This window comes from Candidatus Eisenbacteria bacterium (assembly GCA_005893305.1).
Taxonomy (GTDB): Bacteria; Eisenbacteria; RBG-16-71-46; order SZUA-252; family SZUA-252; genus WS-9.
The window spans coordinates 1-52,127 of record VBOZ01000029.1 but is presented as its reverse complement, the minus strand read 5'-3'; the positions used below and the strand labels follow the sequence as shown (position 1 = coordinate 52,127).

Here is a 52,127-nt window from a genome sequence, read left to right as displayed (position 1 = left end):
TTACCTTGGCAAGTACGGCTCGAAGCGCGTCAGCCAGGCGGTCTTTATCTCGTCCATCCCGCCCTTTCTGCTGAAGACGGCCGATAACCCGGGCGGAGTGGATGGCGGCATCTTCGAAGGGATCAAGAAGGGCCTCGTCGCGGACCGTCCCGCATTCCTCGCGGGATTCCTGTCGAATTTTTACAACGTGGACGTGCTGGGCGGCAAGCTGGTCAGCGATCAGCTCGTTCAGCTCAGCTGGAGCATCGCGGTCTCTGCCTCGCCGAAGGGCACGCTGGATTGCGTCTCGGCATGGTTGACCGACTTCCGAAAGGATCTCGAACGCATCGACGTTCCCACCTTGGTCATTCATGGCGACTCCGATCGGATCGTCCCCCTCGCGGCCAGCGGAAAGCGCACGGCCGAGACCGTGAAGGGCGGCCGGCTGTCGGTAATCGAGGGCGGGCCGCACGGCCTGACCTGGACGCACGCTGACGAGGTGAACCGCGAGCTGCTTGCCTTCATCGGCACGGAGAAGCTTGCAGGAGCCGCCAGATAGTAGAGCGGCACCCAAACCGAGGCAGGCGCCCCGCGGAGGTACATCTCCTTGGGGCGCTTCGCTTTAATCGGACGCCTGCGTGCCCACGCCGCGGGACTCTAGGATTGCCGAGTCCCCGCCGATAACTACTAGGCATCCGCGCGATTCGGGCATTCCCCGGAGGCCGCGACGCTCTCGTCCCCCATAACGGGCCATATGGAGCGAACTACGTGAAAAAGAACCGCCTGCTCCCCAGCCGACTCGGTTCGTTTGTATCGAGGATCGCGAGATTCGTACTCAAGAGCCAGCTCTTGACCCTCTGGCTCGTGCTCTGCGCTCTCGGCGCCCTGGTAGGTTCCCAAGCACGCCCCGCGCCCAGCACACTGCCTTTCGAGGAGATGTTTGAGAACATGAGCGTCCTCTCCTACCGAGAGGCGCCTACCGACTCGATCGCCCGCTTTGTCGTCGAGCTCGCGGCCCGCGGCCGGGTGTTCCGGCAGTACGACATCGATGAGCGGCGTTTCGCAGCGCCCATTCTCGGTCACGACTACCGGCGCTCGATCAGCGGCACGCGTTATCCTCCGCTCAAAGTGCGCGGCCACGTCGATCGCGGGTTCTGGCTCGAGCTCCACAGCTCCTCCGCTCGCTCTTTCGCCGCCGACCAATTCGACGAGCTCTACCGGGCGAGCCTCGACTATGTGAAGCCGGCGGGTGCCGTGGCGCTCGTGGTCGGGATGGTCTCGGGGTACTCGATCGGATACCGCATGGCCACCTGGAGCAGCTCACTCAGCAATCCGGCCGTTCAGGAGCGTGTGCTGAACACTCCCGCCATCGGGCGCGTCATCGCGCGGGAGGCCTGGCGGCGGGTTCTGCTCGAGCCGGTCGTGATGGGCTACGAGAGCGACGCCGTTCGATTCGCCTCGGTACGCGGAACGCAGCGGATCTACACGAACTTCTTCCGCATGGCCCTCGACGACAGCAATGCGTTCATCCCTCACGAGGTCGCGCGTCTGGATTCGGCCGGCTCCGTCCGCGAGTCGCGCGCGATGTCGGCGTTCGCTCAGGCTGTGAGTCGGGCGGCCCAGGACAGCTGCGATCTCTCGAGCGCGGACTTCACCGCGATCGAGGATTGGGCGAGCATCCTCGACCGGTACGGGCACTGGGCCCACGCGGCGACGCCGAAGCATGGCGATGAGCGGAGGCAATATTTCGGAACGCTCGCCTGGTACGGTCTCGCCCCCGCGACGGCCGAAGAGGACCGCATTTGGATCGGGCCGCGCCTCCTCGTGCGGGTGGGGGAAAACGAAGGTTTCGTGGCCGACGAGATCCCATCAAACCGGCTGGGATGCCCCATCGCATGGCGCGAGTGGCTGCAGGACGACAACATGCACCTGAGCGCCAACACCTGGACCGCGCAATGGATGGGAGAGTTGCGGCAGTTCAAGCCGATCGTGAAGTTGGGTCGTCGGATCGTGCGGTTCTGGTCGGGGACGAGCTGAGAGCGGGATCGAGCTAAAGCGGATTAGTTGATCTCGGGCGAGTCGTCGATCGGTTTCGTCGCTTCGGAGTCGGCTCCCTGCGCGGAATCCACCGGCTCCGCGGGAGCCACCTGATCCGTGGGTTCGGGTTGCTCCGCCTGCGCGCGTTTCCGCGCGAGACGCGTCTCCCGCTTCTCGGTGGCCCGGGCGAGGCGCTTCTGCTCCTTCTGTCGTTTCAGGAACGAAGGTCTTCTGCTTCCCGCCACGCCGTATTCCTTTCGCATGCGGTTGCCCGCCAGGGACAACCGCTCACCCGAAGTCTAACCCGCGAGATCGCTGTCCGACGTCTTCCGACCGAACCGGCTGTGCTTGCGCGCCACTCGACGTGCACCCGTGGAGGTCGGTGCGTGGGGCGGCATCTTGGTCACGAACGTACCGAGGACCAGATCCGCGAGCGGCAGCAGCACGTTGAGATTGCGATTCATCCGCACGTGGTGAATGCGGTGATGCTGCTTGATGAATTGAAACAGGCGCGAGCGCTCGATCCAAGCGATCGTCGGCTTGTGCATGAAATAGTGGAGGCTTTCGTAGCCCACGTAGTATACCGACACGCCCGCGATGATGGCGATCACAAACGCGACGTACGGGAGCGAAACTCCCGAGGCGTAGAGCGCCCACGATGCCAACGCCCACGGTGTCGCGCTGATCGCGATGAGGATCGGGCCGCCCCACCATGCGAACGTGAGCGCCTCATGCTGCTCCTCATCCGTGACGTGGAACGTGTCGTCGAATTTACAAAGCTGGTGATGGATCAGCGTGTGTTGGGTGAAGCAGTTCTCGGGGAGCCAAGGACGGTGCAGCCAGAAGCGGTGGAACGCCCACTCGACGAAGCTGGACTGGACCACGGCGACCGAGAAGCCAACCAGGACCGCGACTAGTATCAAATTGATTTTCCATGGGCGAGAAGGCGGGGTGGGGATCGCCAGCAGAGAACGCTGGAGCGAGTCCGTGGACAACCCGGGACTTAACTAGACTTAACTAGTATCGGCGGAGCGGCGTCGAATGCCTAGCGAAATCTCGGGGCGGGGTATCCCTGCCCCGGCAGGGGACTTGGAAATTAGGCCTTTACAAACCGGACCTCTTGGCCGATTCTTTCATCTAACAACATAGGAAGTAGGTACCTGACGGTCGTACGCAGCACCAATGCATGGAACGACACCGCAGGAGATGCTACCTGCGGGTTTTTTGTATCCGGACAGATCGTCCGGAGGCCCCGCCAAAGTGGCTGGGTCAGCCGTCCGGAAAGGGCGGCAAGTTGGGGCTGATTGCCCCGTACGTAAGGAGAGTCATAGTGGCTGTCGGAAACGTGAAGTGGTTTAACGAGTCGAAGGGTTTCGGATTCATCCAGCAAGAGGGTGGCGAAGACGTGTTCGTTCATTACTCGGCAATCTCCGGCGAGGGCTTCAAGACGCTGGCGGAGGGCGAGCGTCTGGAGTTCGACATCGTTAAGGGACCGAAGGGACTGCAGGCCGCAAACGTCCGCAAGGCGTAAGTTCTAGCAGGCCGCAAGTCTCTAACGCATCGGGGCGGTACCTCACGGTACCGCCCCTTTCGCGTTTTTCGGGTCAGAGCCTCACTGTGAATCCGGCTCCGCGGCAGTCCCTGCGGCCTCCCCCACAGCCGCTTCCCGCACCTGCAGGAACACCCACACTCGCTGCTGAAGCTTCTGCGCGTTCTTCGCCGTCACCGAGAGCCCAAAGCGCTCCGTCGCCGGGTGAAGCGGCACGCGGTAGCGTGCCCGCCAGGCAGCTGCCGCCTGGTCATAATGGAGAGGCTGCGTCTTCCCTCCGCCGTCCTTGAGGATCACCTCGACCACATCCGGGGTGCCCTGTGCGGTGATCTCGACGATCTCGCCGGGAGTGACGTAGTCCGCCGACGCCTTCGCAAGAACATCGGGCGGCATTGAATCGCCCGCAGCATCCGCCGCTCGGCCAGCCTGCGGCGTGGCCTCCTTCATTCCAGTCGCCGACGCGGCTGTGTTCGCCGCGACCGGAGCCTTCCCGGCGTCGGCGGACTGGATGGTGCCTGTCTCGGTCGTGGCCGTTTCACTCTGTTGCTGGCCGCATCCGATCGCGAGGAAGCCGACGGCGAGCGATGCGACGATCACCGTGACGCCCAGCGCAGCCAACTGATCCCTCCCCACTCGTTCGTTCTTCATTGCCCTTCTCCCGGCCGGCTCGAGGATGCTTACAGCGGTCAGGTGGCCGGCTCCTGATTCCCAGCTGCCTGGTTTGTGGCGTATGCCCCGAGTACCAGGATCGGGTCGGCGTGGTCTGTGCAGCGCCGCTCTGTGGGAGGCTCTAATACAAGCGGCGTGCCTGTTGGTTAAATTGTTGTGACGCAGTCTTTTACAGAATCGATGCTCCGGCCCCTGCGTGTAAGATGTGTCACCCTTGACACAGAGCTACATTGGGCGGACGCTAGCAGCAGAGGGCCAAGCGACTTGTTCCTATGGGGTAAGACGAACGTGGCATTCCTGACACGGAGCGTTGCTGTCTGGTTCGCGTTGGCCTGCGCTCTCGGTCTCCCCGAGATCGCCCGCGCCGATTCCTCGCTGCGCGGAGCGCGTGTCGTCTGGGTGCGGGGCGATCGGGTCTATGTTGTCTCGCCTGATTCCGTCTCGCTAGAGCCAGGAACAATCCTCGCGTTCAAGAATCGCGGGAAGCAGGTGGCCACGGGCGAGGTCACGGCCGTTCACGACGGTGAGCTGATCGTTGCGAAGCTCACGTCAGGTTCGCTCGCGAAGGTGAAGCATCTGGAGAAGCTCGAAGTCACGGCTGATCGTCCTGCCATCCGACCGATGCCTCTGTTGCGCGTCGGGTATCCGTCCCCAAGCCGGAACAGCCTCCTCTTCGATTGCTCCAATCAATCACTCGACTCTTCGCTTCAGGTGGGAGGCATCGGGGCATCGCCGGTCCAGCGCGTCTACAAGTCGGAGGCGTCTGGCACCCGAGCCTATCGTTTGGTGCGAGATCCCACTATCTCCGCTGCCGCTCCTTGGCCCGACACGCTGCTCGTCCGTCTTTTCGATGAGGTCGCGGACGAGGAGATCGCCCTCGAGCGCGGAGATTTGGACGTTGCGGTGTTCTGGCCGGGGGAAGCCTCCACGCACATTCGGGAAGTGACTGGATGGACACGTTGGGAGAGCGGAATCGGAGCCCGTGGGCAACTCACGGCAGCCGTGCGGCGACCGTATCAGAGCGGCTTCGCGGATCCATTCCACGAAAAGGAGCTGAAAGCACTCGAGCGGCTAAATCACGAACTCTTCCGCGATGATCTGCTGCCATTCCCGCGACTAGGTGGGTCCCCGTCGACCACTCTGGGGCGATTCAAGGTCGATGCTTCTCTCCCGGGGCATGAGACCATGGAGCAATTCTTGAATGGAGCGGTCGGACCCGACTCTCCGATTGATACCGCAAGGGTCGTGCGACTTTCCTACCACGAGATCTGGCCCACCGTGCCCGTCATCGCCGATCTACCTGAGGACTACTGGTTGGTCGTCCGCTGCCCCGTGATCAGCCGCGCCAAGCTGCAGCCCTACCTCCACGCGATCGACACCGAGGCGCTCGCCAATTTGTTCCGGTGCGTCCCGGCCCCCCGAAAGCCATGAAATCCCTCCGGGCGCGCCTCATCGCCGGCTCCGCGTTGGTGGCACTCGTGCCGCTGGCGGTGGCGATGTACCTCCTCTCCCAGCGTGTCGAGTCGATGGTCCGGACGCAGGCGGCGGAACGGCTGAATGCCGCGCTCGGCGGGCTGCAGACCGAGCTGGACTTGGATCGTGCGCGGATCGACGAGCAGCTCCAGATCTTGGCAAAGGATGCCACGCTCAAGCGGCTCTACCTCCTGCAGCCTTCGGGCAGCCGGGATCTCAACGACTACGTCGCCGAGCGGCAATCCCTGCTCGGGCTCGACTTTCTCCGAATATCGAATGAGGCTGGGGCCGTCATCGGCGACGGTTCGGCTTCCCCTTCGGCCTCACCGCCGCTCGCGATGTCGCTGGACGCGCCCATCCGGTATGAAGGCAAAGCGGTCGGCGCCGTGTCCGGAGGACTCTTCCTCGACGCGGCCTTCCTGGCCCGACTCAAGCAGACCGGCGGCATGGAGCTGGCAATCCACGACGGGTCCGGCCGACTTGCGGCGGCGACGATCGACTCCGCGGATGCAGAAACGCTCCCGGCACGAGCAGGCATCGAGCGCGTTCGTTTGGGGGGCCGGGCCTACATGAGCCGGAGCGTCATGTTGAAAATCGGCGGCCCATCGCCCGCGATCGTCACAGGCCTCGTCTCGACCGCCTCGGCCGACCAGACCATCGCAACCCTCCAGTGGACCTCGGCGTCCTTGGGGCTCTTGGGACTCGGGATCGCGATCCTCCTCGGCACGCTTTGGTCGTCCCAGATATCACGGCCGGTGGAGCGTCTCGCGAATTACTCCCACAAGCTCGCGCAGGGCGAATGGGATGAGCCGCTGAAATTCGAGAGCGTGTCCGAGCTGCAAACGCTCGTCCAGGCCCTCGACCGGATGCGCCTGGACCTGACGACCTACCGGGACAAGCTCGTCACGAGCGAGCGCCATGCGGCCTGGAGCCAGATGGCCCGCAAGGTCGCGCATGAGGTCAAGAATCCGCTGACTCCGATCGCGGTCTCCATCGCCGACCTCAAGCGGAGCTACGAAAGCCAGAGGGCCGACTTCCCCGAGATCCTCGACCAGGCGGTCCGAACGATCTCGGATGAGGTGGAGACGCTGAAGCACCTGCTTCAGGAGTTCTCCGACTTCGCCCGGCTTCCCGCCCCGGCGTTCGCGCCGTGCCGGGTCTCGGCGCTCTTGGCGGATCTGGCCGCCCTCTACAATCGCGACGTCACTGACGGCCGTTTGCGATTCTCACCTCCCGCGCGGGAGATCACGATCTCCGCCGACGCGGGACAGATCCGGCAGGCTCTCATCAACCTGATCAAGAACGGACTGGAGGCGGTGGACGGATCGGGCGAGGTCGTGGTCACGGCCGCCGCTCAAGGAGATCGGGCGGAGCTATCCGTTTCCGACACGGGACCCGGCTTGAGCGCGCAGCAGCGGGCGCAGCCCTTCCAGCCAGGGTTCACCACGAAGAGCCATGGGAGCGGCCTGGGCCTCACGATCGTGGAGCGGATCGTGAACGAGCACCGGGGCGCGATCACCGTCGACTCCGGCGCGGGAACGGGCACGACGTTTCGGATGCGACTGCCCCTCGAGCGGAGGGCCTAGCGCGATGCCATCCGTGTTGATCGTGGACGATGAGGCCAACATCCGGAAGAGCCTCGAGGGAGCCCTGGGCCGCGAGGGGTTTCAGGCCGATTCCGCGGCATCGGTGGCCGAAGGGCGAACAAAGCTCCGCGACGCCTACGACTTCGTGCTCCTGGATGTCTGGTTCCCGGAGGAGAGCGGGCTCGATCTCCTCGCCGAGATCACGGCCGGCTCGCCGGAAACCGCGGTCATCATGATGTCGGGTCACTCGACGATCGACGTCGCGGTGAAGGCGACCAAACTCGGCGCGTTCGACTTCCTGGAAAAACCGATCTCGCTGGAGCGCCTTCTCGTCCTGCTCCGCAATGCCTCCACGACGCTCGCGCTCCGGAACGAGAACAGCCGCCTGAGGCAGCCCTGGATGCATCCGATCGTGGGCGCCTCGCCGGCGGTGCAGAAACTTCTGCGCGAGGTTCAGCTCGCCGGACAGAGCGCGGCCCGGGTTCTCATTCAGGGAGAGAACGGCACGGGCAAGGAGCTGGTTGCCCGGGCGCTCCACGCCTCGGGCGCGAGGCGGGAGCGGCCGTTCGTCGCCGTCAACTGCTCCGCAATCCCGGAGGAGCTGATCGAATCGGAGCTGTTCGGTCACGAGAGGGGCGCCTTTACCGGGGCGACGCAGGCGCGCCGGGGCCGGTTCGAGGAGGCGCACGGCGGGACGCTCTTCCTGGACGAGGTCGGCGACCTGAGCCCGCGGGCGCAGACAAAGCTCCTTCGCGTTCTGGAGGAGGCCGAATTCTTCCGGGTCGGAGGAAACAGGACGATCCGCGTCGACGTGCGCGTCATCGCGGCCACGAATCGCGATCTCGCTGAGCGGATCCAATCCAACCAATTTCGTGAAGATCTTTACTTCCGGCTCGCCGTCATTCCGATCACTGTCCCCCCCCTTCGCCAGCGTCCCGAGGATATCCCGCTCTTGCTCGAGCATTTCGCGACTCAGATCGCGAAGGAGACGAACGGGAAGCAGAAGCGGTTTACGCCGAGCGCGCTCGACACCCTTCGCCGATACTCCTTCCCCGGCAACGTCCGCGAGCTGCGAAACCTGGTGGAGCGGCTGATCATCATGACCCCAGGCACTTCGGTCGATCACGAGCAGGTTCATGCCGCGCTCCCCCGCGCGGAAGGCACGGTGGCCGAACGGCCGCGTCTGAGCGAGGCGGTGCGGGAGTTCGAGAAAAAGCAAATCGAGGCAGCTATCCTGGCCGAGGGCACCATGACCAAGGCGGCCAGCCGATTGGGGCTGGAGCGTAGCCACCTCTACAAAAAAATGAAGAGGCTCGGCTGGCGCCCGGAGTCTCTGGAACCGTGATCGAGGGATTTGCATGCGCGAACTTCTGAAAAGCGACCGAGCGCGCCTAGGCACCGGAGCTGAATCGGTGTGGCATTCGGCGGGGCTGAACCTGGTCCTCGCCGCATTCTATTTCGCCGCCGCGAAGCTGGGGCTGAGCCTCGCAATCGTCCACCCCAGCGCGTCAGCGGTGTGGCCGCCGGCCGGAATCGCCCTCGCAGCCTTTCTTCTGTTCGGGAACCGCGTCTGGCCGGGGATCGCGCTCGGGGCCTTCCTGGCGAACGCAACGACGGCGGGCTCGCTCGCCACATCCGCGGGAATCGCCGCCGGGAACACGCTCGAGGGGCTGGTAGGCGCGTGGCTGGCCAATCGCTTCGCGGGCGGGAAGGAGGCGCTCTCGCGCCCGCGGGACATTCTCAAGTTCATCGGGTTGGCGGCGGGCTTGAGCACGATCGTGAGCGCGACCGTGGGGGCCACCACCCTTTCGATCGCCGGCTTCGCACATTGGTCGGATTACGGCGCGATCTGGACGACCTGGGATCGGCGACCTCGTGATCGCCCCGCCCCTCCTGCTCTGGATAGCGGGAGCGCGTCCTCTTCCGCCCCGCCGGCTCGTCGAGGCGACCTGCGTCGGAGTCCTCCTCATCGCGACCGCGGCCGCTTTCTTCGGCGGCATCGGTCAGAAGAACGCGCCGATCGAGTGGTTCTGGATCCCGGTCGTGGTCTGGGTGGCGTACCGCTTTGGCCAGCGTGCCGCCGCCACGGCGGTGGTCGGGCTCTCGGCGGTCACCGTGTGGGGCACCGAGCTTGGCCTGGGGCCTTTCGTCCTGGCGTCGGCCAATGCCTCCCTTCTCCTTCTCCAATCGTTCCTGGGCGTCGTCGCGGTCTTGTCGCTCACGCTGTCCGCGGTCGTCGCCGCCCGCGAGCGCACCACGGAGGACCTCCGGCGAGCGCGCGACGAGCTGGAGGAGCGGGTCCGCGATCGGACGGTGGACCTGTCCCGGGCCAATCAGTCGCTGCGGGGAGAGATGGGGGAACGCTCGCGGCTTGAGAAGGAACTCATCGACGCGGGCGAGCGAGAGCGCCTGCGTCTGGGACGGGATTTGCATGATGACCTGGGGCAGCTTCTCGCCGGCATCCTCTTTCTATCCAGCGCGGTCGAGAAGAAACTCTCCACCCAATCGCTGCCGGAGATGACGGCGGCGAAGGAAATCCGCTCCCTTGTGCAGGAGGCGATCGCGAAGACGCACCGCCTGGCCCTCGGGCTCACGCCCGTAACGCTGGGCGAGGGAGGATTCCTCGCGTCGATCCAGGAGCTCGCGGCGATGACCGAGCGGGTCTTCGATGTGGCGTGTACGCTCGACTATGAGAAGCCCTTTGTGGTCGACCGTCCCGTCGCGGCGACGAACCTCTACCGGATCATTCAGGAGTCCATCAGCAACGCCGTCCGGCACGGCAAGGCGCGCGCCATCGAGATCTATCTGGTGCTGCAAGGCCAGCAGCTGACGCTCACGGTTCGCGACGACGGGGTCGGGCTGGGCTCGACGGCCGCAAACAGGGAGGGGCTCGGCGTGAGCATCATGAAGCATCGGGCCGAGCAGCTCGGCGGCACGCTCGAGGTCCAACCCGACCGCGGCGGCACCATCGTCACCTGCAGGGTACCTGGCATCGCCCGCCCCCTCGCCGGGCTGGACCTCGCCGATCTGTGACCCGGAATCCGTCGAAGCCACGGCGCGGGCGGCGGGTGCCGAATCGTGCTTCCGAATCGGCGCGGACGGCCGCGACATCGCAGCCGCCCCGCCGCATCGGTGCGACCTTGCTCTCCGTGGCGGCAATCGCCGCGGTCACGTTCGCGGCGTACACGGGCGCGTTCGATCACGCCTTCGTGAGCTGGGACGACCCCGACTACGTGGAGGAGAACACCCTCGTTCAAAGCCACGATACCCACGGCCTTCTCACGGCCGTGATTTCCAACAACTATCACCCGCTCACCATGATCTCGCTCGCCACGAACGCATCCCAACCGCTCTCGCCCAAGCCGTTCATCGTCACCAACGTGATCCTTCACACGCTGAACACCATGCTCGTCTTCTGGCTCGCGCTCCTGCTCTCGGGACGGCGGATCCTCGTTGCCTCGGTCGTCGCGCTCCTCTTCGGAATCCACCCCATGCACGTGGAATCGGTCGCGTGGATTTCGGAGCGGAAGGACGTGCTGTATTGCCTCTTCTTCCTCTCGGCGTGCATCACGTACTGGCGGTATCTCGAACGGCAAGCGTGGCCATGGCTCCTCGCCACCTTCGCCCTGTTCGTTCTTTCTTGCCTCTCGAAGGGGATGGCCGTCGTGTTCCCGGTCGTGATGGCGCTGCTCGATTTCTGGAAGCGCCGGCCCGCCCTCGAACCGAAGAGCCTCCTCGAGAAGGCCCCGTTCTTCGCCGTCGCGCTCCTCTTCGGCCTGATCGCGATGAACGTTCAAGCCGGAGGGGATTTCCACGGCGCCTTCACCCGCGTCGACAAGGGGCTCAAGGGCCTCGCCGACACCCTGCCCGTTTCGCCGCTCCAGCGCCTCACGCTCCCCAGCTATGGCTATCTCATGTACGTGTGGAAGCTCTTCGTGCCTCTCAACCTGTCCGGCTTCTATCCGTATCCGTCGTCCTCCGAGGCGAACGGCGTCCTGTACCTCCTCTCGCCGCTCTTTCTCCTCGGCACCGTCGCGCTCGCGATTTGGGACCTCCGGCGGACCCGAATATTGACCTTTGGCATCGGGTGGTACCTCGTCACCATCGCGCCCGTTCTCCAATGGGTTCCCGTGGGCGAGGCGATCATGGCGGACCGCTATTCCTATCTCTCGTACTTCGGGCTTCTCTTCGCGCTCGCCGATGGAATGGCCCTTGTTCTCCGGAAATCGCCGGCGCTCCGTCCCGCCGCGTGGGCGGCGTGCGGCCTCTTCGCGGCGTTCCTGCTGGTCCAGACCACGCGGCAAATCGAGTCCTGGCGGGATAGCGAGACCTTCTGGAGCACCGTGATCCATCGTTACCCGCGCAGCGACCTGGCGTACATCTCCCGCGGCAACTTCAGGGGCAAGTCGGGCCGGGTCTCGGAAGCGATGGCGGATCTGCAAACCGCGTTGAGGCTGGGCTCGCGCAGAGGAATCCTGTTCGACGGGCTCGGAAACGCCTATGGAAGCCTGGGGCAGGTGGACTCGGCCCTGATCATGTTCGACCGCGGGTTGAGCCTGGAGCCGAACATGGGCCGCACGTATTACAACCGCGCGATCGCGTACCTACGCCTGGCTCGTCCCAACGAGGCGCTCACGGACCTGGAGCGTGCGAGAGTCCTGATGCCCCTCCAGGCAACGACCCTCCACTTCCCTCGCGGGAACGCCTATCTGCAGCTGGCTCGATACAGAGATGCGATCGCCGAGTTTGATCGGGCGATCGAGTCGGGCGTGCGGGATCCGTACGCCTACTACAATCGAGGGGTCTGCAAGTCGCGGATCGGCGATTCCGATGGCGCGGCGGCGGATTTTCGCGAGGCGCACCGTCTCAACCCAGCGCTAGGGTCGGCCGCGACGCCCGGGTGACCTCAGGCGGCGATGACCCTTGTCATGGCGGCCCGGAGCGCGGCGAGCGTGATGGGCTTGCTCACGATCAGATCCACGCCCTCAGGCCGCTCGTCGTGATCGCTCATCAATTCACCGAACCCGGTGAGGAGGACGATCGGCGTCTCGGGCCGCAGCCGCTTCGCGGCGACCGCCAGCTGGTCCCCGGTCATCTTGGGCATGGTGCGATCGGTGACGATCAAGTCGAACTTGCCGGTCCGGAGCTTGTCGAGCCCATCCCGACCATCGGTCGCGGTCTCCACGCTGTGATGATCGGCAACGAGGTAATCCTGGACCAAGCTCAGAACCCTCGGCTCGTCGTCGACGACAAGCACGCGTAAGGACCGGAGCTCCGGAGCGGGTGGCGGGGCCTCGGCGCCCTTCTCTCGCGCCGGAATGGCTTTGGCCGGGAGCTTGATCTGGAACGTCGCCCCCTTCCCGGGGGCGCTGTCGATCGTGATCGTTCCGCCGTGACGGCAAACGATCCCATAGACCATCGGGAGACCTAACCCCGTCCCTTCGGCGCCTTTCGTCGTGAAGAACGGCTCGAGACAGCGCTGGCGCACTTCGTCGGTCATTCCGGTGCCGGTGTCCGAGACCTCGAGAACGACGAACGTTCCCTCGACGCGCGTGCGCAGCGTGATCGACCCGCCTTCCGGCATCGCGTCCACGGCGTTGAAAATCAGGTTCGTGAGCATCTCGCGAAGGTCCGCTTCGTTCCCGGAGAGGAGCGGCGTGATGGCCAGCTCGGACTTCACCTCGATCGTGACGCCCTCGACGAGCGCCTGATCCTTCCACTTGGGCTGGGTCATGGCGATCGACTGCCGCACGATCGCATCCAGCGCGACCACCGGAAATACCTCCTTCTCATCGTGCGGGCGGTAGAACTCCCGAAGGCGCTTCACGACATTGGCCGCGTCCTTGGCGGCCATATTGATGTTCTTGAGGTACTCCAGGGTCTTCTCGCGGTCGTCGAGAATCTGGGTGCGCACGAGGAGGAAATCGGTGTAGCCCACGATGGGGGTGAGCGCGTTGTTGAAGTCGTGGGTCACGCCGCTGGCCATCTGGCCCAAAGCGCGCAGCCGCTCCTGCTGCACGAGGGTCTCTTGGGCGCGGTGAAGCTCTGAAAGAGCCAGCTCGAGCTTCCGGTTGCTCTCCGCGAGAGCCTCCTTGGCGCGGGTGCGCTCGTCCACGAGCGCGCGCAGCTTCTCCGCCTTCTGGGTGAGCCGGCGGACGCGCGACCGATGCCACCACACACCGGACATCGCGATGGCGGCGACGCACAGCCCGAGAAATCCGTACGTTTGATAGAAGTGCGGGGCGAGCTCCAGCGCGGCCGAGGCGCCGTCCGCGCTCCAGACGCCGTCGTTGTTGCAGGCCAGGACCCGGAACGTATAGCGGCCCGGCGGGATGTTGGTGTAGTAGGCCACCCTCCTCGTGCCGGCCTCGACCCAGTCCCGATCGAACCCCTCCAGGCGATAACGGAAGCGCACGCGTTCCGGCGCCAGGTAGCTCAGGGCGGCGTACTGGAACTCCAGCGCGCCCTTCCCCGGCGGGACGTGCATCGTTCCTTTCGACTTAAGCGGCTTGCCGTCGGCGATCACACGCTCGACAAGGACCGGCGGCGGGCGACGATTGAACGGGATGTGATTCGGATCGATGACGGCCGCGCCACCCAGCGTGGAGAACCAGAGTCTGCCGTCGTTCGCTCTCAACGCGCCGGGCGAGTTGCCGTTGCACTCGCGGCTCCGCATTCCGTCGGCTTCGCCGAAGGAGAGGGCCGTGACCTTCGGGATCTTGCCGTCCGCGAAGTCGTCGAGCTGCGCGAGGCTCACGCGTGAGACACCGACGTTGCAGCTCATCCAGAAGTTGCCCTCTGTGTCCTCCAGGATCGAATAGACCGTGTCATCGAAGAGCCCGTCGCGCGTGGTGATCTGCCGGAATTTCCCATCCCGGAATCGAACCAGGCCGCCTCCCAGCGTGCCGAACCACATCGTCCCCTGCGAGTCCTGCGTGATGCAACCGATGACGTCGTACGGGAAGCCGTTCGACGTGGAGTAGCTCGTGAAACGGCCGCCTTCCAGCCTGCTGATCCCGCCGCCGACGGTTCCGATCCAGAGGGCCCCATCGCGATCCTCGAACAAGTCCCGCACCATGTTGTGCGCGAGCCCGTCCGCGGTCGTGTAGGACGTGAACTTGCCGTCCTTGTACCGATCCAGCCCGCCGCCGTTGTAGCCGATCCAGAGATTGCCCTGACGGTCCTCGTGCATCGTTGTCACGACGTTCCGCCCGGGCCCGCTCGGCGTCAGCGTCGTGAACGTTCCGTCCTTGAAGCGGGAAAGCCCACCCCCGAACGTCCCGATCCAGATCGCACCGGTGTGGTCCTCGCAGAGCGACTCGACGAGATCGCTGGCCAGGCCGTTCTTGGTGGTGTAGGAGACGAACGCGCCGTCCTTGTAGCGGCTCAAGCCGCCGCCCCGGGTCCCGAGCCAGATCCCCCCGGTCCGGTCCTGGATCACCGGGCCGACCCCGTCGTGCACGAGCCCCTCGCGGGTCGTGTAATTCAGGAACTTGCCGTCCTGCAGCCTCGTGAGACCGCCGCCGAACGTCCCCACCCAAAGGCTCCCCTCCCGGTCCTCGCGGATGCTTCGGATCCGGTCACCGGAGAGCCCCTCCTTCGCCGTCAGCGACGAGAACACTCCCCGCGAGTAGCGGCAGAGCCCTCCCTCGGTTCCGATCCAGAGGGTTCCCGCGCGGTCCTCGCACAGGGCGTAGACGCCGTCGTCGGGTAGTCCGTCGGCCCGACGGTAGTTCGTGAAGTGGCCGTCCGCGTATCGGGAGAGGCCGCCGAGGGTGCCGACCCAGAGGACGCCTCCTCGGTCGCGATAGAGGGACATGACGGTGTTGTCCGGGAGGCCGTCCCGCGTCGTATAGGCGACGCCCTTCCCGTCTCGGAACCGGCAGAGGCCTTCAGCGGTGCCGAGCCAGAGGCTCCCATCCTCGTCCTTGACGATGCCGCGGACGATGTCGCTCGGAATACCGTCGCGCTGCGTGTAGGCCGTCGCGCGTCCCTGCCGGAGCAGCACCAGGCCGCCGCCGACGGTTCCGACCCAGAGGCCGCCGCGCCCGTCCTCGAACGCGGGCCGAACCGCGTTGTTCTCGAGGCCCAGCTCGTGCCCTCTCTGCGTGAAGGTGCCGTCTTTGTAGTGCGCGAGGCCGCCGTTCAACGACCCGATCCAGAAGCCCCCATCGAGGGCCGGCGTCACCTGATTGAACGTCGTGAAATGCGCGCCGTCGAAGCGGGTGAGCCCCTCCTCGGTGCCGAACCACATGTAGCCGTCCGGATCCTCGTAGATGGCGTGCACCGAGTTCTGAGGGAGCCCGTCCTTCGCGAACCAAGTCTGGACGGAGTACTGCGTGATCGCGCGCGCGGGATCGAGAGCGAAGCCGGCGCGCGGGAGGAGCAGCAGGAAGAGGGCAAAGCCCCATGCTCGAATCGTCCGCATCGCCCTTGTTATCGGCCGATTCGGGCGCCATCAAGAGAGCGCTCGTGCAGTTGTGTAAAGATATGATATACTATAACTTACGGGATATAGTTTGAAGCTCGGAGAGGCGCACTCGTTACAACTTCTGCTACAAGGGGTCTATGAGCGAGCCGAGTGGGACCGGCAAGGGGAAACACGAGAAGCGGATCGTGTACGTCGTGCTTCCGGTCTACAACGAGGAAGCCCGAATCGAGAGGCTGCTCGACCATGTCGACGAGGCGCTCGAGGATGCCGCGATGCCGTACAAGGTCATCCTGGTCGACGACGGCAGCCGGGATTCCACCCGCGACACCGTGCGCGCGTGCGCGGCCCGAATGCCGATCCGGCTGATGGAGCACGACGTCAATCTCGGCCTGGGCGCCACCATCCGGGATGGCCTCGTCGCGGCGGCGGAGTCGGCGGGCGGGCGGGACATCATCGTGACGATGGACGCTGACGATACGCACGCGCCGGGATTGATCCTCCGCATGGTCCGCATGATCTCCGAGGGGCACGACGTGGTCATCGCGTCTCGATACCGCGCCGGATCCCGATGCGTGGGCGTTCCCCTGTTCCGCCAGGCGTTGAGCTACGGCGCGTCCTGGATCTTCCGCCTCGTGTTCCCCACCCGGGGCGTGAGGGACTTCACCTGCGGGTATCGGGCCTATCGCGCGCGTGTCGTCCGGGACGCGCTCGCCCGCTACGGCGAGAGCTTCCTCGACCAGGACGGCTTTCAATGCATGGTGGACATCCTTCTCAAGCTCCGGCGGATGAACCTGATTTTCGGAGAGGTCCCATTCATCCTGCGCTACGACTACAAGGAAGGCGGGAGCAAGATGAACGTGTCGCGGACCGTGACGGCCACGCTGGGCCTCTTGTGGAAGAGGCGGTTCGGCGATTGAGGACGCCCCGGGGATCACGTTTCGAGCGGGAATACTACGAAGCCAACTACCGCGACTACGCCCGGCAAAATCCGCCGCGGAAGCTTCGGTTCTACCGCCGCCTCGCGGAGCGCGCCGCCGCGGGAAAGCCCTCACCGCGAATTCTCGATTTCGGCTGCGCCTTCGGGACGTTTCTATCGGCGCTCGATCCGGGATGGCAGCGATTCGGCGCCGACGTGAGTCGATTCGCGACGGAGCAAGCGGCCCAGGCCGTCCCGGGCGCGACGTTCGCCCAGGCCGACATCGACACGATCCCCTTCTTGGGATTGTTCGATGTCATCACGGCCTTCGACGTCATCGAGCACGTGCCGTCGCTGGATCTGGTCGCGTCGACCGTCCGTTCCAAGCTTACCCCGGACGGCCACTTCATCTTCGTCGTGCCCGTCTACGACGGACCGACCGGGCCGATCGTGCGCCTTCTGGACAAGGATGAGACCCACGTTCACAAGGTCTCGCGCGGCTCCTGGCTCGGGTGGGCAGGGGAGAATTTCGCGCTCGTCGAGTGGTGGGGGATCTACCGGTACCTCGTGCCGGGTCTGGGCTACCTGCACCTGCCCACCCGAATCTGGCGCCGATGGACGCCCGCGATCGCCGTCGTGGCGAGGAAGAGCACAGGATGAGCAAGAAGCGCCGGAAGGAGATCCAATCCGAGGGGAACGCCCCGGGAGAGGGCCTTCGGCGCGCCGAATGGGGCATCGCGATCGCTGTCTGCCTCCTCGCCGTGCTCTTCCATATCGGCTTCCTGACGCAGGCGGGGGCGCTCTGGCGCGACGAGGTCAACACAGCCGAATTCGCGCGAATGGCCTCGGTCCACGAGATCTACTCGTTTCTAAAGTACGACGGGTTTCCGCCGCTGGTGGCGCTGCTCGTGCGCGGTTGGGCCACTGCGGGAGGGAGCAGCGACGACTTGGGCCTCCGAGTGTTCGGCTTCGCCGTCGGTCTCGCCTTCCTCGGCGCGCTCTGGCTGGCGTGTCGATCGCTCCGCAGCCCTACCCCGCTCTTCTCCCTGGCGCTGATCGGCCTCAATCCCGTCGCCGTTCGCGCCGTCGACTCGATCCGGCCCTACGGGCTCGGGATGGTCCTGATCGTGGCGACGATGGCGCTCGTATGGAGGGCCATCGAGTCGCCCTCCGCGAAGGGGTTCGTGGGCGCGGGAATCCTCGCGGTCCTCAGCGTCCAATGCATGTACCAGAATGCCTTTCTGCTCGTCGGCATCTGCGCGGCCGGAGCCGTCGTATCGCTAAGGCGCGCCGACCTGAAAACGGCCGGCGCGGTCGTGCTTGTCGGCGCCGTCGCGGCGCTCTCACTACTACCCTATCGAGCGACCATTGCCGCGGCGCAGAGCTGGAACGTCGTGATCCAGAGCCCGACGAGCGCGATGCAGCTGCTCTCGATCCTCATCCAGGCGGTGAGCCCGGGAGGACCCGCGACGGCCGTCCCCTGGCTCGTGCTTGCCATCGTCTGCGGCCGGGCCGTGGCCCGCTCCCTTCGCCCTCGATCGAGCCCCGGACAGAACGCCGCGAGCCAGGGCGTGGCGCTGTTCAGCGGGGCGGTCGTGGTCGCGTCAACGGCAGCGTTCCTGGCCGCGCTGGCGTCGACCAAGCTGCAGACGCAGCCGTGGTACTACGTCCCGCTCCTGGCGATCCTCGCTCCGGCCCTGGACGCGGGCGCATGGGCCGCTGCGACGACCCATGCGTGGAAAATCGCCAGGCTTGTTCTCGCCGCTGCGATCGCCGCTGCGATGGCGGTGCCCGGATGGGCCCACGTGACGGAGCGGCGGACGAACGCCGACATCGTGGCATCCCTGGTCGGAACGGAAGCCTCGGCCCAGGATCTGATCGTCGTGAATCCCTGGTATTACGGGGTCAGCTTCCGTCGCTACTACAAGGGGACCGCCGATTGGACGACGCTCCCGCCGCTCGAAGATCTCCGGATCCACCGGTACGATCTGCTCAAGGCTGCGATGGCGCGATCGAATCCGATCGACCCGGTCCTCGAGAAGGTCACCGCGACGTTGAAGTCGGGACATCGCCTCTGGCTGATCGGAGTGTTTCCGGATCCAAGGGACGTGGAGGAGCCGGCCGTGTTGCCGCCGGCGCCCCATGCGTCGTCGGGTTGGTATTGCGCCCCCTATATCATCACGTGGGGCCGGCAAATCTCCTATTTGCTCAAGTCCCACGTCCTCCGGGCGGAGGTCCTCCCGACGGGAGCGGGGCGTCCCGTGAATCCCTACGAAAACTTGGCAGTGGTCGTCGTTTCGGGATGGCGGTGACCTGGGCCGGGGGGCCCGGTCCTTTTCGCTACTGCGGCAAAATCCCTTCGTAGACCTTGTAGCGCTCCGCGGGAACCTTCCCCACCGTAAACGGAAGAAGGCCGAACGCGTCGGAGTAGAGGCCTGCTCCGAGTCTCATCGTCGAGATCCACCGGCCTCCGGGAATCTCGATCGTTTCCACGAGCCGCGTGCGGTCTTCGGGCGCGGGCGACACGTTGGTGTTGTTCTCCGGGATGACGATGATGTCTCCCGGGTAGAGCTGCGTCGTGCGCGAATCGATCGCCTTCCCACCCAGAGCGTCCATGTAGTACTGGAATCCCCAGTGGCCTTCGAACCAGATTCCGCGGGGGTTGCTTCGGTACTTCGCGTGAATCACGTTCGCTGCCTGCCGCGAGCTGTTGGCGTACACGAAATCGGCCCAACCCACTCCCATGGCCACGGCCGCGGCCAGCGCGATGCCGGCGACAATCGGTCCCACCCCCAGCCGCGCGTTTCGCCGATGCTCGAGCTCGCGCATCATCATGATGGCCACGGCCGGAATCATCGGCAGGATCGATCGGGCATTCGTGGACCAGTTCACCATCGCGGCAAATGCGAATGTGCCGAGGATCCAGAGGGCGAGCAGCATCTCATCGGGATCGGTCCGCTTCAGCAGAGGGAGGATCGCCGGCGCCAGGATGCTGAGCCCTCCCGCCACGAAGAGGCCCAGGAGCCCCGCCGTCGCCCACAGATTTTGGTCCCCCTCTCCCAATTCGTGGCTTCCGATCATCCTCGCGCTCGCGACGGCGACCGTCACCGCGATCGCGGTCGCCCCGACCGCCAAGAGCGCCGTGGGACGCCGCGATCGGAGCGCGAACAGCCATGTCGCGCCGAGACAACCGCCGGTGAATCCCAATCCGATCAACAATTTCTCGAACGAATACTTACTCCAGCTGGTCCGGGCCCCCGTGGCGTACGAGGCCGCGTCCAGCAGGAGGCCGCGCCCATAGAGCGCGTTCGTCGCCCACTGGTAGGCGCCAAGGAGAACCACCGGCACGAGGAGATACGCGGCGGCCCACGAGACGCGCCGCTCGCGGAACACCGAGTAGAGGAACAACAGCGGGATCAGCGACATCCCGAAATATTTCGCCAACGAGCAGAGGGCGATCGCAATGCCGGAAAGCGTCAGCAGGATCCAGGATCGGCTTTGCAGGCCAGTCACCCAGAGATAGACCGCGACAACCCAGAGGGCGAGCATCAAGGTATCCGACATGACGTTGCTGCTCGATACGATGAATGCGGGCGTGAAGAGCGTGCAAAGGGCCGCGAGGAGCGGCCGGCGGCACATCCGCTCGGCGAGGAGATACGTTCCGAGGATCGCCACGATGGCCGGCAGAAGAAACGCGAGATGGAGAGCCCGCTCGCTCCATCCCGCTACGGCCGCGACGGCCGCGATGTAGTAGGAGGTCAACGGCGGGTTCTTGGTGACCTCCGACATGGGCATCGCGACTCCGTACCAATTGACGGAAAACCCGTACGGGTTTCCGGGATTCGCCTGGATCTGCTTCGCGGCCCAAACAAATAGCGGATCGTCGATGTGAAATGCCTTTCCGATGAACGGGGCGAGGCAGAGGGCCGTGAGACCGGCCAGGAGGAGGAGGCGCGCGCCGGGGCGACCGCTGAGGATCGGCTCCACGGTCGTCTTGCCCGATGTCACGGAGGACTCCGGTGGCGACGGCTGCGCCCCACCGCTCCCCTGGGTCATCGCCGCGCGCCGACGCTTGTTCTTCGCCATGGTCCCTCGTCCCTGAATTACGGATTCGCCGCGGCAGGAGCGCGGAGGGTCTTGATCTGAGCCAGGATGGCGCCGCGCTTCGGGTGACCCGGAGAGCGCCGGAGAACCTCCTCGAAGTAGCCGATCGCCTCCTGGCGATGGCCGATCCGCTGCGCGGCCACGGCCATCTGAAGATAGACGTCGAGAACTGTGAACTGGGCGTCCGGCAGAATAACCAGTTCTCCGGCGGTGATTCGCTTGTAGAGCTCCATCGCCTTGGGAACGTCGCCGCTTTCCTCGAGGGCCCTCCCCAGGTGGAATGCCGCCTTCGCCTCCTTCGGAGATTCCTGGAGCGCGAGCCCGTACCACTCCGCCGCCTGGCGGTAATCGCCGCGGCGGAACGCCGCCGTGCCGACATGGATCAGGCCGTCGGTCGCGGGCTGGCCGGACTTGTGATAGCGCTCGATTCCCTCGCGGATCGACTGACGAGAGGCCTCTTCGTTTCCCATGGTCTTCTGTACCGCGCCGATCCAGATCGTCGCCAGGGGCGCGACCCACGTCTTGCCTTGAGAGATCGGCGTGAGCCGCCGGAGCGCGTCCCCGGGCTTCCCCGCGTCGAGATCGCGCTGCGCCAGCGCCAGCTCGCTGTCGTCCGCGCCGGCCCCGGCCGTACCGCCCACCAGGGCGGCGACCTTGCCCGCCTCCTCATTGTTGCCCATCCACAGATAGGCGTGGACCAAGCCCATCAGGGGCCCGTTCGCGACCAATCCGATCTTGGACGATCCGCTCAGATCCTGCGCGGTCACAGGCCCCGATCCCGGGAGGTCGAGATCTTTTCGAAGAACGTCGCTCCACAGGCTCACGCTGCTGGTCCAGACGCCGATCCGCGCGAAGGTCAGGATGGAGTAGAGCCCGATCAGGGAGATCGCCGCTCCGGCAAGCCACGCGCGGGCGGGACCATGACGGGCCGGAGCCCGATCGGCGCCCCGAGGTCGGAAGAGCGGCGTCGCCAGCGCCACGAGCGCGAGCGACGACCCGATCGTCGGGAAGAGCAGATATCGATCGGTCATCCAGATCCGCAGCGTGAAGAAGAAGTTCATGACGGTCGCGAGCGGGAGCAGAAAGAGGGCGATTCCGAACGCGGCCGCAGGATTCTTTCGGCGCAGGGAAGAGAATCCGGCGACGAGCGCAAGCCCGAGGAGGGCGCCGATGAAGACGATCGAAGGCTCGGGGGGCTCACCGCCGACCGCGTAAAACGCCGAGAGCCGGACGGGCAGAAGCGCGTGTCCGACGTAGAGCGCGAAGATCTTGGCCAGGAGCGCCACGCGCGCCACCAATGGAAGTCCGGGCTGGATCAGCGCGCTGTCCCGATCCTGAGCGTTGGTGGTGAGGAGGATCGTAACGGCCGCGATGGTGAGGAACGGCAGCTTGTCGACAATTTGTCTCCGCGTGATCCGCCCCGAGAAGCAGAGATCGTAGGCGAAGAACACGGCCGGGAGGACCACCGCGTAGCCTTTCGAGAGCATCGCGGCGGCGGACAGAACGAAGGTGAGAGCGTACGTCCCCCAGCGAATGGAAGTGGAGCCCGCGTACCGCACATAGGTGTTGAGCGCGAGCGCGTAAAAGAACAGGCAGACGACGTCCTTCCTCGACGCCAGCCAGGCCACCGACTCCACATGGATCGTGTGTGTCGCGAAGATCGCCGCCGCCACGAACGCGCCGGGACGCCAGCCGAGCAGACGGGCGAAGAGGAAGTAGAGGCCGACGACGCCTCCGATATAGAAGGCCAGCTGGGTGAGATGAAATCCGGGCACCCAGGTTCCCCAGACGGCGCGGTCGAACGCATAGGTGAGCGTCGTGATGGGGTGAAAGTTGGCGAAAAAGGGCTGCGTCAAGATGCGGAGGAGATTCGCGCCCGACAGGTGCTCGAGCCGCGAGTCGCGGAAGATGTAAACGTAGTCGTCCCAGTCGTGGACCGGCACGAGCATCGAGCGCGCGTACACAAGCGCGGTGAGGAGAACGAGCGCGGCCGGCGCGATCCAAGGGCGGCGGAGGACGTTGTCGCGCGGCGGGTTCTGTCTGCCTTTGGGTTTCGATTTGGACAAGGGAGGTCCCGGCTCTACAGGGTCGCGACCGCTTGCTTTCGCCGGAGCTGCAGGATTCGCGCGTCGGGATCCACCACGACGCGCTCGGGCACGAATCCGCAGCGGATCGTGAGCGTCCTCGATTCTCCGGCGCCGAGCGTCACGCTCCCGCGCGCTTCGCGGTAGGACGGATTCTGCTCCCAGCGTGCTTCGGGTGCCTTCGCGTTCGGCTCGGACCAGCGCTCTCCGGCCGCGGCGGCAATTTCCACCGGCATCCTCCCCGTCCCGGTGTTCCGCACCGTCACGGTGACGTCATAGTCGTAACCGCTCTTGGCCTTCTTCGCGGAGACGACCCGGTACTCCGGCACGACCCGATCCTCCAACCACTCCTTCACGAACGCGTCGTACGCCGCGGCGTCGGCCGCGTACGGGCGCATGGAGGCGACGAAATCCTGAAGCGCGGGATGATCCCGGCCCACACTCCACGTCCGGATGAAGTGTTGATAGCCCGCCAGCGCGCGGTCGTGCCCCATGAAATCGTAGAGCATCCAGAAAACCCAGCCCCCGCGGTCGTAGATGACCGTCTCGTCCGCTTCCCTCTTCCCATCCACGTCGTACATGGCGCGCTCGTCGTCCACGCGCCGGCGATCATTGTAACGGGCTTCGAGGGACTTCGCGAATTCCATTCGCCCCCGGGGGCCCTTCATCTTGTCGAACAGCAACAGGGTGGAGAAATGGGCCATGCCCTCGCTGAGGAAATCGCCGTTCGGCCCGTTGGCCGGGGTCAAGATGTTCCCCCACCATTGGTGCGCCGCCTCGTGGGCGGTGACGAGAAATGTCGCGTCGGTCTTGGCGTCGTTCTTGGTCAGGAACCCGATGTTCTCGCTGAACGTGATATTCGTTCCGAAGCCTTGGGCGTAGCCGGCGAGGGCGGGAAATTCCGAGAGCTTGAGCTCCCGCCAGGGATACGGGAGGAACCACTCGGAGTACCAGCGGCGGGCGGCGTCCAGGGTGGAGGACATTTCATCGATGTTGTACGGGTGGGCGGAGCTGTAGAAAATGGTCGTGCCCTTCCCCTGTTTCACCTTCCACTTGCCGCATACCACGTTGAGGATCTTCACGGGGTGATCCGTCGCCCATACTTGCGTGCGCCACCCGTCCTTCACCGAGTCGCTCACGCAGACCCCGATCGAGTTGAGCGTGTACTCCGCGGGAGCCGTGACGCTTACGCGTGCGGGAAACCACGCGGTGGCTCCGTAGCTCGCGCGCGTGACCCCTTTCCAGTAATCGCGCGGATAGCGGCGCGGCTCCGTCTTGTTCTCCTTGGTCTCCCCCTGATCTTCCATGAATCCCACGACCGGCACGAAGCTCGGTGTGAACCCGGTCAGGACGACCCCCGACGGCAGGACAAACTCCATCGTGTTGCCGCCGTTCTTCGTGACGCCCTTGGGGAAACGCCCATCCCACTTCCAACCGATCACGACGCTGTCGCCCTTGGCGAGCGGCACGGGGGGAGTAAAAATGTAGAGGTGCCGGCTGTCCTCCGGCGTGGCCGCGCGCCCGTTCATGGTCCAGGTCAGATGCTCCCAGTCCCACCCCCCCGTCAGCGGAATCTGAGCGAGCGGCGCGTCCAGGCCGTTCACGAGCGTGAACGTCCCATCACTCGCCAACCAGTGCCGGGCCGGATCCAGCTTCAGCCTCACGTCGGCGCGCGCGATGTCCGGCAGCGGGGCATCGAGCCACGTCTTGAGGTTCTTCGCCCAGTAATCCTTCTTCGCCTTCTTGGCCGCGGCGCCCTCGCTCCCCTCGCTCACCTGGAATATGAGGGCCGCCCAGGCGATGAGAGGGACCATGGCGTAGGGCGCGAGCCTGAGCGCCGAAGACGCCAGCCGGCTCGGGGCGAGACGGTGCATGGTGCGCACGGCATCGGCGCCGCGGCGCCCGAAGAGGCGCATCGCGAGCACGATGAAGAGCACCGCGAGACCCAAGACCATCACGCGGTTTAAGATCAACGCGACGCGGTCGGTCTCGAAGAAGCCGAGGTCGCTCCACCGGAGAGCGCGCCACAACGCCCAGTTCCCGGCCCAGCTCAGCTGACCGGTCAAGACACGAAAGCCGGTATAGGCGAACGCCGCCAAGGCGACGGCGTAGGCGGCGTAGCGGTTCCCCACCGCCGCGTAGACCGCGGTCACGAAGGCCGTCCACGCCAGGAAGGTCGGAATCAGGAGGAGGCCCCACACGAGCAGGTACGGGCCGAAGGAGAACGGGACCGTATGCTGCACCAGCAGGGCGATCGCGCTCGCGGCAAGCGACGCGAGCAGCACTATGGTCGCGACCGCGCTGTTCGCGAGGGCCTTGCCGGACAGGAGCGCCGCGGTGCGGAGCGGGGTCGCGTAGAGAATCTGCGAGAAGCCGGTGGTGCGTTCCCGCTCCAGGGATTCGACGGTATAGAACATGAGCATGAGACAGACGAGCGCGGAAATCTGGGTCGAGATCGCGACCGCCGTCATGCCGGGCGTCAAGAGGATCGGCGTATCGAACATGCCCACGGCCAACAGAGCGTTGGCGAGCCCCTGGGCCAGGATGACCGGGATGAAGATGTAGAGGCCCGGTTGGCGGAGCAATTCATGGAGCTCCACCCTCGCGACCGAGATCGCGCCTCCGAGGAACGACGGCGCTCCGCTCTTCATCCCGAGAGCGCTCACGGGGCCGGCCGCCGGCGCCTCGTCCCCCATGCCCGCTACGGCCGGCCGCGTTCCCATCCTCGCGTGGGCCTTGGAGGCGACCTCGCCGCGCAGCGACTGGGCAACGGACCGCTGGGCGAGGAGCACGGCGCCCAGGCCGGCCACGATCATCCACGCCCGGTTCAGCCAGAACAGCAAGTCGTAGGGGACCGGCTGCGTGTTGTAGAACTGGACGCCGCGGTCCACCTTCAAGTGCGTTTCATTGAGCCACCGATAGCCGGCGGGGTCGATCAGCTGGAAGAGCTTGTTCACTCTCAGGTCGAGCCACGAAGGCGCCCAGGTCCAGAGAAAGAATCCGAAAATGAGAAGCGTCGCCACCGGAAGCAGGAAGACCAGGACCGGACTTCGGGTCTTCTCTCCGAGAAACATCGACAGGCCGGCAAAGAAGATGAGAAACGGAAGACCGATGGTTAGCACCGGGGTGAGATAGTTCATCATCCGGAACGGGCCGCGGATCTCCAGGGCCGACGCGTTCGGAACCACGTGGTTGAACAGCGCGGTGACGGCCATCTGCCAGACCATCAGGACGATGAAGCCGCACGTGATCGCGAGGAAGCGTCCCCATACATACTCGCCCGCCGTGAGCGGCGTGGAGTGGAGCAGCGTGTCGACTTTGGTCTCGCGATCGCGGAGCAGCGTCATGCCCGCCCCGATCGCGATGAAGAACGCGTAATAGAGCAGGACGATGAACGTCATCATCTGCGTCTGCGCGAACTCCGACGTGATCCAGGCCTTCGTTCCGCCGACCGAGCTGTCCCCGGAGGAGATCGACATCTTCCCGGAGGAGAGCCCGAACGCGCTCAAGAGCAGCATGAAGGCGAGCACGATGAAGAGCGGCCGACGCAAGGTGTGCCAGTACTCCACGCTGAAGGTCGCCCGAAGCCGCCTAAAACTCATCCCGCGACCTCGGCCGGCGCGGAGCCCGGCGACAGCGCGTCGTCGCGTTGCGCGGCTCGGCCGGCGCGCGGCTCGTCGGTGGGAAACGCGCCGAGGCGCATGAGCACGAGGTAGGCATCCTCCAGCGTCACCGGAACGGAGGCGAACCCGTCGGGCGGAGATCCCGCGGGCTCGTAGATCCGCGCCCGGTTGCGCCCCTCCACCAGGAGCGCCTGCGTGACCGTGCGCTCGGCGCGCAAGCGCGGCAGATCGTCCACGCTCACCATGCCCTCGAAGATGTGCCCGCGTATTGCCGCGCGGGCCTCGCTCGGCGACGTCACCGTCAAGAGCCGGCCCGCGCGGATGACGGCGAAGCGCGGACAGAGCACCGCGACGTCCTCCACGATGTGGGTTGAGAGAAGGACGATGCGATTCGCCGCGAGCTCGGACAGCAGATGGTAGAACCGCAGGCGCTCCTCCGGATCCAATCCCGCCGTCGGCTCGTCCACGATGATGAGACGCGGATCGCCCGCGAGAGCCTGCGCGATCCCAAGACGCTGCCGCATGCCGCCGGAATACCCTTTGACCCTGCGCTTGGCCGCGAATGTGAGATTCACGCGTTCCAGGAGAGCCGCCACGAGCTTTTTGCGTCCTTGCGGCGCCGCGACCCCTTTGAGCTCGAGGAGATGCGCGAGCATGGCCTCGCCCGTCAGGTGAGGATAGAAGCCGAATTCCTGCGGCAGATAACCGAGGCGCGGCCAGAGGGTGTCCGGATGCCCGAGAATGTCCGATCCGTCCAGCGTCACGCTGCCCGAGGTAGGCTCGAGCAGCCCGGCGAGGATCTTCATGAAGGTGGACTTCCCCGCGCCGTTCGGTCCGAGGAGCCCGAACATGCCTTGAGGCACGTCCAGGTCGATTCCGTTCAACGCCGTGACCGGACCTGGGTAGATCTTGACCAGGCCCCGAGTGCTAAGCATAGGTCCTCCGGGTAGATGGAGTGCCGGATCCCAGGCGGTGCGCGCAAGGGTGAAGGAGAGAGGCTCCTTCGGGAATCCCGGCGCGGCTGGGCTGAGAATTACATACGCTCCTGTCCCAGGCAAGGTTTCGCCCGGCGCATGGGTGGGCGGCGCCGTATGAAGCAGCGGACTTCATCGCGGACTACCGGCGTCCATTCCGCCCAGGAGACGGCGCGCCAGGCGCTCCGCCTGCACGCGGAGCTCCGGGACCGCCGTGCTCTCCCAGAGCTCTCCCTTTCGAAGCGGACCGAGTGTGAAGAGGCGATCCGAGACGCGCCCCGCCGAGTCCATCAGCGCGCCGTCGGCGTCGCACGCCAAGCCGATGCCCACCTCGTCCGGTGTGCAGGCCCCCGACGTCAAGAGAGTCAGCGTGAGCGGCGACCGGCACATCTCGACGCCGGTGTTGGGTCCGGTGCAGTTGATGACCCGCTGCACGAGGAGCTCCTTCGCCGCGGCGGCGCCCCGTGGGGCGATGCCCACCCGGAGCCCGTCGCTCGCGGCCCCGATCGCGACGATCCGCGCCGCGTGCCGCACCACCCTCCCGGATTGAAGCTCGACCTTCACTTTTTCGTCGATCTCGGGAGCAACGCGGTGTCGATGGACCTCCCAGTAGGCCCGTGGGTGCCTCAGGAAACGCTGCTTCTCCTCGGCGTCGAGCGAGCGCCAGAGCTCCTGCGTCGCGGGCCGGAGGGCGTCGATGCTCGAACGCCACCCTTCCCCGTTCTTCTCGGCGCGCAGCGCCTCCATCCGGAGCCGCTTCATCATCGGGAGGAGACGCCCTCGCGGGAAATCGGCCGGGATTCCGGATCGGGGCGGTTCCGCCCCGCCGTGCGGCAGGGGAAGAAGCCCGCGCCGCGACAGAAGGTGGATCACGCCCCGGAACCCGCGGCGGCGCGACTCCAGAAGCACGTCGACCGCGGTCAGGCCGCTCCCGATCAGGAGAAGGGATGCGTCGCTGGGGAGCCGATCCAGCGCGGCGCTGTCCCAGGGATTCTCTTTGTACCGACCCCCATCGAGGACCGCGCGATCGAGTGGAATTGGCGGCGCGGGAAGCGGGTGCCCGGTGGCGAGGACGACGCGGCTTGCGGACCTCGCCGGCCCCGAGCGGAAGCGCAGCCGGAGTCCCTCGCCCGCCGATTCCACGTCGAGCACTTCGGCCGAACGAATTTCGAGGCGGCCCTTCGATTCCTTGGTCTCGCGATTCAGGATTTCGGCGAGGTACTCACCGTAGTCGTGGCGCGGGAGAAACGCCTCGGGCCGGACCGATCCGTCCCGAGCGCGGGCCCAGTCCAAGAAATGGGTGGGAGCGTCGGGGAACGCGCTCATGCGGCCGGCCGGAACATTCAGGAGATGAATCGGGCTGGTCGTCCCATAGGCGTGTCCCCGGCCGGGAGCACCGCCTTGCTCGTAGAGGGCCACCGAAACGTCCGCCGAGAAGGAGCGAGCCAGTCGAAGGAGGTGAACCGCGACCATGGTGCCGCTGAATCCGGCTCCGACGACCGCTATCTCGGGGCGCATGGGTGAGGCGTGGCTCAGGAGGGGCCGGCGGTCATCGCCGTATTCTAGCTTATCGTGGCGACCAGTGGGGGGCGGCGAGGAAGAGCCCGTCTTTCCAGCCGATTTGATAGACGAGCCAGACGCCAAGGGCAAGGGAGAGGAGGCCCGTCACGAGGCGCGCGCCGTGGCTCACGCGCGGCCAACGCTGTGACGCCGCGGCCAAGGGCGTGGCGAGACCGGTCGTGACGAGGCTCATCCCGGCGAGCGTCCCTAACCCGAACAACAGTAGATACGCGCACGCCCATCGTGGATCGCGCACCGTCGCGAGCACGAGAAGGGCGACGGCCGCGCTCCCGGCGAGCCCGTGGAGCAGCCCCACGAAAAACGCGCGCCAGGCCGGAATCCGCTCCCGCTTCCCTTCTCCTGGGAGCCCGCTCCCGCCGCCTCCCGCGGCTGGCTTCAGATTCAGTAGGCCGACCACCACGAGCGCGAGTCCGACCGCCAGCTCCAGCGTGAGCCCAACCCTCGGCGGCACGACCAGGTTGAAGAGAATGATGGCGGCGCCCACCGTGAACAAGGTCACGGTGTGCCCGAGCCCCCAAACGACCCCCAGCCACATCGCCGGGAGCACGCGCTTCGTCCGGGCGGTGATCGCGGTCACCGCGACGACGTGATCCGGATCGGCGGCGTGGCGGAGCCCGAGCGCGAGCGCGAGGCCAAGAAGCGCGAACGGATTCAAGCGCCTACCTGCCTTGCCCGGGCGCGTTCACGCGGCGGGAACGGGGACGCGCTCGTCCATCTCCGCACGAGGGGCTCGGACCGTCTTGGATCGCGCCCCACGGCTCCCCAGGCGCCGCTGGAACGCGTCGAGGTACGTGTAGATCACCGGCGTCACGTACAGGGTCACGAGCTGGGAGAACGCGAGCCCACCCACGACCGCGATGCCCAACGGCTGGCGCGATTCCGCTCCCGATCCCAGGCCGATGGCGATCGGCAGCGTTCCCATGAACGCGGCCATGGTGGTCATCATGATCGGCCGGAATCGAATGATGCACGCCTCGACGATCGCGTCTCGCGGCGACTTCCCCTGAGTGCGCTCCGCGTCGAGGGCGAAATCGATCATCATGATCGCGTTCTTCTTCACGAGGCCCACCAGCATGACGATGCCGACGAACGCGTAGATGCTGAGCTCCGTGCGGCAGACCATCAGGGCCAGGAGGGCGCCGAATCCCGCGAACGGGAGACCCGACAGGATCGTGAGCGGGTGGATGAAGCTCTCGTAGAGAATGCCGAGCACGAGGTAGATCACGAGGACCGCCAGGAGGAGCAGGAGGAGGAGCCCTTGCTGGCTCGACTGGAACGCCTGCGCCGTTCCCGAGAAGCTGCCCGTGATCGTCGCCGGGAGCGTCTCTCTCGCGGTTCGTTGCACCGTGTCCACCGCCTGCCCCAGCGACGCGCCCGGTCGGAGGTTGAACGAGACGGTCACGGCGGGGATCTGCCCCATGTGGTTGACGCTGAGCGGCCCGACGGCGGGAGTGACCGTCGCGACGGCCCCCAGCGGGACCAATCCGCCGTTCCGCTCAGCAGCGCGAGCGCGTCGGCGTCGCGCTGGTACTGGGGCAACAGCTCCATGATCACCCAGAACTGGTCGTTGGGGGTGAAGATGGTCGAGACCTGGCGCGAGCCGTAGGCGTCGTAGAGCGCCTCCTCGATCTGCTGGACGGTGACACCCAGCGAGGCGGCCCGGTCCCGGTCGATGGTCACGTTCGCCTGTGGGTTCGATATCTGGAGGTCGCTCGTGACGTCCTGAAGCTCGGGGACGTCCCTCAGCCGATTGGTGAGGTCCGTCGCGCCTTGGTAGAGCCCTTGGAGGTCGGACCCCTGGAGCGAGTACTGGTACTGGCTCTTCGAGATCCGGCCGCCCACGTTGATGACCGGCGGGTTCTGGAGGAAGACCCGAATGCCGGGCACCTGGGCAACTTTCGGCTGGAGGTCGCGGATGTCGGCGGAGCGCGGCCGGTCGGAGCGCGGTTTCAGACGGATGATGATCCGGGCGTGGTGCGGGGAGGAGATGCCGCCCCCCGAAGCGACCGACGACATGTACGACTGCGCGTCCGGATTCTTGCCGACGATCGCCGCCACCTGTTTCTGGTGCTCGACCATGGCGTCGAACGACGTGCCCTCCGCGGTCTCCGTCGTCGCCTGGATGCGCCCGGTGTCCTCGCTCGGGATGAAGCCCTTGGGGATCGCGCGAAACAGCAGGACCGTCCCGACCAGAATGCCGAGCGAGAAGAGCATCGTGACAGGCCGGTGCCCCATGACCCAGCCCAAGGTCCGGCGGTAAAGATCCAGGGTCCGCTGGTAGGCGCCTTCGATGGCCTGGTAGGCGCTTCCGTGCGACCGTGCCCGCTCCATCCGGAGAAACCGGCTGCAAAGCATCGGCGTCAGCGTCAGCGAGACGATCCCCGACACGAGGATCGCCGCGCTGATGGTCATCGCGAACTCGTGGAAGAGCCGGCCCAGGAGCCCGCCCATCAGGAGCACGGGGATGAAGACCGCCACCAGGGAGAGCGTCATCGAGATGATCGTGAAGCCGATCTCCCGCGAGCCGTCGAGCGCCGCGCGAAGCGCCGGCTTCCCCTGCTCCATGTGCCGGTGGATGTTCTCGAGCATGACGATCGCGTCGTCCACGACGAAGCCCACCGAGAGCGTGAGCGCCATCAGGGAGAGGTTGTCGAGGCTGTAGCCGAGGAAGTGCATGACCGCGAACGTGCCCACGACCGAGAGCGGAAGCGAGAGGCTGGGGATCACGGTCGCGGCGATGTTGCGCAGGAAGAGGAAGATCACCATCACGACCAGCGCCAAGGTCAGGAGGAGCGTGAACTGGACGTCCTGCACGGAGTGCCGGATGGTGACCGACCGATCGTACAGCGTGTGGATCTCGACCGACGCCGGGAGCTGGGGCCGGACGCGCTCCAGGAGACGATGCACGGCGTCCGCGACCTCGACCGTGTTCGTCCCCGGCTGCCGCTGGATCGCGAGCGTGATGCTTCGCTGATCTCTGTACCAGCTCGCGACACGGTTGTTCTGCACGTCGTCGCGCACCTGGCCCAGATCGCGGAGCCGGACGGGGGCGCCTTCGCGGATGGCGACGACCAGATCCCCGAACTCCTGCGCGTTTCGCAGCTGGCCGCCCGCGACGACCGTGGAGGACCGGTCTTTCCCCCAGAGGATCCCGGTCGGCAGATTTACGTTCGCGGCCTGGATGGCGTCGCTGACCTGCCCGATCGCGATCCCGCGCGAGGAGAGCGCCCTCGGATCGAGCTGGATGCGCACCGCGTATTTCTGCGCCCCGAAGACGGACACCTGCGCCACGCCCTTCACCATGGAGATCCGCTGCGCGAGCGCGTTCTCGGCATAGTCGTCGAGCTGGGAGAGCGAGAGCATCTTCGACGTCAGGACCAGGAAGAGGATCGGCGAATCGGCCGGGTTCACCTTCTGGTAGGAGGGCGGCGTGATCCCGGTCGGAAGCGAGCGGAGGGTCTTCGTGATCGCCGCCTGGACGTCCTGCGCCGCCGCGTCGATGTCGCGGTCGAGCGCGAACTGGAGCGTGATCGAGGTGCTCCCCTGGCTGCTCGAGGAGGTCATCGCGTCGAGCCCGGATATCGTCGAGAACTGCTTCTCGAGCGGCGTCGCCACGGCCGAGGCCATCGTCTCGGGGCTCGCGCCCGGCAGGTTCGCGCTGACGGAGATCACGGGATAGTCCACGTTGGGGAGATCGCTCACCGGGAGGAGCCGGTATCCGACGACGCCGAAGATGAGGACGCCCGCCATCACGAGCGTCGTCATGATCGGCCGGCGGACGAAGATGCCGGAGAGGTTCATTGCCCTTCCTCGACGATCGAGGGCCGGATCGAGACCTTGGAGCCCGGCGCGAGCTTGAGCTGCCCGTCGGTCACGACCGCCTCGCCGGCGGTCAGCCCGCGCGCGATGACCGAGATCTCGTCTCGCGTCCGCTCGACCTCGACGGGACGTGAGGCGACCGTGGAATCGGGCTTCACGACGTAGACGTAACTCCCCTGCTGCCCCACCGAGACCGCCCGGGCCGGGACGACCAGCGATTTCGGCGCGACGTAGAGAATCAGCCGGACGTCCACGAACTGACCGGGCACGAGGCGCCCGTCCGGGTTCGGGACCTCTCCCTTCAGGAGCAGCGTGCCGCTGCCGGGGTCGACCGCGTTGTCGACGAACACGAGCTTCCCCGGAATCACCCGCGACCCGTCCGGGTGGATCTCCACGCGTGGGTTTCCGGTCCGGTAACGCTGCAGGAGCGGAACCTCCCGCTCCGGAATCGCGAACCGGACGCGGATCGGATCCGGCTGGATGATGGTGACGAGCGGGTCGCTCGTGGCGGCCTTCACGTAGTCGCCCGCGTGGACGGCCACGCGGCCGGTGTGCCCCGAGATCGGCGCGCGGATCGCGGCGAACTCGAGATTCAATCTTGCGGTGCTCGCGGCGGCGGAGTCGGCCTGCACGGTGGCGGCGAGCGCCTCGGCGTCGGCGCGCTTCTGATCCCACTCGGACTGGGAAAGCATGTCCTGGGCGAAAAGCTTCTCGGCGCGCTCGGACTCGACCCGGGCCGTGGCAGCCCGTGCCCGATCTCGCGCCAGGGCGGCGAGGGCCTGGTCGAGCGCGGCGCCGAACGGGCGCGGATCCAGCTGGATCAGGAGCTGGCCGGCCCGGACGTAGTCCCCCTCCCGGAACGCGACCCGCTGCACCGTCCCTCCCACCTGGGATCCGATGGCCGCGGTCCGGATCGCCTCGACGGTTCCTGTGGCCGCAATCGCGAACGGCACCGGCCGCTCGACGGCGATCGCGACCGTGATGGGGACGCGCGCGCTTTTGGGCGCGCTCTTGGCGCCGCATCCGAGAGACGCGCAGAGGCCAAGCAGCCCAAGGGCAACGGGGATCAGGCCATGACGCGGTCTGCGGGCAAGCACGTCCCTGGCTGGGTCACGCATGCTGGTGGATACCGTCAGTCGCCGTCGGGGGTCCGTTGGTTGGAGGGATAACGGAGGAACGTCATAGTTTCACACACAATTGCAACAATCATGACGCACCGGTGGCTCCGGTTCAAGCGTCGGGCCGCGGGAGGAGGGAGCGGGGGGTGCTAGAAGTACGCGGCGGTCGTTACCGTGATCCCCGCCTTGGGCGTCTTGTTGTTGAAGCGGTCCCGGGCGATCTCGTAGTACCAGCCGAGCCGGATGACGCCGAGCGGGACTTGACGGAAGTTCAAGCTCGTGGAGAGGCGGCTCCTCGAGTCTCCGGGCAATGAAGGGTCGAGATCGACCGCGTCGAGGCGCAGTCCACCGGAGAGCCTCGAATGGGTCCACCCGCCGAAAATCGGCTCCCGGAGCGTTCGCGTCAGCTCCACGGAGGCGCCGTACTGCTGCTGCGCGTAGAGGGCCTCGAGGCCGGGCGGCACGTCGATCAACGCCACGACCGCCTCGCCGAAGAGATCGAACCCGGCGAACCCGGATGTGGCGTCGGCGACCAGAACGTGGAGGTACCGCGCGCGGTCGACGGTCACGCCGCCCAAGACCGTCTTGTTGTATTGGCCGCTCTGCGCCGCGAGGCCGATTTCCGACGTGCGCGACGGGCGGGCGGCCACGCGGACGGAGAGCGCCGGAATGCCGTTATTGTCCCCGTAATTGTTCCGGCCCTTCGGAACCCGGGTGCCGCCGACGGCGTCCATGATGAGGCCGTCGTCGTACCCGGTCACAACGGCGACTTCGTACGAGAGAGGCCAACCGGAGAACGTTCCGCCAACCGCGCGAAGGCCGATGCCCATCTGTGCGTTGGGCACGCCGACCAGCTGGGTCGCGGGCAGCGAGCGCTCGGCGAACTCATACGCGGGACCGTCGTGCTGGAGGTTGGTGCGCCCCAGGGGGACGAGGAAGACGCCGGCGTGGAGCTGCATCGATCGCTTGAGGCGATACCGAAGCTCGGCCTGCTCGAGAGAGAAATCGTCCGTGCCCTGATCCCAGGCTCCCTCGGCCAGGATCTCGACCCGGGGATGAAGCCGCGCGGTCGCGAAGCCGCCGATCCGACCGACCGAGAACCACTCCGGATCGGTGACGCCGCGAACCCGGTCCTCGGCGAAGCGAAGCTCGCCGTACGCCCCGAAGGCGATCCGATCCAGGCTGCCGTGGTAAGGACCCTCGTGAAGAGGCCAGGGCGAAGGCTCCTCCCGCGGCGGCGCTGCCGTGCGAATCGGTGACGCCATGCGGACGGGCTGCGTCGCGCCGCTCGCGCCCGCCGTCGCGCCGCTCACGTCCGCCGTCGCCCCGCTCGCGCCCGCCGCGAGCAGCGCCAGAAGCGTCGCGGCTCCCGCGGCCGCGATCGACACGCGCGCGCTCATCGGGACTCCACGAAATCGAGAACCGCCGCGCGGTCCGCCGGCGGCATGGCGAGGAACGCGTCGCGCGCCGAGGCGGCTTCCCCGCCATGAAGGCGGATCGCCTCGTCCACGCTGTGGGCGCGCCCGTCGTGGAGGAGGAAGAGCTGGCCGTTCAGGAACTCCCGCGCGATGCGCAGACCCCAGAGGGGGGCCGTCCGCCATTCCTGGCCGTCGGCGTCGCCGTCAGGGCGATTGTCCGCGAGCCCGGGACCCAGGTCGTGGAGCAGTAGGTCGGAGTAGAGCGTGACGTCTCGATTCGAGAGCGCCTCGATCTCGTGCGCTCCGGTCCGCATCGTCGGGATGTGGCAGGCCGAGCACCGCGCCGACGCGAAGAGCGTCTGCCCACGGCGGCGCTGGTCCGTCCACTCGCCGGGGGTCGGGGGCGCGAGCATGCGCATGTACTGCTCGACGTCGTTGACCTGCCCTCCGTTCACTTCGGGATCGGGAGCGCGGTCGGGATCCGGGAGCCCCGCCGGCGCGAGCGGGTTCACGTTCTCGTCGGGCAGAGCCGGAGACGTGACGCCCATGTCCTGGTGGTACGCCGTGACCGTCTGCTGGAAGAGGGACGTGACCGCCGCCTTGCGCCCGAACCGGCCGACCCGGAGGCCCGGTCCGGCGCCCGGCTCGGAGGCCGGGACGTAGGAAGGCGGAGTGACCATGTTGGCGCGACCCGAGATTCCGTCGGCATCCGCGTCGCCGGGGTCGGCGTGCGAGAGGATCACGGAATCGGTCAGCGCCTCGATCAGGCCCACGCCGAACACCGCGGGCGGCATGCGCCGCGATACGTCGACGCCGGCCGGCAGGTGCTCGGCGACCGCGCCAGGAATCGCTTTGTCCTGAATCTGTGGCCCGCCCTCCCCGATCACCAGATCCGTCCCACGGCTGAACCGGACGAGGATGTTCCCGGGGATGCCACGGCCGTCACCGCTGTGGCACGACGCGCAGGAGACGTTGTTGAAGATCGGGCCCAGCCCTTCGGCGATGGTGAACGCGCGCCGGAACTGGACCTGCCCATCCTGGAAATCGCCAAGCTCCCCGTTGTCCAGTCCCTGGATCGGCTGATCGAATCGCTCACCCAGCGCCGGCGGCGACGTCAGCAGCTTGTCGCAGCCCACGCCGACGATCGCGAGAACGCAAATCGCAATGGCGGCGAGGTCGCACCCTCTCTGTCCCCGACCGCCGCCCGAGACGCGCCTCTGGCCCCGCCCTCCCTCTCGGCCGCGGAATGGGGCCGCAATCAATGTGTCGTGAAAGGAATACGACGTCGGCATTACACCCCCCTCGAGCAATGCGGAGAAACCCGAGCGTCAGCGTCGCAAGAGGTGGGCCAATATCGCGGGCCCGGATTTTGCTCCATCCTGCCCGGCGGGGGATGCCGCGCCATTCCCGGCCGCGGCTCGATCCATCCAAACAGACACAACGAGGAAGGAGCGATACCCATGAAAGCGCTGGCGCAGGCTTTGAGGCTCGCGGTGCCGATCGTGATGGCGCTGCTCGCGGTTCCGCTTTCGGCGGCTGGCAGTCCGCCCTCGGCGACGGGCAATCAACTCTCCGAGGGCTCGGTGGAGTTCTCGCCGTCGGTGTCCTTCAGCCATCAGAACTTTAAGCGCGAGGGCTACGGGAACGTCGAGACGTCGACGAGGCTCGACATCGCGCCGACGGTGGGATTCTGCGTCTCGAGGCACTACGAGGTGACGGGAGCCCTCTTGACGCGGCACCAGTCGGTGAATGGAAACAGCGACACGGCGCTCGGCGCCTCGGCCGGGCTCACGTACAACTTCAATTCGGCCGGCAACGTGATCCCGTACGCGAACGTCGGATTCGGCGCGCTCTTCTACGGCGGATTCGCGCTCGACCAAACCGCGGTGCTTGCTCCGATGGTCACGGGCGGCATCCGGGTTCTGGTCGGATCGACCGCCTCGGTGAACATGAGCTTGGGGTACCAGCACGAGAGCAACGCGGACGGGGAATTCAACGCGAGCGCGAACCGGGTGCTGGCGGGCGTGGGCCTCTCGGTTTTCCCCTGGCATACGAAATAGTACAGAGCGAGCGGTTTCGGACGCGCGGGGAGCGGATCGCTCCCCCGCCCGGCCGGGCGTGGGGCGGCTAGCGAGCCTCGACGGCGGCGGCCAGCCGCTCGATGTCCCTCACGTCGTTGTAAACCTGCGCGGACACCCGCACCCAGAGGCGATCGCGCCAGGCGTGTAGCTGGATCTCGATCCGGTCCTCGAAGAGGAGCGCGTCCCTGAGGCGCGCGGCGTCCTCCGGCGTCGAGCCCATGCGATCCGGAAGCTGGACCGTCGCCATGGTGCCGACCATCTGCTCCTCCATCCCCAGCTTCGTTCCCCACCGGCGGCTCAGGTGCCGCGCCGATTCCCACGCCAGGCCGTGGTTGTACGCGCGCACCGCCTCGACGCCCAGGCTCCGGAAGAACGCGATCGCCTCGGGAGCCGCGAGAAACGGCGACGGATCGCGCGTCCCCGTCAGATCGAATTCGGCGCTCAACCCTTGACCCAGTCCCCACGAGATCACGGTCGGATGGAGCCCCTCGCGCCGTTCCGGGGCGACCCACAGAAATCCCGACGCGCGGGGCGTGAAGGCCCACTTGTGGAGGTTGGCCGAGTACCAGTCGACCCCGAGTGAGGAAACGTCGAGCGGCAGAGCGCCGGGCGCGTGCGCGCCGTCCACGAGGACCCGAACTCCCTTCGCGCGGCAGCCCGACGCGATCTCCCGCACCGGGAGCACGAGCGCGCTCTCCGACGTGACGTGCTCGACGATGAGGACCCGCGTCCGTGGACCGATCGCGGCGAGGACGGCCGCAACGACGGCGTCAGGGCCCGGGACCGGGTAGGGCAGCTCGATCGATCGGACCCGCGCGCCACGCGGTCGGGTGACGAACGCGGCGATCTTCGCGACCGCGCCGTAGACGTGGTCGGTGATCAACACCTCGTCGCCTTCACGCAGATCAAGCGAGCGGAGCACCGCGTTGACCCCGGTCGTCGCGTTCTCCACGAACATGAAGTCCTCGCCCTTCGCGCCCACGAAGGGCGCCACCTCGGCCGCGGCCGCCCGGAGCAGAGGCGGCTCGCTCCGGGGCATCCCAACGGGCGCGACGCCCGTCAGCTCCCGAAGGAGAAATTGCGAGGGCCGACGCTCGATCTCGTCGCGGATGGCCTGCTGCTTCGCGAGCACGCGCCTGGGCGTCGCGCCCACCGTGCCGTGATTCAGGTAGATGACGTCGGGATCCAGGAGCCATTGATCGAGCATCGCGCGGCCGAAGGTCATCGGGTCACCAGAGGGAATCCGCGACCACGGGGACCGTCACGCGCTTCGACTCCGCCCCCTGCCGCAGCCAGCGGAGGAGCGCCTCCGCCTCCCAATCCCCCGGCGTCATCGCGAGCAGGCGGTGGGCGAAGCGGATCGTCGCCTCCCGCCGGCCGGTCAACGCGACCTTTCTCATCACGCCGCGCACGGCCGCAGTGTCCGCGGGTGCGAGGCCCAGCGCGGCGAGAACGGGAGCGTCGATGTCCCTCCGCGCCGGGTTCGAAAGGAACATCCCCGCCACGTCGAGGGCATCCTCTCGATCGAGCGGTGGGGTGGCTCGGAGGAGCTTCGCCGCCTCGGCCTCTCTTCCATCCGCGAGGAGAAGGGCCGCGGCGAGCCGGCGGTGAACCGCCGCCACGAGCGGATCGGGAGCGGGCATCCGGAGAAGAATCTCCACGGCGCGGTCGGTGTGCCCCGACGCGGCGAGCCCCTGGGCGTACGCGCGCAGTGTGGCGCCGTACTCGTACGAGCTGGAATCGGCGAGGGCAGGCCGCGTCTCGAGCGTCCTGGGATCGATCTCATGGACGCTCATGTCCGGCGCAACCCAGGCCAGCCGCTCCTCGGGCGGATCCGGACGGCGCCACTCCGGGTGCATCGTGTCGACGGAGTGGTTCCGGTACCAGATCCGGAGCACCTGGAATCGGAACAAGTGCATCGAGACGGCTTTGTCCTCCGGCGCGTAGACGGAGACGTAGACGTGAGCGGGCGAGTCGATCCGCGGGAAGCGCTTTCGGAATTCGGCCTCCGCACGACGGAGCCGCTCCATCGGAGGCCGCACGGTGCGCTCGGTCGGAACCCCCGGCCCGAGATCCATCCCCCGGCACCAGATCCCCAACGCGAGAAATCCCAGGGCGAGCGCGGCCGCCACAAGCGCCGGGAGGCGCGCGAGCCCGATCCCCAAAAGCATCGACGTACCGATCGCGGCCAGGGAGAGGTAGTAGGGCTGCCAGTAGCGCACGAGGAAGCTGACCAGCAGAAGCGGCGGGATCGCGAGGAATAGCGAAAGGGCGACGAGGCGCGGCGCCGGAGCGATCCCACCCTGCGCGGTTCCCCTGTCGAACGATCCGGCGCGAAAGCGCCACGTCGTCCAGAACCCGAACAGGACGACCGCGGCCGCGACGGCGAGCGTTGGGTTCCGCTCGCCGGGCCAGGGCGTGCCCGGCCCGCTGATCGGCAGGTTCCCGAGCGTGGCGAGGCCCTTGACGAGCGAGGCCCAGCGGTCTGCCCCGCTCCACGTCAAGTACGCCGCGCTCGGGCCCCCGCTCTCCATGCCGGTCGACAGGAGGAGCCGGATCCCGGGGTGAGCCGCGCCCCACGCTGCGACCAGCAGGCCGAATCCGATGAGGCTTGTACCGAGCTTGTAGGGCCGCTCGCCCACGACCCAGCGCGCGAGCGCGATCGCGGGAACGAACGCGACCGCGGTCTCCTTGGAGAGGAGCGCGCAGGCCATTCCAATCATCGCCACGACCGGCCGGTTCGAGAGCTGCGCTGCGAGAGCCGCCAGGACGAAGACGATGGCCAGGAGATCCTGGCTGCCGCTCGCCCAGCCGACAAGGATCGGGATGGCGCCCAGGGCGGCGAAGGAGGTCCCCGCGACGTACCCAGCGCGTGGGCCCGCGAGCTTTCTCGTGATGGAGCTCAAGAGGAGGATCGCCGCGACCAGGAGAATCGCGTTCGCCAAGTGGCCCCAGAGGGGCTGGTTCGGGTCGAGCAGGTAGAGGACGCGAAAGTAGATCTCGCGAGAGAGCGGCCGGTAAAAGAGCGTGCCCGGGTCCGGGGTCAGCTGGCTCAGCTGAAAGCTCTGCGCCCTCCCCAAAAAATCATAGTCATCGAAGAGGTACGTGAACGAGAACGTGGGCAGGACGAGGATCAACGCGAGGACCGCTGGCGCGATGAGCGCCCAGGGCGGTGCGGGTGGCCCCGGCGCGGCGCGGCCCGGCGCGGCGCGGCCCGGCGCCGCTGGGCGTCTCGCCAGGCGACGCGGCATCAGCGGTAACGGTCCGGGCGGAGCGCCGAGATGTCGATCGAGGGCGGCTCCCCCGAGAGCAGCTCGGCCATCAGCTTCCCGGTGATGGGGGCCATGCTCAGCCCCATCATGGCGTGCCCGGTCGCGACGGACAGGTTCTCGAACCGCTCGAAGCGCCCGACGTAGGGGAGCCCGTCCGGCGTGCAGGGACGGTGCCCGCACCAAGCGTTCGTGCCGTTGAAATTCTCGGGCTGGAACGCCGGGAGATGCCGCGAGAGTGAGCGCAGAATCCCCCGCACCCGCGGCGGGCTGATCCGGCCGTCGAACGCGCCCAGCTCCAGCGTGCCGCCGACGCGGAGCGCGCGGCCCATGGGCGTGAGAGCGACGCGGCTCTCTTGCAGCAGCACCGCGCGGCGCGGGCGCTCTGGTGGAGAGCTCAACGTCAGGCTGTAACCCTTCCCCGGCTGGAGCGGCGGCTTGAGCCCGAGGGAGCGGACCAGCCGGGACGACCACGACCCGGCAGCGACGAGGAATTCATCGGCCTCGATTTCTCCCCGCGACGTCACCGCGGCGCGCACGACGCGGCCGTGCCGCTTCCAATCGCGGAGCTCGGCGCCCCACTCGAACGTCCCGCCGCGCTCGCGTACAAGGCGCGAGAGCGCGGCGTGGAACCGCTCCGGCGTGACGTGGGAGTCGAGGCGATAGTAGACGCCCCCGATCGCGTTCAGCGTGAGTTCGGGCTCGAGTGCCGCCACGCCGGCCGGATCCATCACCTCGGCCGGCATCCCCAGCCGCCGCGCCCGCTCGGCGTGCCGCGCCTCCTCGCCAAAGGCACGCTCCGTCTGGAAGAGCGTCAGGAGTCCCCCCTGGACAAGCTCGAATTCGTTCTGGGTGCGCCCGGCGAGATCGACAAAGAGCGCCCGGCTCGCGAGGTTCAGATCGCGCAAGAGCGGGCCGGCCCCGTGGGCGCGTTTCGGAGTCGAAGCCCGCCAGAATCGCCAGCCGAAGGAGATCAGCCCGGGATCGAGACGGGGCGGGACGTAGAACGGGCTCTCGGGATTCCCCATCCAGCGGATCGCCTGACCCATGATCCCCGGAGCCGCAAGCGGCAGAAAATGACTGGGCGAGATATATCCCGCGTTGCCCAGGGAGCAGCAGTCATGGCCCTGGGCTCCCCGCTCGATCACGGTGACCCGATGGCCACGCTCGAGGAGGTAGTAGGCGCAGGAGAGCCCGATCACTCCCCCGCCGACGATCGCCACGCGCGTTCCGCTCACTACCCCCGGACCCCGGAATTGGTGCTCACGCCGCGATGATAATCGGGCGGGACGCGCGGGCGAAGCCCTTCTCGCCTCGCCCTAGCGGCCCCGGGGTCAAGGTGCTACGTTCCACGTCCCCACGCACCCAGAGGAGGTTGGAGCATGGACGTGCTGAGCAGAATGGACCGTCGTCGATTCGTTCGGCTACTCGCCGCTGGAGCGGCGGCCGCCGCGGCTGCCCCGCTCGGCGCGGCCCGCGCCGCGAAACCGCGCGCGGCGGTGCATCCCGACACGGGACCGGCGCATCGACCCCTCACCGCCGCCATCCGGAAGGAGCTCGAGGTACAGAAGAAGTCGGTCGCGGACATGGTGAAAGTGGTCCGCGCGTTCAAGCTCCCGGCCGGGAGCCCGCCCGCATCGATCTTCCATGCCGTCCGGGCCGTGAGGAGGGAACGGTGAGCGGGATCGGCGAGGACGTTCTCTATCTCTCGGCCACGGAGCTGGGCGAGCGGGTGCACTCGAGGCGTCTCTCCCCCGTCGAATTGACGGAGGCCTACCTCGACCGGATCCAACGATTCGGTCCCAAGCTCAACGCGTTCGCCACGGTGACGCCGGAGGTAGCCTTGACGCAGGCCCGCGAAGCCGAGCGGGAGATCGGAAGCGGCCGGATCCGCGGACCGCTCCACGGCGTGCCGTACGGCGCGAAGGATCTCCTCGCGACCGCGGGGATCCGGACGACCTGGGGCGCGACGCCGACCCGCGACCAGATGTTCGATCGGGACGCGACGGTGGTCCGGAAGCTCCGGGACGCGGGCGCCATCCTCCTCGGCAAGCTCGCGATGGTGGAGTTCGCGGGCTGCCTCGGATACCGGTACGCGGACGCTTCGCTCCAAGGGCCGGGGCGAAACCCGTGGAACCCCGACCGCTGGACGGGCGGATCCTCGAGCGGCTCCGGAGCCGCCGTATCGGCCGGCCTCACGGGCTTCGCGATCGGGACCGAGACGTGGGGCTCGATCCTCTGCCCCTCCGCGTTCTGTGGCGTCACGGGTCTCCGTCCCACGTACGGACGGGTGAGCCGCGCGGGCGGCATGGTCGGATCGTGGTCGCTCGACAAGATCGGGCCGATCGCGCGCTCGGCGTCCGACTGCCGGACGATTCTCCAGGCCATCGCGGGGGCCGACCCGGACGATCCCAGCGCGTCGACGGAGCCGGTGCGGCTCGGTCGGGAGAGGCCCGATTTCAGCCGCATCCGGGCCGCTCTGATCCCGATCGATTTCGCGAAAACGAAAGGCGCCGAGCCCGAGGTGAAGGATGCCTTCGACGGGGCGGTCCGCGACCTCGAGGCGATGGGCCTCCAAATCGAGGAAGCGGCCCTGCCGGAATTCCCGGCCAGCGAGGTGGCCACCACGATCCTCTACGCGGAAGCGCTCTCGACCTTCGAGAACTTTTTCAGCGACGGCTCGGTCTGGACGCTCCGCGATGCCTATGCCCCCTACCAGAACGACGTCACCCGCTCTCTGACCGGAGCCGACTACGTGAAGGCGTCGCGGATGCGGACGGAGCTCCAGCGACTGATGGCCGAGTTCTACGCAAAGTACGACGTGATCGTGACGCCGAACTTCCTCTCGGTCGCGCCGCGCGTCGACGAGGATCTCACCAAGACGCTTCCCTACGCCGATCCCGTCGGGGCTGTCGGGAACGCCTGCGGCCTTCCGGCGATCGCGCTCCCGTGCGGTTTCGGCAAAGGACACATGCCGGCAGGGTTTCAAATCATGGGGTCGCCGTTCGAGGAAGGACTCTTACTGGACCTCGGCGAGGCCTATCAGACGCGCACGAACCACCACCGCGAGCGACCACCGCTCGCCACGTAAGGAGACGGCACATGGCAAGAGATCACAGACGCTCGTGGCTCCAGAGGCGGCGCAAGCGCGCCAAGACGCTGAAACGGCTCCAGCAACGATACGAGAAGTCGCGCAGGGAGGAGCGGACCCTGCTCGTGGAGAAGCTCCGCCGCGTCGCTCCCTGGCTCACCGAGGAACACCTCCAGGCAAAGGCGCGCGCGAAGTGACGTGAGGCAGCCTCGCGGAATCGTCCTGCTCAGCCTCTTGATCCTCGCGTCGCTCTTCGTGGGGATCTCCTGCTGGGCGGCGATCGTTCCGCGCCTGATCGCCGGCACGGGGCCCAAGACATGGTTCGAGTGGCTCGCGGTCTTGGTTCTGAGCGGCCTTCCGATCAGCATCCCGCCCGCGTTGATCGGACTCTGGCAGCGCGCGGGATGGGCGCCTGGGACCGTCCTCGCGTGGGGGGCGCTGTTGGTCGGCGAGCTGGCGCTGACAATCGCCGCCGCGGGCTCCCTGGCCGGGCTGAGCGGCCCGGAGTGGTTCGTGCCGTGGACGGCGGTGGTGGGTGCCGCGTTTGCCCTGGGCGCTTTGGTTCGCTACGTCAGGAGGGTGTCGCGGTCAGGGAACGCCGGACCCGCCCAAGGACCTCGGTAGCTCTTGGCGGGCCGCCCAAGCCCCTGATTCCGCCCACCCCATGTCAGGGCCCGGATAGCAGGGATTGAACGCCTCTCGGGGCCGCGGCGGCCCACTGCACCCCCTCAGGAAGCGCCGCTCGGGCCAGATAAAGCAACGTCCCGTCGCGCGGAGCGCGGCGGGACGCCTTACGGCCGGACGGAGACGGCGCGTTTACTTCAGGTGCTTCGAGACGTGCTTCGTCATCTCGAACATGCTGACCTGGCGCTTGCCCCCGAATATGACGCGGAGCTTGTCGTCCGCGTTGATCATCGTGCGCTTGACCTTGTCCTGGAGCTTGTTCTTCTTGATGTACGCCCAGAGCTTCTTCGTGACCTCGGTCCGCGGCAGCGCCCTCGCGCCGATCACCTCAGAGAGGGCCTCGGACGGCATGAGCGGCTTCATGAATGCGGCGTTCGGCTTCCGCTTTTTGGAGGCGACTTTCCTCTTCGCGGGTTTGCGTGCGCGCTTCTTAGCTGGCATGCACCTCTCCTTTCGTGAGCGTCGTGCCGATCCCAGTTCGTCGGCACCGGGTTGAATTACTACCACGCGTGCTGGGAAGGAGCAAGAATCTAGAGGAGAAATCTGTGGGTGTCGGGAAAAAAAACTGGAGCGGAAGACGGGATTTGAACCCGCGACAACCACCTTGGCAAGGTGGGGCTCTACCGGGCTGAGCTACTTCCGCTCGCTCCGATGCGACCGCAGCGACGGCCATTCTAGCCCCGCGCCGGAGGGGCCGTCAAGAGAGCGGCGGCAATGCGCCGCGATCCGCTACCCGGGCGGCTCCCAGCCCCGCGACGGTTGTTGAGGGCCCGGGAACTCGCCCCGCTCGACCGTTTCGAGCCACCGATTGAAGCCCGATCCCATCCGCCGCGCGGAATTCGCCTGACGGTAGAGTTGGATGTATTTTCGCGCGGAGCTCGCCCATGAGAAATCGAGCGCCATTCCATTCCGCCTGGCGCGCAGCAGATTCGCCGGCTCGCCATAGAGGCGCACGGCCTCGCGCACCGCGGCGACGAGCGCGTCGCTCAAGTACGGGCCGAAGAGAATCCCCGTTCCCCCCGACCGATCGCCCGGACCGAAGGGCGTGACGGTGTCGGCGAGCCCGCCGGTCTCGCGGACCACGGGGATCGTCCCGTACCGCATGCTCATCATTTGATTGAGGCCGCTTGGCTCGTATCGGGAGGGCATGAGGAAGAAGTCGGCCCCCGCCTCGATCCGGTGCGCCAGCGGATCGTCGTACCCCGACCGATAGGCGAAGCGATCGGGATGCTCCTTCGCCGTCGCCCGAAGAAATCCCTCGTACCGCGCCGCGCCGCTTCCCAGCACGACCCAGCGCGCCGGGAGCGCGAGGAGCTGCCCCACCGCCGCCTCGATGAGATCGAAGCCCTTCTGGTCGACCAGCCGCGAGATCATCCCGACAAGCGGCTGGTCCGGCTTCGAGGGAAGTCCCGTCTCCTCGAGGAGCGCCGCCTTGCACGTGGCCTTCCCCTCGAGGGACTCCGCGTCGAACCGGGCGGCGATCGAGCGGTCGGTCCTCGGATTCCAGACGTTGACGTCGATGCCGTTCAAAATCCCCGTGAGATCCGCGCGCCGTGCGTTCAGGACGCCCTGGAGACCGAAGCCGAACTCCTCCCCCGACTGGATCTCCTCGGCGTAGCGCTCGCTGACCGTCGTCAGCCGGTCCGCGAATTGGATTCCCGCCTTGAGAAAATTCATGTTTCCCCAGAACTCGAAGGGCGAGAGGGGATAGAAGTATCGATCCGGGAAGCCGGCGATCGCCATCGTCTCCGGCGGATAGACGCCCTGGTACCCCAGGTTGTGGATGGAGAGAATGTTCGCGGTCATCTGGAAGAACGCGTCCTCGGCATAGAGGGTTTTCAGATAGGCGGGAACGAGCGCGGTCTGGTGGTCGTTCGCGTGGATCACGTCGGGGACGAAGGCGGTGGCCCGCATCGCCTCGAGGCACGCGCGTGAGAAGAAAACGAACCGCTCGGCGTTGTCGCGGAACGGCTCTCCGGTCGCGGGATCGTTGTAGATCCCCGGCCGGCCGAAATACGTTTCGTTCCCGATAAAGAAGTGATGGTAGTGCGGCGGGTGCGCGGGGTGCCGCAGACGGTAGATCAGGCCGGGCTGGTCGTCCGGGCCGACCCTCACGTCGATCTTCGCCACCAGCTCGAGCTCGCAGTCCGGCGGCAGCTGCATGTCGGCGTAGCGCGGGAGGAACACCGCGACGGAGCAGCCTAAGTCCGCGATGGCGCGGCTCAGAGCGCCGACGACGTCGCCCAGACCGCCAACCTTCGCGAAAGGTACCGACTCCGCGCTCAGGATCGCGGCGCGATAGCGCTGGGCCATCAGGCGGCGGTCAATTCGAAGTGACTTTAAGCAAGTTGCGTAACTTCATTTGGACGATGAAGTAGCAGACTCGGTATTCCACATACGAAATGCCCCTGGAAAGCCCCCACGAACCGCGCGCTCGCGGAGCGACTGCGCCAGCGCCTCGGTCGCGAATGCGCCGAGACGCACCTTGTAGAGCGAGTCCTCGAACTCGATCACGGACGGCTCTCCGAAGCGAAGCGAGGTCTCCTTCGCGATCCGATCCGCCTGCGTGAGGTCGGGCGACGCGAACACCTGCACGCGCCAGACCCCTCGCCGCTCGTCACCGCTTGCGGCGCCTCGTGGGTGCTCGGCGCGCGTGTCCGCGGCGTAGGGCGCCGCCGAACGTGCCTGCGCGATCTCCGAGTCGGCCGCGGCGATCTTCTCGATCGCGGCCGCTTTGTCCGGCGCTCCCCGAGCGGGCGCGGCCTCCCCCACGATCGGATCCGGAATCGAGGCGAGCTCACGGGGGGTGATTGCCTCGGTGGGATCAAGTGCGATGGACGACGGGATAGTGGCGCTCGCGGCGGGAGCGCGGGGGGCCACCCCGCCATACACTCCGGATCCTCTGGAGACCGGCGCGGGGCTCTGCGCGGTCGGCGGGGCGGCCGACGTGCGGGCACATCCCACGACCACGGCGAAGAGGACGGAGAAGAGCCTAGAGGAGCGCGTCGGCATCCTTCTCCTTCTTGATCCGTTCCACGAGTGCGCGCACCTCCTGTGCCCGGTCGCGAGGACAGACAAGCGTCACATCGCCGGTATGGACGATGACCAGATCCTTCACCCCGATGCCCGCGACGAGCCCGCCGTCCGAATACGCGATGACGCCGCTCGAGTCCTCGAGCAGAGCCCGTCCGTGGACGACGTTCCCGCGCGCGTCCTTGGCGCCCTGCGATTCCAGGGCCGCCCAGGAGCCCAGATCATCCCACGCGAAGCCCGCGCGCGCCACGACGGCGCGCCGCGTGCGCTCCATCACGGCGTAGTCGATCGAGATCCAAGGGGCCGCCGCGTAATACCGCTCCAGGGCGGCGTCGGTTCCGCGGCCGGGACGCTCGGGGAGATCCGAAAGCAGCGCCGCGATGTCGGGCGCATGAGTCCGGATCTCCTCGAGCATGACCTCGGGCGCGAACACGAAGATTCCCGCGTTCCAGAGGTGCCGCCCGTCCTCGACGTATCGAACCGCCGTTTCCGCGTCGGGCTTCTCGCGGAAGGCGACCACTCCGCGGAACTCGGACCCCGCCGCGACAGGATCTCCCGCCTCGATGTATCCGTAGCCCGTGTCCGGGCGGGTCGGCGGGATGCCAAGCACCACGATCGCGCGGCGCTCGAGCGCGACCCTCCCCGCCGCGGCCAGGTCCTCGCGAAACCGCGACGCGGGCTCGACCCGATGATCGGACGGCAGAATCACTGCCACAGCATCGGCACCCATGCCGCGGAGCCACCAGGCCGCGAGCGCGACGGCCGGGGCCGTGTTTTTCCCCACCGGCTCCCCGATGACCCGCTCGCGCGGCACCGACGGCACGGCGACGCGGACCGCGGTGCGAAGTTCGCGGGAGGTGATGATCCACGCATCCTTCGGGCTCGCGAGGCCGCGCAGCCGCTCGAGCGTATCGGCGACCATCGGCCGATCCGACAGGAGCGGGAGGAGCTGCTTCGGGCGGGCGCGGCGCGAGAGAGGCCAGAAGCGCTCTCCCCTTCCCCCCGCGAGGATCACTGGGTGGAAGCGCATGGGCTACAACCGGTACCACACGGCGCGCGGGGCGGCAACGGGAACCTCGGCCGCCGCGATCAGTAGGCGCCTCGCGCGGAGAGCACCGCCGGGATCGTCAGGGCGAGAATTCGAAGATCGAGAGCGAGAGAGCACCGATCCACGTACTCGATGTCGAGGCGCATCCACTCCTCGAACGGGAGGTCGCTCCGTCCCTGAATCTGCCAGAGGCAGGTGAGGCCCGGGCGCACCGAGAGGCGCTTCAGCATCCACGGCTCGTACTTCTCCACCTCTTCGGGAAAAGGGGGGCGCGGACCGACAAGGCTCATGTGTCCTTCGAGGACGTGCCAGAGCTGAGGGAGCTCGTCGAGGCTGGTCTTACGGAGAAAGCGGCCGACCCGCGTGACCCGAGGATCGTTGTGCAGCTTGAAGGCAGCTCCCTGCGCCTGGTTCAGATGAAGCAGGAGACCCCGGAGCTCCTCGGCGCCGATCTGCATGGAGCGGAGCTTGAGGAACGTGAATTTTTTCCCGCCACGGCCGACGCGGGTGGCGCGGTGGAATACCGGCCCCTCCGAATCCAATCGAATCGCGGCGGCCGCGAGCGCGATCACGGGGAGGGCGAAGAGGAGCGCGATCGATGCGAGAAGGAGGTCGAGGACTCGCTTGCCGCCGTCCCGATAGAGATCCACCCGCGCAATGTACCACAGCGGATTTGGACCCTCGTCGACGGTGGCCGACTACTTCATCATGATGATTCGCGCGGATCCGCGGCTATGGCTGCCCGCGTTCTCCACGCTGACGAAATAGACTCCGGAGGAGAGATCGCGACCGTCTTCGGTCTTGCCGTTCCAACGAACCCGATAGACGCCCGCCGACATGCTGCTGTTCGCGAGCGTCGCCAAGGCCTTCCCTTGTAGGTCGAAGATCCGCACCGTGGTCGCTCCCGCCTTGGGCACCGAGAACTCGATCGTCGTGGCCGGGTTGAACGGGTTCGGATAGACCCTCTGGATCGACGCGCGGGTGCTCACCGGGACCCCGTCTACCGGTTCCACCCCGGTGATCGTGTAAATCGAGTAGACCCCGATATTGTCGAAGTAAATTCCTTCGGTCCGGTTCCCCAATCGAAGAATGCTCGCGTCTATGTCGGTCGGCTTCTCATCGCGGATGCGGAATCCGAGGCGGACGAATCGGGTCCCCGGCTGGACACCCGTCCGCGGCGTGTTGTAGGGGTTGAATTCGATGTAGCTCCCCTCCACGCACTGCGCGACTGTCCCCGTGAACGTGATCGGATAGAGCGCATTGTGCCACGGCGTCCACGTAGCGCCGTCATTCGAGCCTTGGATCCAGAGGGACCAGACCACGTTGTTTTCAGAGGGAAGGTTGATCCAGTTGTCGAACTGCAATCGCAACGACGTGTTCGCGCCCACAAAGATCCCGGTGATGTCGACGGGAGGCGACGTGAGCATCGCATCCACGAAATCCGGCACCTGGCCGAACCCGAACCCTTGGAATGGAACCCATACGTTCGTGCTGAGGAAGAAGCAGGACGCCGGCACCGAAGTCCCGGGCGAATTTTCAATGTGCCACATCGGCCCGGGGTCGGGCGAGCTGGCGACCCAGTTCGAGCCGCCGGCCTCCATGTCGTCGAAGAACTTCACGGCGCCGCCGGTGGCCGTGATCTTCACGTCGTCGATCGACCAGCCGGTGAAGGTATTGTTGGAGTCGGCCCGGGAGTAGCTGAAATCCGAACCGAACAGGAACATGAGCTGAATCGGCTGTTGTCTCGTCGTCCAGGTATCCGGGATCGGGAGCGACGCGTTGATGCAGCTTGTGCCGAGAAATCCCGAGTACTGGGCGAGTGTGTCCCAGGTCGAGGCCGTCGAGCCGTCATGGATCAGAACCCAGGCGAAATCGTACCCGTCCTCCGTCATGCAGCGGTGCTTGAATGTCAGGACGTTTCCGGACGAGCTGGCGAGATTGATCGGGGTGGCAGTTTTCAGTGTCTGCACCCAATTGTTGTCGTAGCCGTCCCCGTACGTGAGCCCCGTCACGCCGCACCACCACGCGTTCCCGACGCACGATTCGATTCCCGTGACCCGATGCCACGCGTTGGGTTGGCCCAGGCGATAATCGATGGAACCCCAACCGGCGTTGCTCCCCTCGAGGTCCGTGAAGTAGGCCTTGTGCTTGATCGTCGTCTCGGAGACTGCCGGGGTCTGCGAGGGCCGCGGGCCCACGGAGAAGACGTCGTACATGTCCCTCCTGTCCGTCTTCCCCCCCGCCAATGCGGGGGAAGCGACGACGAGGGCGACGAGAGCTGTCAGGAGCAGAGCGGAGGCGAAGCGGCGTGACGCGGACACCGAATTGGGACGGAACACCGGGGGAACCTCGCTTGGTTGTAGACCCTGAGGTTGCGTGAGGACTCGGATGGAGCGCGCCTCGGCCTCTATACGGAAATGAATCGAGGCGAGATCCTGGCGGCCAGTGTGGCCGACACGCCCCCGCCTCGAAGACAACGCCCGCTTCGCGGTACGCGCCTGCGAACTGGGAAGATTATAGCACTTTCAGTTGCGAGGGTCAACGGGCATTGTCCTGGGCCAAATTGTGCGTCCTCCGCGACCGCCAAGAAGCCCTGCAAACCGCGCTACTTCAGGAGGCTGACGGCTCGTGAGACGTACGTCCCGCCGCCCTGGAGCCTCATGTAGTAGGTCCCTGACGCTAGGGGATGGCCCCGGTCGTCCCGACCGTCCCACTCCACCGTCCGCGGGCCGGCCGCCAAATACGAGTCCACAAGCGTCCGCACAAGGCGCCCGTGGACGTCGAAGACCCGCAGCGTCGCCTGAGCGTCCCGTTCCAGCCGGAACACGATCTTCGTCGCCGGATTGAACGGGTTCGGGTAATTGCGCAGGAGCCGGGCCAGCGGCGGAGCCGATTCCGTCTCCACCCCCGTCACGAAGCCGGTCCCCACCTTGTAAAAAACCTCTCGATTCTTGCCCGAGGATGCCGGGAGGCGGTGATCCGTCCAGGCCACATAGGTCGTCGCCTGGCCGTCGTGGGCAATCGCCGGGAACTGCTGCACCGAATTGGTCGTGTCGCTCGCGGACGAAACGAGCGCCACCTCCGCCTGCCACGCAGCGCCCTTCCGCTCCTTGTAGAAAATATCCGGATTCGCAGCCCCGTTTCGCTGGTCCGTCCATACGACATAGACGTTGCTCTGAGGGTCGGCATCCACGTTCGGCTCGCTTTGCGTCGCCGCGTTCACCGTCAGCCGCGTATCCGCTGCGTCCCACCCCGTGCCCGGACGATACTCCTTGTAGTAGATCTCGTTGTCCCCGTCCCGGCTGTCCCGCCATACCAAATGCAGATGACCCTCGTAGTCCGACGTCAACGACGGCTGCGCCGCCGCGGCCGTGCTGAACACCAGCAGCTCGTCCGGCGTCCACCCGCTCCCCGGAACGAAACGCTTCGTCCAGATCTGCTGCGACGCTGTCCGCGTATCCACCCACGCCACGTGCACCACCCCATCGCGGGTCGCCGCGATCGAGGCCGACCCCGAGAACGCGGGGTCGTTCGTCAGCTGCTGCGCCGGCCCCATCGTC

The 52,127-nt window shown here is 66.7% G+C and carries 38 protein-coding genes, 1 tRNA gene and 2 pseudogenes (1 of these 41 running past the window's edge); 16 read left to right on the top strand and 25 right to left on the bottom strand.

From position 1 onward, the window contains the following. Both E6K79_08890 and E6K79_08885 read left to right on the top strand, forming a co-directional pair. Nucleotides 1-538, top strand: a pseudogene (locus E6K79_08890) (alpha/beta hydrolase) (it extends 324 nt beyond the left edge of the window). 389 nt (nucleotides 539-927) lie between these two features. Next, nucleotides 928-2,016 (top strand): hypothetical protein, encoded by a 1,089-nt coding sequence (locus E6K79_08885; GenBank protein ID TMQ63754.1) that lies wholly within the window; start codon nucleotides 928-930, stop codon nucleotides 2,014-2,016. Nucleotides 2,017-2,039: 23 nt separating this feature from the next. Here the strand turns inward: E6K79_08885 and E6K79_08880 are convergent, their stop codons facing one another. Then, nucleotides 2,040-2,279, bottom strand: a complete 240-nt coding sequence (locus tag E6K79_08880; protein TMQ63753.1) for a hypothetical protein — start codon at nucleotides 2,277-2,279, stop codon at nucleotides 2,040-2,042. Nucleotides 2,280-2,315: 36 nt separating this feature from the next. Beyond that, entirely contained in the window at nucleotides 2,316-3,011 is a 696-nt protein-coding gene (locus E6K79_08875) for a hypothetical protein (protein ID TMQ63752.1), read from the bottom strand. Nucleotides 3,012-3,202: 191 nt separating this feature from the next. On the opposite strand from E6K79_08875, the gene E6K79_08870 reads away from it, so the two are divergent. After that, nucleotides 3,203-3,547 (top strand): cold-shock protein, encoded by a 345-nt coding sequence (locus tag E6K79_08870; protein TMQ63751.1) that lies wholly within the window; start codon nucleotides 3,203-3,205, stop codon nucleotides 3,545-3,547. Nucleotides 3,548-3,628: 81 nt separating this feature from the next. On the opposite strand, the gene E6K79_08865 is transcribed toward E6K79_08870, so the two are convergent. Next, complete coding sequence (locus tag E6K79_08865) at nucleotides 3,629-4,213, bottom strand: hypothetical protein (GenBank protein ID TMQ63750.1); 585 nt, start codon at nucleotides 4,211-4,213, stop codon at nucleotides 3,629-3,631. 309 nt (nucleotides 4,214-4,522) lie between these two features. On the opposite strand from E6K79_08865, the gene E6K79_08860 reads away from it, so the two are divergent. From E6K79_08860 to E6K79_08835, 6 genes are read left to right on the top strand one after another with little or no spacing between them, the layout of a single operon-like run. Next, complete coding sequence (locus tag E6K79_08860; protein ID TMQ63749.1) at nucleotides 4,523-5,665, top strand: hypothetical protein; 1,143 nt, start codon at nucleotides 4,523-4,525, stop codon at nucleotides 5,663-5,665. Further along, nucleotides 5,662-7,293 (top strand): HAMP domain-containing protein, encoded by a 1,632-nt coding sequence (locus E6K79_08855; protein ID TMQ63748.1) that lies wholly within the window; start codon nucleotides 5,662-5,664, stop codon nucleotides 7,291-7,293. The genes E6K79_08860 and E6K79_08855 overlap by 4 nt, the downstream gene beginning before the upstream one ends. A 4-nt stretch (nucleotides 7,294-7,297) precedes the next feature. Then, complete coding sequence (locus E6K79_08850; protein ID TMQ63747.1) at nucleotides 7,298-8,638, top strand: sigma-54-dependent Fis family transcriptional regulator; 1,341 nt, start codon at nucleotides 7,298-7,300, stop codon at nucleotides 8,636-8,638. A 13-nt stretch (nucleotides 8,639-8,651) separates the two neighbouring features. Next, nucleotides 8,652-9,668, top strand: coding sequence for a hypothetical protein (locus E6K79_08845; GenBank protein TMQ63746.1), 1,017 nt, complete (start codon nucleotides 8,652-8,654; stop codon nucleotides 9,666-9,668). After that, nucleotides 9,505-10,326: a sensor histidine kinase gene (locus E6K79_08840; GenBank protein TMQ63745.1), complete on the top strand. Its 822-nt coding sequence runs from the start codon at nucleotides 9,505-9,507 to the stop codon at nucleotides 10,324-10,326. Before E6K79_08845 ends, E6K79_08840 begins: the two co-directional genes overlap by 164 nt. Before the next feature lie 35 nt (nucleotides 10,327-10,361). After that, nucleotides 10,362-12,197: a tetratricopeptide repeat protein gene (locus tag E6K79_08835; protein ID TMQ63744.1), complete on the top strand. Its 1,836-nt coding sequence runs from the start codon at nucleotides 10,362-10,364 to the stop codon at nucleotides 12,195-12,197. A gap of 2 nt (nucleotides 12,198-12,199) precedes the next feature. On the opposite strand, the gene E6K79_08830 is transcribed toward E6K79_08835, so the two are convergent. After that, the gene (locus E6K79_08830) at nucleotides 12,200-15,721 is read right to left on the bottom strand and encodes a response regulator (GenBank protein TMQ63743.1); all 3,522 of its coding nucleotides are present in this window, start codon (nucleotides 15,719-15,721) and stop codon (nucleotides 12,200-12,202) included. Between the two features lie 140 nt (nucleotides 15,722-15,861). On the opposite strand from E6K79_08830, the gene E6K79_08825 reads away from it, so the two are divergent. Genes E6K79_08825 through E6K79_08815 form a run of 3 tightly spaced genes read left to right on the top strand, consistent with a single transcriptional unit; the run spans nucleotide 15,862 to nucleotide 18,952 of the window. Further along, nucleotides 15,862-16,641: a glycosyltransferase family 2 protein gene (locus tag E6K79_08825; protein ID TMQ63742.1), complete on the top strand. Its 780-nt coding sequence runs from the start codon at nucleotides 15,862-15,864 to the stop codon at nucleotides 16,639-16,641. Next, entirely contained in the window at nucleotides 16,293-17,300 is a 1,008-nt protein-coding gene (locus tag E6K79_08820) for a class I SAM-dependent methyltransferase (GenBank protein ID TMQ63902.1), read from the top strand. Before E6K79_08825 ends, E6K79_08820 begins: the two co-directional genes overlap by 349 nt. After that, nucleotides 17,255-18,952: a glycosyltransferase family 39 protein gene (locus E6K79_08815; GenBank protein ID TMQ63741.1), complete on the top strand. Its 1,698-nt coding sequence runs from the start codon at nucleotides 17,255-17,257 to the stop codon at nucleotides 18,950-18,952. The genes E6K79_08820 and E6K79_08815 overlap by 46 nt, the downstream gene beginning before the upstream one ends. A gap of 28 nt (nucleotides 18,953-18,980) precedes the next feature. Here E6K79_08815 and E6K79_08810 read toward each other — a convergent pair whose 3' ends face one another. The 10 genes and pseudogenes from E6K79_08810 to E6K79_08765 form a co-directional block, all read right to left on the bottom strand. Continuing rightward, nucleotides 18,981-20,726, bottom strand: a complete 1,746-nt coding sequence (locus tag E6K79_08810; protein ID TMQ63740.1) for a phospholipid carrier-dependent glycosyltransferase — start codon at nucleotides 20,724-20,726, stop codon at nucleotides 18,981-18,983. Nucleotides 20,727-20,743: 17 nt separating this feature from the next. Then, nucleotides 20,744-22,810 (bottom strand): tetratricopeptide repeat protein, encoded by a 2,067-nt coding sequence (locus E6K79_08805; protein ID TMQ63739.1) that lies wholly within the window; start codon nucleotides 22,808-22,810, stop codon nucleotides 20,744-20,746. Between the two features lie 14 nt (nucleotides 22,811-22,824). Continuing rightward, the gene (locus E6K79_08800; protein TMQ63738.1) at nucleotides 22,825-26,430 is read right to left on the bottom strand and encodes a hypothetical protein; all 3,606 of its coding nucleotides are present in this window, start codon (nucleotides 26,428-26,430) and stop codon (nucleotides 22,825-22,827) included. Next, nucleotides 26,427-27,386 (bottom strand): ABC transporter ATP-binding protein, encoded by a 960-nt coding sequence (locus E6K79_08795; protein TMQ63737.1) that lies wholly within the window; start codon nucleotides 27,384-27,386, stop codon nucleotides 26,427-26,429. The genes E6K79_08800 and E6K79_08795 overlap by 4 nt, the downstream gene beginning before the upstream one ends. A gap of 171 nt (nucleotides 27,387-27,557) precedes the next feature. After that, complete coding sequence (locus E6K79_08790; GenBank protein ID TMQ63736.1) at nucleotides 27,558-28,943, bottom strand: hypothetical protein; 1,386 nt, start codon at nucleotides 28,941-28,943, stop codon at nucleotides 27,558-27,560. Nucleotides 28,944-28,992: 49 nt separating this feature from the next. Next, a complete protein-coding gene (locus E6K79_08785; GenBank protein TMQ63735.1) occupies nucleotides 28,993-29,661 on the bottom strand; it encodes a high-affinity nickel-transport family protein in 669 nt (222 codons plus the stop codon). A 27-nt stretch (nucleotides 29,662-29,688) separates the two neighbouring features. Then, a pseudogene (locus E6K79_08780) lies at nucleotides 29,689-32,807 on the bottom strand (efflux RND transporter permease subunit). Then, nucleotides 32,804-33,943 carry an efflux RND transporter periplasmic adaptor subunit gene (locus E6K79_08775; GenBank protein TMQ63734.1) on the bottom strand — a complete coding sequence of 380 codons (1,140 nt, stop codon included), beginning with the start codon at nucleotides 33,941-33,943 and terminating at the stop codon, nucleotides 32,804-32,806. Before E6K79_08775 ends, E6K79_08780 begins: the two are co-directional and overlap by 4 nt. Before the next feature lie 149 nt (nucleotides 33,944-34,092). Further along, the gene (locus tag E6K79_08770; GenBank protein TMQ63733.1) at nucleotides 34,093-35,343 is read right to left on the bottom strand and encodes a hypothetical protein; all 1,251 of its coding nucleotides are present in this window, start codon (nucleotides 35,341-35,343) and stop codon (nucleotides 34,093-34,095) included. After that, on the bottom strand, nucleotides 35,340-36,653 hold the full coding sequence (locus E6K79_08765) for a thiol oxidoreductase (protein ID TMQ63732.1): 1,314 nt from the start codon (nucleotides 36,651-36,653) through the stop codon (nucleotides 35,340-35,342). The genes E6K79_08770 and E6K79_08765 overlap by 4 nt, the downstream gene beginning before the upstream one ends. 168 nt (nucleotides 36,654-36,821) lie before the next feature. On the opposite strand from E6K79_08765, the gene E6K79_08760 reads away from it, so the two are divergent. Further along, a complete protein-coding gene (locus tag E6K79_08760; protein ID TMQ63731.1) occupies nucleotides 36,822-37,421 on the top strand; it encodes a hypothetical protein in 600 nt (199 codons plus the stop codon). Between the two features lie 67 nt (nucleotides 37,422-37,488). Here E6K79_08760 and E6K79_08755 read toward each other — a convergent pair whose 3' ends face one another. From E6K79_08755 to E6K79_08745, 3 genes are read right to left on the bottom strand one after another with little or no spacing between them, the layout of a single operon-like run. Then, nucleotides 37,489-38,667 carry an aminotransferase class V-fold PLP-dependent enzyme gene (locus tag E6K79_08755; protein TMQ63730.1) on the bottom strand — a complete coding sequence of 393 codons (1,179 nt, stop codon included), beginning with the start codon at nucleotides 38,665-38,667 and terminating at the stop codon, nucleotides 37,489-37,491. Between the two features lie 4 nt (nucleotides 38,668-38,671). Then, complete coding sequence (locus tag E6K79_08750; GenBank protein ID TMQ63729.1) at nucleotides 38,672-40,693, bottom strand: hypothetical protein; 2,022 nt, start codon at nucleotides 40,691-40,693, stop codon at nucleotides 38,672-38,674. Continuing rightward, nucleotides 40,693-41,934: an FAD-dependent oxidoreductase gene (locus E6K79_08745; GenBank protein ID TMQ63901.1), complete on the bottom strand. Its 1,242-nt coding sequence runs from the start codon at nucleotides 41,932-41,934 to the stop codon at nucleotides 40,693-40,695. Before E6K79_08745 ends, E6K79_08750 begins: the two co-directional genes overlap by 1 nt. A 50-nt stretch (nucleotides 41,935-41,984) precedes the next feature. On the opposite strand from E6K79_08745, the gene E6K79_08740 reads away from it, so the two are divergent. The 3 genes from E6K79_08740 to E6K79_08730 are packed head-to-tail and all read left to right on the top strand — an operon-like array spanning nucleotide 41,985 to nucleotide 44,426. Continuing rightward, a complete protein-coding gene (locus tag E6K79_08740; GenBank protein ID TMQ63728.1) occupies nucleotides 41,985-43,802 on the top strand; it encodes an amidase in 1,818 nt (605 codons plus the stop codon). Nucleotides 43,803-43,813: 11 nt separating this feature from the next. Beyond that, nucleotides 43,814-43,999, top strand: coding sequence for a hypothetical protein (locus E6K79_08735; protein ID TMQ63727.1), 186 nt, complete (start codon nucleotides 43,814-43,816; stop codon nucleotides 43,997-43,999). A gap of 1 nt (nucleotide 44,000) precedes the next feature. Continuing rightward, entirely contained in the window at nucleotides 44,001-44,426 is a 426-nt protein-coding gene (locus tag E6K79_08730) for a hypothetical protein (protein TMQ63726.1), read from the top strand. A 192-nt stretch (nucleotides 44,427-44,618) separates the two neighbouring features. Here E6K79_08730 and E6K79_08725 read toward each other — a convergent pair whose 3' ends face one another. The 8 genes from E6K79_08725 to E6K79_08690 all read right to left on the bottom strand — a co-directional run. Then, nucleotides 44,619-44,927, bottom strand: a complete 309-nt coding sequence (locus tag E6K79_08725) for a hypothetical protein (protein ID TMQ63725.1) — start codon at nucleotides 44,925-44,927, stop codon at nucleotides 44,619-44,621. Nucleotides 44,928-45,052: 125 nt separating this feature from the next. Then, nucleotides 45,053-45,129: transfer RNA gene (locus E6K79_08720), tRNA-Gly, on the bottom strand. 86 nt (nucleotides 45,130-45,215) lie between these two features. After that, entirely contained in the window at nucleotides 45,216-46,799 is a 1,584-nt protein-coding gene (locus E6K79_08715; protein TMQ63724.1) for a glycogen synthase, read from the bottom strand. Nucleotides 46,800-46,844: 45 nt separating this feature from the next. Further along, on the bottom strand, nucleotides 46,845-47,498 hold the full coding sequence (locus E6K79_08710) for a hypothetical protein (GenBank protein ID TMQ63723.1): 654 nt from the start codon (nucleotides 47,496-47,498) through the stop codon (nucleotides 46,845-46,847). Beyond that, on the bottom strand, nucleotides 47,479-48,549 hold the full coding sequence (locus tag E6K79_08705) for a mannose-1-phosphate guanylyltransferase (protein TMQ63722.1): 1,071 nt from the start codon (nucleotides 48,547-48,549) through the stop codon (nucleotides 47,479-47,481). The genes E6K79_08710 and E6K79_08705 overlap by 20 nt, the downstream gene beginning before the upstream one ends. A gap of 59 nt (nucleotides 48,550-48,608) precedes the next feature. After that, on the bottom strand, nucleotides 48,609-49,235 hold the full coding sequence (locus E6K79_08700) for a sugar transferase (GenBank protein TMQ63721.1): 627 nt from the start codon (nucleotides 49,233-49,235) through the stop codon (nucleotides 48,609-48,611). Between the two features lie 30 nt (nucleotides 49,236-49,265). Further along, on the bottom strand, nucleotides 49,266-50,906 hold the full coding sequence (locus E6K79_08695; GenBank protein ID TMQ63720.1) for a T9SS type A sorting domain-containing protein: 1,641 nt from the start codon (nucleotides 50,904-50,906) through the stop codon (nucleotides 49,266-49,268). A 266-nt stretch (nucleotides 50,907-51,172) separates the two neighbouring features. Continuing rightward, nucleotides 51,173-52,127: T9SS type A sorting domain-containing protein (locus E6K79_08690; protein ID TMQ63719.1), on the bottom strand; the 955-nt coding region annotated here is incomplete at its 5' end.

What these genes read in the sequence shown, in the direction of transcription:
- E6K79_08885 (TMQ63754.1), top strand. Translation starts at nt 928, where the DNA reads ATGAGCGTCCTCTCCTACCGAGAGGCGCCTACCGACTCGATCGCCCGC.
- E6K79_08880 (TMQ63753.1), bottom strand. Translation starts at nt 2,279, where the DNA reads ATGCGAAAGGAATACGGCGTGGCGGGAAGCAGAAGACCTTCGTTCCTG.
- E6K79_08870 (TMQ63751.1), top strand. Translation starts at nt 3,203, where the DNA reads ATGGAACGACACCGCAGGAGATGCTACCTGCGGGTTTTTTGTATCCGG.
- E6K79_08865 (TMQ63750.1), bottom strand. Translation starts at nt 4,213, where the DNA reads ATGAAGAACGAACGAGTGGGGAGGGATCAGTTGGCTGCGCTGGGCGTC.
- E6K79_08855 (TMQ63748.1), top strand. Translation starts at nt 5,662, where the DNA reads ATGAAATCCCTCCGGGCGCGCCTCATCGCCGGCTCCGCGTTGGTGGCA.
- E6K79_08850 (TMQ63747.1), top strand. Translation starts at nt 7,298, where the DNA reads ATGCCATCCGTGTTGATCGTGGACGATGAGGCCAACATCCGGAAGAGC.
- E6K79_08845 (TMQ63746.1), top strand. Translation starts at nt 8,652, where the DNA reads ATGCGCGAACTTCTGAAAAGCGACCGAGCGCGCCTAGGCACCGGAGCT.
- E6K79_08830 (TMQ63743.1), bottom strand. Translation starts at nt 15,721, where the DNA reads ATGCGGACGATTCGAGCATGGGGCTTTGCCCTCTTCCTGCTGCTCCTC.
- E6K79_08825 (TMQ63742.1), top strand. Translation starts at nt 15,862, where the DNA reads ATGAGCGAGCCGAGTGGGACCGGCAAGGGGAAACACGAGAAGCGGATC.
- E6K79_08820 (TMQ63902.1), top strand. Translation starts at nt 16,293, where the DNA reads ATGCGTGGGCGTTCCCCTGTTCCGCCAGGCGTTGAGCTACGGCGCGTC.
- E6K79_08815 (TMQ63741.1), top strand. Translation starts at nt 17,255, where the DNA reads ATGGACGCCCGCGATCGCCGTCGTGGCGAGGAAGAGCACAGGATGAGC.
- E6K79_08810 (TMQ63740.1), bottom strand. Translation starts at nt 20,726, where the DNA reads ATGGCGAAGAACAAGCGTCGGCGCGCGGCGATGACCCAGGGGAGCGGT.
- E6K79_08800 (TMQ63738.1), bottom strand. Translation starts at nt 26,430, where the DNA reads ATGAGTTTTAGGCGGCTTCGGGCGACCTTCAGCGTGGAGTACTGGCAC.
- E6K79_08795 (TMQ63737.1), bottom strand. Translation starts at nt 27,386, where the DNA reads ATGCTTAGCACTCGGGGCCTGGTCAAGATCTACCCAGGTCCGGTCACG.
- E6K79_08790 (TMQ63736.1), bottom strand. Translation starts at nt 28,943, where the DNA reads ATGCGCCCCGAGATAGCGGTCGTCGGAGCCGGATTCAGCGGCACCATG.
- E6K79_08775 (TMQ63734.1), bottom strand. Translation starts at nt 33,943, where the DNA reads ATGCGTGACCCAGCCAGGGACGTGCTTGCCCGCAGACCGCGTCATGGC.
- E6K79_08770 (TMQ63733.1), bottom strand. Translation starts at nt 35,343, where the DNA reads ATGAGCGCGCGCGTGTCGATCGCGGCCGCGGGAGCCGCGACGCTTCTG.
- E6K79_08765 (TMQ63732.1), bottom strand. Translation starts at nt 36,653, where the DNA reads ATGCCGACGTCGTATTCCTTTCACGACACATTGATTGCGGCCCCATTC.
- E6K79_08760 (TMQ63731.1), top strand. Translation starts at nt 36,822, where the DNA reads ATGAAAGCGCTGGCGCAGGCTTTGAGGCTCGCGGTGCCGATCGTGATG.
- E6K79_08755 (TMQ63730.1), bottom strand. Translation starts at nt 38,667, where the DNA reads ATGACCTTCGGCCGCGCGATGCTCGATCAATGGCTCCTGGATCCCGAC.
- E6K79_08750 (TMQ63729.1), bottom strand. Translation starts at nt 40,693, where the DNA reads ATGCCGCGTCGCCTGGCGAGACGCCCAGCGGCGCCGGGCCGCGCCGCG.
- E6K79_08740 (TMQ63728.1), top strand. Translation starts at nt 41,985, where the DNA reads ATGATAATCGGGCGGGACGCGCGGGCGAAGCCCTTCTCGCCTCGCCCT.
- E6K79_08735 (TMQ63727.1), top strand. Translation starts at nt 43,814, where the DNA reads ATGGCAAGAGATCACAGACGCTCGTGGCTCCAGAGGCGGCGCAAGCGC.
- E6K79_08725 (TMQ63725.1), bottom strand. Translation starts at nt 44,927, where the DNA reads ATGCCAGCTAAGAAGCGCGCACGCAAACCCGCGAAGAGGAAAGTCGCC.
- E6K79_08715 (TMQ63724.1), bottom strand. Translation starts at nt 46,799, where the DNA reads ATGGCCCAGCGCTATCGCGCCGCGATCCTGAGCGCGGAGTCGGTACCT.
- E6K79_08710 (TMQ63723.1), bottom strand. Translation starts at nt 47,498, where the DNA reads ATGCCGACGCGCTCCTCTAGGCTCTTCTCCGTCCTCTTCGCCGTGGTC.
- E6K79_08705 (TMQ63722.1), bottom strand. Translation starts at nt 48,549, where the DNA reads ATGCGCTTCCACCCAGTGATCCTCGCGGGGGGAAGGGGAGAGCGCTTC.